Origin of the sequence: Brachybacterium sp. YJGR34 (genome assembly GCF_003347015.1) — a bacterium.
In the GTDB taxonomy this organism is placed as follows: Bacteria; Actinomycetota; Actinomycetes; order Actinomycetales; family Dermabacteraceae; genus Brachybacterium.
The window spans coordinates 1-54505 of record NZ_PNFB01000006.1; the positions used below are offsets into that span (position 1 = coordinate 1).

A 54505-nucleotide genomic window follows, 5' to 3' on the forward strand; every position below is an offset into this window, starting at 1 on the left:
TGCCGGCGGCGGGGCCCTCTCGTGTGCGCGGGGCGGGGATCCGTGGGTGTCACGGACCCGCGGGCCTCACGCGCGGTACGGCGTGGCCTCGAGGATCTCGACCGGGAAGGACTTCCCGTTGGGCGCCGTGTAGTCCACGGTGTCACCGACCTTCGAGCCGTGGATCGCGCTGCCCAGCGGTGACTCGGTGGAGAACACCTCGAGCTCGTCGTCCCCGTCGGAGATCTCGCGGTTGCCGAGCAGGAAGGTGCGCTGCTTGCCCGCCAGGGAGATGCCCACGACCATGCCGGGCTCGACCACGCCGTCGTCCTTCGGGGATTCCCCGACCACGGCGTTCTTCAGCAGGCGATTGAGATCCGCGATGCGGGACTCCATCTTCCCCTGCTCCTCGCGGGCGGCGTGATATCCGCCGTTCTCCTTGAGGTCACCTTCGTCGCGAGCGGCGGCGATGCGCTCCGCGATCTCGGTGCGGCCCGGGCCTTCGAGCTCCTTGAGCTCCTTGACCAGGCGGTCGTACGCGTCCTGGGTGAGCCAGGCGCCATTCGGCTGGCTGCTCATGGGTTCACTCCTGTCGTCTTCGGTATCTCGCGCCGGGTTCCGGAGAACGGCCCCATAACGCGAATCACGGGGCACATGTCCTCATGCGCCCCGTGTGCGGGTGATGATGAACCGGTGCTTCACCGGTTCCGCGAGAGTTTACACCGCGCACCCCGGACTTCCTGTGAGGTGCGTCGCGTGCGCCCCGGTGTCGTCGGAGCGATCAGACCGGGGAGCAGTCGATGATCTCCGCGGAGACCGCCTCGCCCTGGGTGGAGATCTCGACCCGATGGGCGCTGCGACGCTCGCTCTGCGGGGGAATCGTGGTCTCGACGAATCCGACCTGCGCCCGACCGGCGTTCAGCGCCTGGATCCGGCACTCGGCCTCGGTGCCGGGGTCCATGGTCACGACGTAGTCCACCGCGATGAGGTCGTCCTCGAGATGGTCGTAGGCGACCACGTCCGACCGCACGGGGTTGTTCGCCGCGCTGACGCCGACATAGGCGACGACCGCCACGAACACCACCGCGGCCACCGCCAGCAGGACCCGCGCGGTCCGTCGGCCGATCAGGGGTCCCCCGTAGCGGTCCGCACGGCGGTCGGTGGCATCGTCCATGACGACCAGTGTCCCAGACCCCTCCCGAATGCTCGCCGGACGTCAGGACATGCCGGGCGAGGAACCGGTCACGTGGGCCGCGGTGCCCGCCGCCTCCCCGGCGCCGTTCGGGGGCGGTGGCGTAGGATCAGGCGCTGGTGCCAGTCTCCGTCGGACGCCGCGGCGCGCCGTGCGCGCCGGCCCCGGAGCCGCACTTCCGTCCCGTCGTCTGCGAGGAGTCCCGTGACCGTCCAGCTGCCTGCACCCGATGAAGCCCTGCGGATGGTGGCCGTCCACGCGCACCCGGACGACGAGTCCTCCAAGGGTGCCGGATCCACCGCCCGTTACGCCCGCGAGGGCGCCCAGGTCACGGTGATCACCTGCACCGGAGGGGAGCGGGGGGACGTGCTCAACCCGCGCCTGCGCGACGATCCCTCGCTGACTCCCGAGGCCCTGCCCGAGGTCCGTCGCCGCGAGATGGCCCGCGCCCAGGAGATCCTCGGCGTGGACCACGAATGGCTGGGCTTCGTCGACTCCGGCCTGCCCGAGGGCGACCCGCTGCCCCCGCTGCCGGCCGGCAGCTTCGCCGCGCTCCCCGTCGAGGAGGCCGTCCGCCCCCTGGTCGAGGCGGTCCGACGGCTGCGTCCGCACGTGATGACCACGTACGACGAGAACGGCGGCTACCCGCACCCCGACCACATCCAGGTCAACCGCATCAGCGTCGCGGCCTTCGACCTCGCCGCGGACGAGGGCTTCGCGCCCGAGCTCGGCGCGCCGTGGGAGGTCGCGAAGCTGTACTACATCAACGGCTTCCACCGCCAGCGCTTCGCGGCGGTCAGCCGCCACCTGCGCGGGGAGGGGACGCCGAACGAGGAGCTCGAGCAGATGCTGCAGCACTACGACGAGAGCCACGACCGCCTCCTCACCACGCGCGTCGACGTCCGCGAGTTCCTCGCGATCCGCGACGAGGCGCTGCGTGCGCACGCCACCCAGGTGGATCCCGAGGGTCCGTTCTTCCGCATCTCCCACGACGCCGAGAAGGCCGCCTGGGGCACCGACGACTACGAGCTGCACATCTCCCGGATCGGCGTGAAGCTGCCCGAGGACGATCTGTTCGCCGGGCTCCGCCCCGGCCACGTCGAGGCGCGCCCGTGAACGGTGCGGACCTCGTCCTGGCCGTCGGCGAGCTGCTGGCGAACCCCTCGCCCTCGGACGGCGAGGAGTTCAACTCCGTCACGGTCTCCCCGGGCCTGCCGGGCTTCTTCGCGACCTTCGTCCTCGCCGCCGCCATCGTGCTGCTGGTGATCGACATGACCCGGCGCACGCGCCGGGTCCAGGCCCGTGCCCGTGTCGAGGAGCGCATGCGGGCCGAGCGCGAGGCCGCGCAGAAGGACCCGGCGGAGCACGGCCCCGAGGGCGATGGGACCGGCGACCCCTCCGCCGGCGACGGCGGGCCGTCCGCCGACGGAGGAGGGGCGCCGGAGGACGAGGGCGGGTCCTCCGCCGCCGAGGACGAGCGGCCCGAGGACCAGTCGGGCGCCGGGCCCGACGCACGGCCCTGAGCTGCCCGGCGCCCTCAGAGGACGCTGACCACGACCGCCGCGAAGTGGCAGCCGAAGCCGATGAGGGTGCCCGCGTGGAAGATCTCGTGGAACCCGAACCAGGCCGGTGACGGGTTCGGCCGCTTGAGCGCGTACATGACGGCGCCGGCGGTGTAGGCCAGGCCCCCGATGCACAGCAGCCACACCACGGCCCAGCCGCCGCCGGCGAGCAGGGCGGGCATGTAGAACACCGCCACCCAGCCCAGCGCGATGTAGGCCGGGACGTAGATCCAGCGCGGCGCACCGGTCCAGAACAGGCGGAAGCACACTCCCACCAGCGCCCCGCCCCAGGCGATGCCGAGCAGGGTCAGCGCCTGCCGCTCGGGCAGCAGGGCCACGGCGATCGGGGTGTACGTGCCGGCGATGATGAGGAAGATGTTCGCGTGGTCGAAGCGGCGCAGCATGAGGGCGTGCTGCGGTGACCAGGTGCCGCGGTGGTAGACCGCGCTCACCCCGAACAGCAGTGACGCGGTGAGCACGAAGACCGCGCAGGCCAGACGGATCGCGAGCGTCTCGCCGACGGCGACCAGCAGCAGGCCGGCGACCAGCGTGGTGGGGAAGGCGATCAGGTGCAGGATGCCGCGCAGCCGCGGTTTGGGCAGCTGCAGCCCCAGCTGAGTGGCGCGGTGCGCCATCGCGCGAGTCAGCGTGCGCGGCGCGAAGGGGTGCGTCTGGGCGGTGGGCAGGTCCGCATCGGCCATGCCGTCCTCCCCGGCGGAGGGGGCGGCGCCGGCGGCAGGGCGGGGGCGGATGCTCGGAGGGCGCGGGGAACCCTCGGGGCGGGGGCCGGAAGTCATGGAGGCACCGTAACCTACGTGTCCGTAAGTTACTGGGTCGTCGGCTGTGCCCATCCGGTGTGGATTCCGCGGAACGGTCCGGTCACGGGGCCGGCGTCGTCGATAATGGGACGGTGCGGCGCACCGCGCCCGCCGCGCCGGGGGGACACCACGACGTCCGCGCGCCGGACCATCGGCGCCGATCAGGGAACGGAGGCTGCGATGAGGGACGACGGCCTCCTCTACCGCGTCTACGAGCGCCGGCTCACCAAGGAGCTCGAGACCTTCGACCTTCCCCAGCATCTGGGCGTGATCGTCGACGGCAACCGACGCTGGGCGAAGGCGGCGGGAGAGAGCACCGAGCACGGCCACCGCGCCGGCGCCGCCCGGATCATCGAGTTCCTCTCCTGGTGCGAGGACCTCGAGATCCCGCTGGTCACCGTGTGGATGCTGTCCACCGACAATCTGCGGCGCCCGCCCGAGGAGCTCGTCGTCCTCTATCGCATCATCGCCTCGACCGTCGAGCAGATCGTCGAGGCCGGTTGCCGGGTGCGCCTCACGGGCAACGCGGAGATGCTGCCGGAGGAGGTGCGGGCCGGGATCGCCCGCATCCAGGAGACGGCCGCGCCCGAGGCGAGGCTCACGGTCAACGTCGCCGTGGGCTACGGCGGCCGCGAGGAGATCGTGGATGCCGTGCGGGAGCTGGTGCGGGATCTCGGCGCACAGGGCATGGAGCCGGCCCGGATCGCCTCCGCCATCAGCGTCGACTCGATCGCGGAGCACCTGTACACGCGCGGGCAGCCGGATCCGGATCTCATCATCCGCACCTCCGGGGAGCAGCGGCTCTCCGGCTTCCTGCTGTGGCAGTCCGTGCACTCCGAGTACTGGTTCTGCGAGACCTACTGGCCGGGGTTCCGACGCGTGGATCTGCTGCGGGCGCTGCGCGACTTCTGCCGGCGCGAACGCCGCTACGGCGCCTGAGCGGCGAGATCCGGCGACGGCACGCCGGGCGCGGCGCGCGCCGGACCTGCCGCGGTCCGCGGTGTGAGCGGTGGCACACTGGGGGCACCGGGAGGTCGGCAGAACTCCGGGTGACGATCGGGTGAACGTCGGACCCGCAGCCCGCGGGACGCGCCCGATCACGGGTGCCGGCGGCGCTAGGGTCCAGGCATCCGCGCGATTTCGGGAGGCTCCCATGGATGAGACCACGACGGCCCGCGAGACGATGCCTGCCGACGCCGGCACGGCATCGCTGGGGACGAGCTTCGGCTCGGAGGTGATCGGGGCCGCCAATCCCGACGGAGCGCCCGTGGTGCCGTCGCTGCGGCCCGGTGGCCAGGAGCTGCTCCCCGACCTGGAGACCGGGCTGATCACCTATGTGCTGGACACCTCGGTGCTGCTGTCCGATCCGCTCTCCCTGCACCGCTTCGCCGAGCACGACATCGTGCTGCCGATCGTCGTGGTGACCGAGCTCGAGGCCAAGCGTCACCACCCGGACCTGGGTTACTTCGCCCGCCAGGCGCTGCGCATCCTCGACGACCTGCGGGAGCGGCACGGCAACCTCTCGGTCCCGCTGCCGATCGGCAAGGACGGCGGACACGTCCAGGTCGAGCTGAACCACATGAGCGCCGCCGCGCTGCCCGACGGCTTCCGGCTGGGGGACAACGACACCCGCATCCTCGCCGTCGCCAAGAACCTCCAGCTCGACGGCAAGAACGTCGTGCTGGTCTCCAAGGACCTGCCGATGCGCATCAAGGCCTCGGCCTCCGGCATCCACGCCGAGGAGTACCGCGCCGAGCTCGCCCGCGACCGCGGCTACACCGGCATGGTCACCGCCGGCATCGACGAGCAGTCCATGACCGACCTCTACGCCGGCCAGACCGTCGAGGTCCCCGAGGTCGCCCATCAGCCCGTCCACACCGGGCTGACGCTGACCAGCCCGCGGGGATCGGCGCTGGGCCGGGTCGCGCGGGGCAAGAAGGTCACGCTGGTCCCGGGAGACCAGACCGTCTTCGGGATCGCCGGGCGCTCCGCGGAGCAGCGGGTGGCGATCGACCTGCTGCAGGACGAGTCCATCGGCATCGTCTCGCTCGGCGGCCGCGCCGGCACCGGCAAGAGCGCCCTGGCCCTGTGCGCCGGCCTCGAGGCGGTGCTCGAGCGGCGCACCCAGCGCAAGATCATGGTGTTCCGGCCGCTGTTCGCGGTGGGCGGCCAGGAGCTCGGCTACCTGCCCGGCGACCAGAGCGAGAAGATGGGGCCCTGGGGGCAGGCGGTGTTCGACACCCTGGGCTCGATGGTCTCCCAGAACGTCATCGACGAGGTGCTCTCGCGCGGCATGCTCGAGGTGCTCCCGCTGACCCACATCCGCGGCCGCTCCCTGCACGACGCCTTCGTGATCGTCGACGAGGCCCAGTCGCTCGAGCGCAACGTGCTGCTGACGATGCTCTCGCGGATCGGGCAGAACTCCCGCGTGGTCCTCACCCATGACATCGCCCAGCGCGACAACCTGCGCATCGGCCGCTACGACGGCATCGCTTCCGTGGTCGAGGCGCTCAAGGAGAAGGAGCTGTTCGCCCACATCACGCTGCAGCGCTCCGAGCGCTCCAAGGTGGCCGAGCTGGTCACCCACGTGCTGGACGAGCCGATGCCCTGAGGTGGGGCCGGGGCTCGGGGCCAGTCGCTGGCTGCCCACGTGGGGCAGGTGCCGCGGGCCGGCTGCCGGCGCGGCGCCGGGGCAGGGGCGGCGGCGCTGGGGTCGATCCCCGAAATAGAGCCAGAATGCGTGCAGGAAAGCCCGTCATCGGGCCGACCTGTGCGCATTCTGGCTCTTCTCATCGCCGTTCCTGCCCGCTCTTGGGGAGGAGGCTCCATCCACAGACCAACGGCGGCACTGGCCCGGACCAGGTGCGCGCGATGGGATGACGGCATGGAGGTCATCGGGGTCCGGCACCGTCGACAGATCAGCGCGGAGGGCATCGCGCCAGCGGAGGTTGCGCGGTGGTGCCGCAGCGGCGCGCTGCGCAGCGTCCAACCGTGGTACGTCACCCCGGAGGCTCCCGCCGCGCTTGTCGATCTGCTCGAGCTCGGCGTGCGCCCCACCTGCATCGACGGCGCTGCCTTCCATGGGCTCTGGACGCCGATCCACAGCGGGGTGCATGTCTTCCGACCCCGCGCGGATCGTCGCGCCGCAGTGCTCGATACGGTCCGGATCCCCGCTCTCCGTCGTCAGGGCGAAGAGCTGGTCCGACGGGGACCCCACGAACCGCTGGTGCTCCACCGGCCTGTCCTCGACGCCTGGCCGGACGACGATCCGGTCCCGCCGCTCGACCTCGTGCTGAAGCACGCCGCGCGCTGCCTGCCGACGGTCAAGACGGCGATCCTGCTGGAATCGGCGGTTCACCGGGGGAGGCTCAGCCTGACCGCGGCGCGGGACCTGGTCGATGGCCTGCCCTCGCGCCTGCGCCGGCCCTTGTCACGGATCCGTGCCGATGCGGAGTCGGGCACCGAGACCGCGGTGCGATGGTGGCTGGAGGAGCGGCGGATCCCGGTGCGAGCTCAGGTGCCCTTCCTCGACGCGCACGGCGCGGCCCGTCGCGTGGATCTCCTGGTGGGGCGGAGCTGGGTGATCGAGTGCGACAGCCGGGCCTTCCACGACGATCCGGAGAGCTACGCCGCGGACCGGGACCGCGATCTGCTCCTGCGATCGCGGGGCTACACAGTGACCCGCCTGACCTGGGAACAGGTCTTCCTGACCTGGACGGTGACCCGGACGCTCCTCCGTGCGGTGCTGGATCGCGGCGATCACCGCCGTCCTGTCGAGAGCCGGGCAGAGGCGTGAGCAGGACCGAGTGATCCCCCGAACCGGTGCGCCACGCGATGCGGAGCCAGAATATGTACAGGAGGGCCTCCTGAGAGACCCTCCTGTGCATATTTTGGCTCTTCTGCCGGCCGCGCCGGCGCCGCCCGGGCTGCTATCGCGGCGCCCGGGTCAGGCCTTCGGCGCGGTCATCGAGAGCACGTCCAGCGCTTCGTCGAGCTGCGCCTCGGTGAGCTCGCCGCGCTCCACGAAGCCCAGGGCGATCACGGCCTCGCGCACCGAGATCCGCTCGGCCACCGCGTGCTTGGCGATCTTCGCCGCGGACTCGTAGCCGATCAGCTTGTTCAGCGGGGTGACGATCGAGGGGCTGGCCTCGGCGTAGAAGCGGGCCTTCTCCTCGTTGGCGACCAGGCCGTCCACGGTCTTGTCCGCCAGCACCGTGGACGCATTGGCGAGCAGACGGATCGACTCCAGCAGGCTGGTGCCCATGAGCGGGATCTGGACGTTCAGCTCGAAGGCGCCCTGGGCGCCGCCCCAGGCGATCGCGGCGTCGTTGCCCACCACTTTCGCGCAGACCATGAGCACGGCCTCGGGGATGACGGGGTTGACCTTGCCCGGCATGATCGAGGAGCCCGGCTGCAGGTCGGGGATCACGATCTCGCCCAGGCCGGTGTTCGGGCCGGAGCCCATCCAGCGCAGGTCGTTGCAGATCTTGGTGACGGACACCGCGATCGTGCGCAGCGCCCCGGACATCTCGACCAGGCCGTCGCGGGCGGACTGCGCTTCGAAATGGTTGCGGGCCTCGGTCAGCGGCAGGCCGGTCTGCTCGACGAGATTCGCGATGACCTTCTGCGGGAAGCCGAGCGGGGTGTTGATGCCGGTGCCCACGGCCGTGCCGCCCTGGGGGACCTCGGCGGTGCGGGGCAGGGCCGCCTCGACGCGCTCGATGCCGTAGCGGATCGAGGCCGCGTAGCCCCCGAACTCCTGGCCCAGGGTCACCGGGGTGGCGTCCATGAGGTGGGTGCGCCCGGACTTCACGACGTCCTTCCAGGCCTCCGCCTTCTGCTCGAGCGCCTCGGCGAGGTGGGCGAGCGCCGGGAGCAGCTGCGAGATGACTCCCTGGGTGACCGCCACGTGCACGGAGGTGGGGAAGACGTCGTTCGAGGACTGGGAGCAGTTGACGTGGTCGTTGGGGTGGACGTCGGTGCCCGAGCGGGTGGCGAGGGTGGCCAGCACCTCGTTCATGTTCATGTTCGAGCTGGTTCCGGACCCGGTCTGGTAGGTGTCCACGGGGAACTGGTCGTCGTGCTCGCCGGCGATGACCGCGTCGGCCGCGGCCACGATCGCCTCCGCGATGCGCGTGTCCAGCACCCCCAGTTCCTGGTTGGCGCGGGCGGCGGCCTTCTTGACCTGCGCGAGGGCGTGGACGTGCATCGGCTCGAGGCCCTGCCCGGAGATCGGGAAGTTTTCCACCGCGCGCTGGGTCTGGGCGCGGTACAGGGCCGAGGCCGGGACGCGGACCTCGCCCATGGTGTCGTGCTCGATGCGGTAGGCATCCTGCGATGCGTCGGGCGTGGGCTGGTTCATTCAGGGGCCTCCCTCGAGGTGGTGTGTGAGGTGTCGACGGGTGCCGGCGCGACGGGCCGGCCGAGCCGGGTCAGGCGAGTTCGTGGCTCCACGGCGGGTTGGCCCCGGCGCGGGAGACGGTGATCGCGGCGAGGCGGGCGGCGCGGCGCAGGACGAAGGCGATGTCGTCCGAGGGCGCGGCGGCCAGCGCCTCCCGGTTCTCGGCGCCCAGCAGGCCCTTCGCGGCGAGCGCATCGAGGATGCCGGCGGAGAAGGTGTCCCCGGCCCCGACGGTGTCCACGGTCTCGACGCTCACGGGGGAGACCTGCACGCGGCCCGAGCCGGCGAAGCCCACCGCGCCCTCGGCGCCGCGGGTCAGGACCGTCAGCGAGGGGCCCCGCTCCCGCCAGGAGGCGACCACGTCCTCGACGTCCTCGGTGCCGTACAGCCAGGCGACGTCCTCGTCGGAGGCCTTGACCACGTCGCTGAGGGCGATGTTCGCCTCGATGCGCTCGCGCACCGCATCCGCGGAGCCCATGAGAGTGGGGCGGGCGTTGGGGTCGTAGCTGATCGTCGCGCGGTCGCGCTGGCGACGGAGCACGTCCTGCACGGTCGTCGCGCCGGGCTCCAGCACGGCGGCGATCGAGGAGGTGTGCACGGCCTCGACCTGGTCGGGGAGGCCGGAGGGATTCGGGTCCCACACGAGGTCGAAGGTGTAGGTGGCGGCGCCGTTGGCATCGAGGATCGCCTGCGCCGTCGACGTCGGCGCCGCGACCGTGCTGCCGGGGGTCAGCGCCACCCCGGACTCGGCGAGATGCGCACGGATGGCGTCGCCGCGCGCGTCGTCGCCCACGCGGGCGAGCAGATGGGCGGAATGGCCGAGGCGGCTGAGCGCGACGGCCACGTTCATGGGGGAGCCGCCGGGATGCTCACGCTGGGCACCGTCGGCGTCGACGACGATGTCTGTGAGGGCTTCTCCGACGATGAGGAATCTCGCGGTCACCGCTCGATCATCGCAGGTTTCGGGCACGGGAGCGAATGCGGGGCCGACGGGGGCGCTCGGCGGGAGCCAGCCTGGGAATCGGATCCCCCGTGCGGCAGGGACAATGGGGGACATGCACGATGCCCCCTCCGAGAATCGTGACGCCCCCGAGTCGGCGCCACGGCCGAAGTCCGCGTACCAGCTGCCGTCGAAGCAGAACACGGTCCTGCGCAACATGCTGTGGGCGCTGGTGCTGACCCTGGCGGTGGTGGTGGTCGTCGGCATCGCCTTCTTCGGCGTGGGCAGCGATCTGGAGCGCGAGCCGCTGGAGAACTCCGCGGTGGACGTCGCCGCGAGCGCCGAGCGGGCCCAGGAGCTCGCCCCGTTCCCGGTGGCCGTGCCGCAGACGGCCGAGGGCTGGACGGAGCGCTCGGCGCGCTACACCGACGGCGGGTCCCCGCGCTGGACCGTGGAGTACACCACCGCCCAGGGCGATCACGTCACCCTCACCGAGGAGTCCGCGCTCAGCGCCCCGATGCTCTCCCAGGCCCTGCCCGGCGGTGCCGTCGAGGAGGAGCTGAGCATCGAGGGCGCCCCCTGCCAGCAGCTGCGGGGGGCGGGCTCCGGCGACGAGCAGCTCGCGATCGCCTGCGAGGGGGAGGGCTGGGGCTTCGTGGCCGCCGGCGCCGCCGATCCGGTCGAGCTCGAGGAGCTCGCCGCGGCGACGGTGACCGCGCTCGACTGAAGCGGCCCGCCGGACACGCCAGCCGCCACGGCGCTCGCCGACGGGACGCTCAGCGCTCGGGAGCGTCCCCGGCGCGGCGCGCCGCCACGGCATCGTCCAGGCGCTCCCGCGCGCCGTCGAGCCACTGCTGGCAGCGGCGGGCGAGCATCTCGCCGCGCTCCCACAGCGCGATCGAGTCCTCGAGCCCGCCCTGGCCGGACTCGAGCCGTCTCACCACCTCGACCAGCTGGTCACGGGCGGCCTCGTAGGAGAGGGCGGCGATGTCCGCGGGCAGCGGCTGCTCCGACTCGGCGGGGGTGACAGCCGGCTGTGCGGTGTCGGTGGGATCGCCCTCGGCGGCGGTGAGATCGTCCTCGGGGCTGGTGCTCGCGGTCATCGGGGCTCCTCGGTGGGTGGTGGCGGGGACGGCGGGGCAGGGGTGTACGGGTCGTGCTCGATGCGCCGGACGCCGAAGCGTCCGCCCGCGACGCGCACGGAGAGATCGTGGTCCACGGCGGTCTCCTCCGGGGAGCGGATCACGGCGCCGTCGGGGCTCTGGACCACCGCGTAGCCCCTCTCCAGAGTGGCCAGCGGGCTGAGAGCGCGCACCCGCTGCCCCAGATGGGTGGTGTCGTCCATGGCGCGGTCGAGGCGCGAGGAGATCAGCGTGCGGGCCAGGGCGAGGTGGGAGCGGATCTCGTCGGCCCGGCCGGCGAGGATCGTGGCGGGGTTCTCGAGCACCGGGCGGGAGCGCATCGCGTCCAGCGCGGACTGCTCCCGCTCGAGCCGGGCACGGATCGCGGCGCGCAGCCGGGTGCGGCCCAGATCCAGCTGCTCGACCTCCGCCTGGATGTCGGGCACGACGCGCTTGGCGGCATCGGTCGGGGTGGAGGCGCGCACGTCCGCCGCGAGATCGATGAGCGGGGTGTCCACCTCGTGGCCGATCGCGGAGACGATCGGGGTGCGGGCGCCGGCGACCAGGCGGGTGAGCTGCTCGTCGGAGAACGGCAGCAGGTCCTCGAGGGAGCCGCCGCCGCGGGAGACGATGATGACGTCGACCTCGTCGAGCTCGTCCAGCTCGCGCAGCGCCGCGGAGACCTCGCCGACGGCCCGGGTGCCCTGCACCGCGACCTCGCGGATCTCGAAGCGCACCGCGGGCCAGCGCCGCCGGGCGTTGACGACCACGTCTCGCTCCGCCGCGGACTCTCGCCCGCAGATCAGCCCCACATTGCGGGGCAGGAAGGGCAGCGGCTGCTTCCTGGACGCCTCGAAGAGCCCCTCGGCGGTCAGCACCCGCTTGAGCTGCTCGAGCCGGGCCAGCAGCTCGCCGAGGCCCACGGGGCGGATGTCGTCCGCCTCCATCTGGAGGCTCCCGCGCTTGGACCAGAACGTCGGCTTGGCGTGGACCACCACGCGCGCCCCGGGGACCGGCTCGGTGGTCAGGCCCCGCAGCACCTTCTCGCGCACCGGCACGGAGAAGGACATGTCCACGTCCACGTCCCGCAGGGTCATGAAGCTCATCCCGGAGCCGGGCCGGTGGTTGAACTGCACGATCTGCCCCTCGACCCAGAGCGGCGACATGCGGGCGATGTACTCCCCGACCTTCACCGACAGCTGCCGGAGCGGCCACGGGTTCTCCGGCGTGGTCTGCGCGGCGGTGGGGGCGAGCGCCGGGCGCGGCGCCGCCCCGTCCTGCCCGCCGCGGGGCTCGAAGCTCTCGGTCATGGGTCCACTCTGGCACGCCGCCCCGACACGGGATCGCATCACGCCCTCGCTGTGGACGCCGCGGCGCTGTGGAGGGTTGGTGAGTCTTCCCCCACGCCCGTGCACCCCGTCGGCCCCTGCTCCTACGATGGAGCGGTGAGCAACGGAACCGTCCTTCTAGCCGAGCCGCGCGGATACTGCGCGGGAGTCGACCGGGCCGTGGTCGCCGTCGAGCGCGCCCTCGAGCACTACGACGAGACCGTGTACGTGCGCCACGAGATCGTCCACAACAAGTTCGTGGTCGACCGCCTGCGGGAGCAGGGCGCGGTCTTCGTCAAGGAGGTCGACGAGGTGCCCGAGGGCTCGCTCGTCATCTTCTCCGCCCACGGCATCTCCCCGAAGGTCCGGGAGATGGCCGAGGAGCGGAACCTGCGCACCATCGACGCGACCTGCCCGCTGGTGACCAAGGTCCACAAGGAGGCCGTGCGCTTCGCCCGCGAGGACTACGACATCCTGCTGGTGGGCCACACCGGCCACGAGGAGGTCGAGGGCACCGCCGGCGAGGCCCCCGATCACGTGCAGGTCGTCAACTCGCCCGATGCCGTCGGCGACGTCACGGTGCGCGACCCGGAGAAGGTCGTGTGGCTCTCGCAGACCACGCTCAGCGTCGACGAGACCATGGAGACGGTGGACAAGCTGCGCGAGCGCTTCCCGCAGCTGCAGGCACCGCCCAGCGACGACATCTGCTACGCCACCCAGAACCGGCAGGTCGCGGTCAAGAAGATCGCGCCGCAGTCCGATCTGGTGCTCGTCGTCGGCTCCCCGAACTCCTCGAACTCCGTGCGGCTGATGGAGGTGGCGCTCGAGGCCGGCGCGAAGGCCTCCCACCGCATCGACTCCGTCGTCGAGCTGCAGGAGGAGTGGTTCGAGGGCGTGGAGACCGTCGGCGTCACCTCCGGCGCCTCGGTCCCGGAGATCCTGGTCCAGCAGCTGCTGGCCGAGCTCGCCGAGCGCGGCTACGGCGCCGTGGAGCCCGTCCGCACCGCGACCGAGGACCTCATGTTCTCCCTGCCGCGCGAGCTGCGGCAGTCGATGAAGGAGAAGGGCGAGTCCGATCGCCGCCAGCGCCCCTCCGGGCGCCACGCCACCGCCGAGTCCTGAGCGCACCTCGGCCGGCGGTCGGATGACCGCCGGCCGAGGTGCCGCGGCACCCTTCAGCGCGAGGTGCGGCGCGGGAAGACGTACGCGGCCACGCCGACGGCCAGGACGAGGAAGCCCGCGCACCACAGCACGGCCACCACGGCGTCCTGACCGGGAGCGCTCCCCGTCAGCAGCGCCCGGGAGGCGTCGATCAGCGGGGTCATCGGCTGATGCGCGGCGAAGGCCTGCAGCCAGGAGGGCATCGACTCCACCGGGGCGAAGCCGCTGGAGAGGTAGGGCAGGAACAGCAGGATGAACCCGTAGCCGCTGGCTGCCTCCGCGGAGCCCGCGAGCATGCCGAGGGTCGCGAAGACCACCGTGATGACGAGGATCCACAGGGCGATGAGGCCCAGGGAGCCCAGCAGCTGCATTGCCGAGGCCTCGGTGCGGAAGCCGACGGCCAGGGCGACGAGCACCACCACCACGGTGGCCAGCAGATTCCGCACCATCGAGGCGACGGTGTGGCCCAGCAGGAGCGTCACCGCGGGGAACGGCATGGTGCGCAGGCGGTCGATCAGGCCGGTGGTCATGTCATTGCTGACCACCACCGCGGTGAAGGACGCGCCGAAGCCGGCGGCGGTCAGGGCGATCGCGGGCAGCACGTAGGAGAGGTACTCGGCGCGCGAGGGGGCGCCGCCGTCGGTGGTGACCGCCCCGCCGAGGACGAAGACGAAGATCAGCATCATCATCACCGGCAGCAGCACGGCCATGAGCACCGACTCCGGGTCGCGGAACGAATGGCGCAGGCTGCGCCAGGACAGCACGCGCAGGCCCGTGAGGGCGCCGGCGCCGGCAGGGGCCGGGCGGTGATCGGGGGAGGGGTGGTGCGGGGCGGTGCCGGGATCTCCGGCGGTCTCGATGAGGGTCATGGCTCCGGTCCTTGGTGGTCGTGAGGTGCTCGGGTGGTGCGGGCGGTGTCAGCCGACGGGCGCGGCGAGCGTGTGCTCGAGCGTGGACTGCTCGTCGGAGCGGGCCCGGGTGCCGGTGAGATGCAGGAAGACGTCGTCGAGGGTGGGGCGATGGAGGGTCGCGGTGGTGTGGGGACGGCGCGCGGAGATCTCGGCGAGCTGGCGAGCGAGATCCGCGGTGGTGCCGGTGGTGGGCACGTCCTCGAGCACGGACCCGTCCTGGTCGTGGACCCGGATCACGGTCCCTCCCACCAGGGCCTTGAGCTCCGTCGCGGTGCCGCCGGCGACGATCCGCCCCTCGTGCAGGACCCGGATCTGATCGGCCAGGGCGTCGGCCTCCTCGAGGTACTGGGTGGTCAGCAGGATCGAGGTCCCGTTCTCGGCGAGCTCGCCGATCTCGTTCCACAGCACCTGACGACTGCGGGTGTCGAGCCCGGTGGTCGGCTCGTCGAGGTAGACCAGCCGTGGGCGGCTGATCAGGCCCGCGGCGATGTCGAGCTTGCGCCGCATGCCGCCGGAGAGAGTCGCGGCCCGGCGGTCCTTCGCGGCCAGCAGGTCGAAGCGCTCCAGGAGATCCAGGGCGCGCCGGCGGGCGGTCGCCGCGGGAAGGCCGAACAGCTGCCCGATCATCACCAGGTTCTCCATCCCGCTGAGCTTCCCGTCGACCGCCGCGAACTGGCCGGTCAGCGTGATCAGGCCCTGGAGCCGGCGGCGGTCGCGGCGGGGGTCGAGCCCCAGGACGGAGACGGTGCCGGCATCGGCGGGCAGCAGCGTGGAGAGGATCTTGATCAGGGTGGACTTGCCCGCCCCGTTCGGGCCGAGCAGGGCATGGACGCCCGGCGGCAGCGTGAGGTCGAGCCCGTCGAGCACGGTGTGCTCGCGGTAGGACTTGCGCAGCCCCCGGATCTCGATCAGCGGAGCGTCGGTGGTGGTCATGGGAGCCCTTCCGGAATGGCACTGTGTGCGCCGTAGACTGTGTACGGCATCTACTGTGTACCAGTTACGCGGTGGCCGTCAAGGGCTGTGGTGCACGCCTCGGCAGAGGGGATGGAACACTGAGCGCATGGCGGAGAACAACGAGACCGGCCTGCCGCGGGCCGTGATGATCGCGTGGGGGATGGACGAGGCGCCGCAGCGGGGACCCAGCCGCGGGCTGAGCCACGAGCGGATCATCGCCGCGGCGATCGAGATCGCGGACGCCGAGGGGATCGGCGCCGTGACCATGCAGGCCGTGGCGGCCTCCCTGGGATTCACCACCATGTCCCTGTACCGGTACGTCGCCAACAAGGACGAGTTGCTGCGCCTCATGCAGGACTCCGCGCTGCAGATCCCGGCGAAGGTCAAGCTCCCCCTCCCGTGGCGCGAGCGGCTGCGCGCGTGGGCGAACCTGGTCCGTGACGCGTACCGCGCGCATCCCTGGGTGCTGGCGGTGCCGCGGGGTCAGACCTCGCTGCTGATGCCGAACTCGGTGCGTGCCGCCGACCTGGGGATGTCCGCCCTCGAGGAGCTCGACCTCTCGCTGGACACGAAGGTCGGCGTGATCCTGGTGATCTCGCAGCTGGCGTCCTCGATGGTCGAGCTCGAGCTGTCGCTCGCCGCGGAGGGCGCGATGACCACCACCGGCACCGGGGCCGAGCTGCTCGCCGGCGTGATCACCCCGGCGCGCTTCCCCCATATCGCGTGGCTCTATGCGGCCGACGCAGCACAGGCCGCCGCCGCAGAGGGTGCGGAGGCGCCCGTGATCGAAGGCGGCGACGTCACGGTCGACGGCGAGTTCGATCTCGGCATCGACCTGATCATCGCGGGGATCGAGGCGCGACTACCGGACGCCGACGGGCCGGGGGCCGAGGGCTGATCAGGCGCGTGCGGCGTGCCGGCGGCCGCGCGAGGGGGCGTTCCCGCAGGGACCCTCCGGCGCGGCTCAGCCGGCTCGATCCACGCGGCGCGGAGCGGGCTCCGCGCCGCCGGCGAGGTCGGCGATCTCCTCATCCTCGAGGGTGCGGGCGCGGCGCGTGAGCTGCTCGACCTCGTCGATCGCCGTCCCCGTCAGGCCCAGGTCCTCGAAGCGCCGCGCGGTGACCATCACGCGCGATTGCAGGGAGCCGACGGCGTCGTTGAACGCCGCCACCGAGGAGTCGAGTGAGCGGCCCACCTTCCCCAGGTGGCTGGTGAAGGTCCCGAGGCGGTGGTGCAGTTCCCGGCCGGCGTCGAGCACCTCCCGGGCGTCGCGGTTCAGGGCATCGGTGCGCCAGGTGTGCGCGACGGTGCGCAGCAGGGCGACCAGCGTGGCGGGGGAGGCGATGACCACGTCCCGACCGAAGGCGTCGTCCAGCAACGTGGGGTCCGTCTCCAGGGCGGCGGCGAGCACGCCGTCGCTGGGCACGAACAGGACCGTGAACTCCGGGGTGTCGCCCAGCGCCTTCCAGTAGGCCTTGGAGGAGATGACGCCGACGTGGTGGCGCAGCGCCTTGGCGTGTGCCTTCCGCCGGGCCGCGGCGCGGGCGGGATCCTGCTCCTCGGTCGCGTCGAGATAGGCGTCCATCGGGGCCTTCGCGTCGATCACCACGTGCCGGTCCCCGGAGAGGTGGACGACGAGGTCCGGGCGCTGCCCCGCGGTCCCGTCGGCCCGTGTCCCGGCGAGCTGCTCGCTGAAGTCCACGTGCTCGAGCATTCCCGCGGCCTCGACGATCCGGCGCAGCTGGACCTCGCCCCAGCGGCCGCGGGCGGTGGGGGCGCGCAGCGCCGTGGTCAGCGCCGCGGTGCCGGACTCGAGGGACTGCGCGCGCTGCGCCAGCTGCGCCAGGTGGGTGCGCAGGGCGGCCTCGGCGTCGATCCGGGCGGCCTCCGAGCGGGCGAGGGAGCGCTCGAGGTGGGAGAGGGTCGCGGTGATCGGCGCGAGGGTGCGCTGCAGCTCCGCCTCCCGCTCCTCCTCTGCGGCATCGCGGCGGGCGGTGTCGCGCTCGTAGCGCTCATCGGCCAGGCGCAGCAGCTGGCCCGACGTCTCCGCGTCGGTGCGCAGCCGTGCCGCGTCCGCCCGGGCGCGCTCTCTCATCAGCATCCAGGTCGCCCCTGCGCCGAGCACGATCCCCAGGACCAGTCCCAGCAGCAGCAATGGTGTTCCGCTCATGGTCACAGCACACCACGGGGGTGTGACAGGCGGGGAGCGCCACGCCCGGGATGTCGCCCGCGGCGGCACCGGGCGGGAGGTCAGATCCGCTCGAGCTCCTCGACCACTCGCGTGGTGTGGATGAGCCAGGAACCGTTCTGCTTCGTCAGCACGACGTCGTAGACCTGGCGCTCGGTGACATCCGGGTGGATCAGCGTCTCGGTGACGCGCACGGTCGCCCGGTCCCCGCGGAGATCGCCCTCGGCCAGCTCGTGCTCGAAGGAGTAGTCGTTCTCCGGCCAGTAGCGGACGGTCTCCTGCCACTGTTCGCAGGTGTAGTCCTCCCCGCGGAAGGGCTCCGTGGTGACCTCCTCGTAGGTCTCGCAGTCCTCGGCCTCCCACGCGGTGAGATAGCGGGTGACGACGTCCATCGGCGTCTCGCGGAGCGCGAGGAACCACACCGCCCCGAGCACTGTCGCCACCACCAGGGCGAGCGCGAGGAGCGTGCAGCACGCACCGCCGATGATCCATGGCGCCTTGCTGCGGGGCGGGGGCGTGGATGGAGGCGGGGACCAGGGCGCGCTCATGGCTCCACCCTAGGCAGGGAACTGTGGCCAGCGCCGGAGCGCGACGGAATCGTTGTCTCTGGCAGGCAGGGAACCTGTCCGGATCAGGCGGTCTTCGCGATGGTCACGCCGGAGCGGACCAGCGATGACACCGCGGTGCGCGAGATCAGCGCGTGCGGACTGCTCGCCCTGATCGAGGCGGCGGTCCCCGAGGCCTCCGGGCTCCGACCTCGCGAGGTCGGTGATCTCACCCGATGTCGACAGGTGGCGCGGCGCCGGTCCCCGTAGACTCACCTCCCGTGGCACTTACTATCGGAATCGTCGGGCTGCCCAACGTCGGCAAGTCCACCCTGTTCAACGCTCTCACCCGCGCCGAGGTCCTCGCCGCGAACTACCCGTTCGCGACCATCGACCCCAACGTCGGCGTGGTCCCGCTGCCCGATCCGCGGCTGGGGAAGCTCGCCGAGGTGTTCGGCAGCGAGAAGCTGGTCCCCGCGACCGTGTCCTTCGTGGACATCGCCGGGATCGTCAAGGGTGCCAGCGAGGGAGAGGGCCTGGGCAACAAGTTCCTCGCCAACATCCGCGAGGCGGACGCGATCTGCCAGGTCACCCGCGCCTTCAGCGATCCCGACGTGACCCGTGTCGACGGCTCCACCGATCCTTCCGGGGACATGGAGACCATCACCACCGAGCTGATCCTCGCCGATCTCCAGACCATCGAGAACTCGATGCAGCGCCTGGAGAAGGAGACCAAGCGCGGGGTCATCGACTCCGCCGTGCTCGAGAACGTCACCAAGGCCAAGGCGCTGCTGGAGACCGGCCGGACCCTGTACCAGGGCGCCGACGAGGCCGGCATCGACGTCACCGCGCTGCGCGAGCTGCAGCTGATGACCACCAAGCCCTTCATCTACGTGTTCAACACCGATGAGGAGGGCCTCGCGGACACCGCCTCCCAGCAGGCGCTGCGGAACCTGGTAGCCCCGGCCGAGGCGATCTTCCTCGACGCGAAGTTCGAGGCCGAGCTCATCGAGCTCGACGAGGACGAGGCCGCCGAGATGCTCGAGTCCACCGGCCAGGAGGAGTCGGGCCTGGCGCAGCTGGCCCGCGTCGGCTTCGACACCCTGGGCCTGCAGACCTACCTCACCGCCGGCCCCAAGGAGTCCCGCGCCTGGACGATCCCGCAGGGCGCCACCGCCCCGCAGGCCGCCGGCGTCATCCACACGGACTTCGAACGCGGCTTCATCAAGGCGGAGATCGTGTCCTTCGACCACCTCATCGAGGCGGGCTCCACGGCCGAGGCCAAGGCCAAGGGCTGGGTCCGCATGGAGGGCAAGGACTATGTCATGCGGGATGGGGACGTGGTCGAGTTCCGGCACTCATAGAACGTTTGACGGACGGGTCGAAGCCCGCAGGCGGATGTGATGTCTGTCGTCGTCGGGATGATCGAGTGGGATGCGCATGCTTGCCACTGGCGGAAGTGCAGAGCGCTCGGCCGTACGGAGTTTGATTCAAAGAAGTGGGAGGCCATGACCGTGCGCAACGTGACAGTCGTGGCTCCGATCTCGTCTCTTGGCGGACGCAGGTTCGAACCCCAGGCCGAGTTGATCCTGCACGACCTCGCTGAACCTGCCGCGGCTTCGCTCCCAGGCACCGCCGGCGAGGTGTTGCTCATCCCCGAGATGCCCAGTCCCTTGGGCCTGCCCGACTTCATCGCTCTGGCCGGAGGGCGGGACTGGCTCGAAGCGCGCGGTGCTGCGGGCGTCCAGCCGCTTCTCGCCGAGGCCGACTGCTCGGTGCTGGCGGTGCTGCACCCGGGACAGGCGCTGTCGTCGGCGACGATCGCTCGGCGAGTGGGGTGGTCGCCGGCGGCTCTCGAGCCGGTGCTGAGCCGTCTTCAGAGCGCGGGCGCAGTGGAGAAGACCCCCGGCGGCGCGCACAGGGTGAACCCGGCGTTGGTGCCGCGAGGATCAGTGTTCGCCCTGGAAGCGAAGGTGAAGGACTGGCAGAAGGCGGTTCTCCAGGGCCGCGCGTATCGCTCCTGGGCCGATAACTACGTTGTGCTCCTGGGGGATGTCGGTCCGGTGGCAGTGCGTCGTGCCGCGGAGCGGGTCGCGCACGACGGAGCGGGACTCTATTCGTCCTCAGGATGGGTCGTCAGGCCGCGCGCGAGGCGTCCCGCGCCGGCGAAGCGCCTCTGGGGCTTCGAGCATTTGTACGCCGCTACGGCGTCCTCAGCTCCAGCCCTCTGACGCGGCGAAGAGTTCGAGTCCGTCAAGGAATGGCTTGATCCAGCGGTCGGGGCCGATCGGCGCGCCAGTGATCCGTTTCACTTCCTGCCATTCGGGACGAGCCTCCGTGTAGCGGCGTCGCAAGGCGGCGATCCGGTCGCGGCCGGTCAATCCGTTCAGCTCGTCGACGATCGTCGTGAGGATCGAGGCGTGGTGCTGGAACGCCTGCTCCGGCTTGGGGCCGATGGTGCCGGGTGTAAGCCGCGCGGCCAGAGCTTGTTTCTCCGAGGACAACACGGAGTACTCGCGGTTGGAGAGCCCGCCCATGAGCCCGCCGAGGGTCGGGCGCTGGTACCAGCCGCCCCCGTTCTGATCGCCTTCGCGCTCCTCGAAGTCCTGGTAGGCGCAGATGCGCTGACGGATGTCCCACCCGGTCCCGACCGCCTCCGCTCCGGCGGCCACTGCGGGCAGCGCCGCAATGTCGCCGAAGGCGACGCGCACAGGACGGTCCTGGCTGAGCGCGAAGGTCGTGCGCATCATGCCGTACACCTCTTCGGCGGTCGCGCCGGGCGGCATCGCGTTGTCCGACCGCGTCACGGCGAGCAGCCAGCCAGCCGGTTCGAGCTGGTCCAGCGCACCGACGTGGGCGTCGAGCTCCGCGCCGGCACCCCAGAACTGCTGGTCCCCAGCAACGGTGAGCCACGCGGCGGGCTCTGCGTCCATGGCCTCCTGGCTGAACTCGAGCGCGCGCTGGCTCGCGGGCGTGTCGGGGTAGGACACCAGCAAGGAGGAGGCGAGGAGGGGGCTGGAGAGCTCCCTCTGAATCGCGTAGACCCGGTCGATGTGGTCACGCATGGCAGGGCGCGACGACACGTCGCCTCGTGCGCCGCCCCAGAGGTCCCATGTGTCGTAGTGCCGGAAGTCGCCGGCGCGGGGCATGCTCAGCGCATAGGTCATCGGGTCGAACCAGAACTCGCCGCCGGCCGCTCGGATCTGTTCGGACGTGTCCTGCGCCGAGCGCTTGAAACCGTTGGCCAGGCGCGGGGAGGTGAAAGGCGACAGGTATGCGCCGGTCGCGTACCCGCCTCGTATGGCGCTCGTGGCCCACTTGACCAGCGTGTTGCGGGCCGTGTCGCCGAGGAAGACTCCCATCACGCCGCCTCGAACGCGCGCTGCAGCGCGTCGCCGTTGCGGTACCGCCGTGCGGGCTGGGGGTGGAGCCCCCGCTCCACGACCGCGACCAGGCCGTCGGGGAGGTCCGGGCGCGCGTCCTGCAGTGGTATGTGTTGCGCGGTCCGCAGGCGCTGGAGGTACTCGTAGTCGTCACCCTTGTAGGGGACGGGCGGATGGCCGGTGGCCGCCAGGTAGACCAGGGCGCAGCACCCGAAGACGTCGGACGCTGCCGTGGGAGAGCCGGAGTACGCCTGGAGGTGCTCCGGCGTCATGAAACCGCGGGTGCCGGGCTGGCCGCCGACGGTCAGCCCGCTCCGGAGAGTGTGCTTCGCGAAGCCGGGGTCCATCACCACGAACTTCCCGGACGCGAGCCGCTGGACGTTGCCAGGACTGAGGTCGCGGTGGATGACCTTCTTCTTGTGCAGCGCGCCGAGTCCGGCCGCCACGTCCCGTCCCAGCGCGAGCAGGTGCTCCGAAGGCCACCCCGATCCGCAGTAGCGCAGGTCGGAGCCGTCGAGGAGCTCCTCGAGCCAGAAAACCGCCACGGGCGGGTCGCCGAGCAGCTGCAGGTCCGAGCTGACGGCGACCACGTTGGGGTGGTTGACGCTCTTGAGTAGATCGACCTCGCGCCGAGCGCGCTCGAGCGCCGCCGGGTCCGCAGCCAGACCAAGGTCGATGAGTTTGAGCACGCTCTCGGTGCCGTCGGCGTGCGTCACGACATGGACCTGCTTCTGCCCGCCCTGCACGAGGGCGCGCGCGGGTGCGACGTCCAGTCGAGAGCAGGCTTCGTGCAGCAGGTCGGTCATCTCATGATCCTGGCATGTCTGCGCCAGCGGAACGGGGTTGCTGCAATCGTGTCGCGGGCCGAGCATCGGTGTCCCTGCGTCGATGAGAGGCAGCGCCCGACGATCCTGACGACAAGGTGCCCTCCGACCGCAGGATCCGGCGGTCCGCTACCCATAGAGCGACTAGTGGCTGACCCCTCGTTGACGACGATCTGCTGCGACGGGATGCCGGTCCCGCTCTTCCCGGTGCGGACGATGCCGGTGCCCGCCGACTGGACCGAGGGCTACGAGTCGCTCTACTTCGACGGGATCGGCTACTCGGCCGACGTCGCCGACGAGCTCAAGGAGTTCGAGGACGCCTGCGCGGAGGAGGGCTGAGCCGGACCCGACAGCGTCACTCCTCCTGTAAGGCCGTGAAGAGCTTCGCGAGCAGGGGCTCGAGGCGGCGGATGTGCGCGAGCTCCTGCTCCAACGACCGCCGTCCGCGTGGACGCTCCTGCAGCAGCCTGTGGTCCTCCTCGGTCAGCGGCGGGTCCCTGTCCGTGGCGATCAGGGCCATCTCGACGCCGATCGTGTAGGCGGCCGCCCGCTCGAACGTCACCGGCCCGCCCATGTACATGCCGGGCCGCTTCACGATGACCCTCGCCAAGTCCGCCGGGTCGCCGCTGACCGGGCTCGCCCTCACGTGATCGTCCACCATCGCCCCATTCTCCAATTCACCCCCGACATCTCCCGGCTTACGCTGGTCGTGGATGAGAGGAGCGCCGCCATGACTGCATTCGAACGCAGCGAGATCCTCGACCGGATCTTCGGGCAGCTGGCCGCACAGCAGGCGGAGCGCTTGTCCCAGCCGATCTCGGAGGCCGAGGTCGAGCGGAGCGTCGCCGCTCTGGACCGCGCCGAGCGCCTGGCATCGATCCGGACGGACATGCGCGAGGCGGCTGTCACCGCGTTCGGCAGGGAGTTGACCGTGGAGGAGACCACGGCGCTGACCCGGGCGTGCGTGAAGGGCCGGCTCCCCAGCGACGAGGAGATGGCCGGCTGCCCGCCGGAGCTCGTCAGGCGGATCATGAGAGCGGCGGCCCAGCACGCGCAGCGGCGGGCCGCCGGTTCTGGGGGCTCGGGCTGGGGATCGGACGAGGAGGACGCATGACCGCAGAGACATCAGAAGCGACGTGGAGGTGGGACGCTCTGCCCGGGAGCCTGCGCCACGCGAAGAACCTCGCCATGCTCGCCGTCGAGCATCTGGCCTTTCCCGACGACCATCCGTGCCGGGTCCTCGTCCTCCAGGACGCCGACTACCGGAACCCGAAGGTGTCCGTCCTCGTCGAGCTGGCAGCCGACGCCGAGCGCACCGTCGAGATCCTCGACGATGACGACCCGGTCGCTCTCGCGGCGAGGATCCGGGCCGCTGCCGACGCCCTGGTCGACGGGTGGGCCGCCTCGTGACCAGGATGCGCATCGGATCGCTGAACTTCGCTGTCGTCTTCAGTCGGCAACAGGAACGGATCACCTTGCGCGCCTGGCGGCAGCGGGGACCTGACCGCGTTGGCGTCTTGCTCCAGGTGAGGATCCGGCCTTTCCGGTTGCGTGCGGCTCGCGACGTCCCGGCGGAGTCGCTGCCCTGACCTCGCCACCCCGTGCTGCCGTGCAGCGCTTCGCCTCGAAAGGGTCGATGACTGTGTGGGTCCCGTGCAGCGGCAGATGAACGAGATCCGGATCCCGTCGTCGGTCGAGAACGGGATGGGCTCGCAGTCCCGGCCGCACTTGGCGCAGGTCCGGTACGCCTCGTCGGGCTGTGCGAACGGATCCGTCATGCACTCCAGTCTCGCCCATGCGGAGCTCGGCGACTTCTCCTTCCCGGGACACGACGAGACCCTCGCGTTCTGACTGGTCTACATCGTGATGACGACCTTGCCGAGCAGACCACCGGCCTCGGCGCGCCGGTGAGCCTGTTCGATGTCGGCCAGTGGGTACAGGTCTGCGACCCGTAGCGTGATCTTGCCTGCGTCCACCAGGGCCGAGAGTGCGCGGAGCCGCTGCCGATCGTGCTGCACGTAGTTGTGCACCGCCATGGAGGCGCGTTGTTCCACCGCCGCGGGGATGGTGTCGTCGCTGACGGTGACGAGGCGGCCTCCCTCGCGCAGCAGCCTCGGGTAGTCGAAGACCCCTGCGGCGTCGAAGATCGTGTCGAACTCGCCGGCCGTCGCCGGACTCGAGTGCGCGGATGCGGCTCCGAGGTCGAGCACCGCTGATTCGTGCTCCGGGCGCGAGACCAGGGCGGTCACTTCGATCCCTGCTGCTGCGGCGAGCTGCACGGCCATTCCGCCCACGCCGCCCGCGGCTCCGGTGACCAGCAGCCGCTCGCCCGCGTGGAGGTCGAGTCTCCTGAGGGCCTGATCGGCCGTGAGCCCCGCCAGGGGCAGCGTGGCAGCGGTCGGCAGATCGACTGACTCGGGTGCCGGGGCGAGTCGTTCCGCCGGGATCGCGGCGTACTGCTGCCAACTGCCCGACCCGTCGGGCGCAGGCGGGTGCATGGTGATCACCCGGTCGCCGGGTGCCCAGCCGGAACCAGCAGGTGCCGTGACCACGATGCCGGCGATGTCCCAGCCCAGCACCGCCGGGAACCGGCCGACGCGCTGGGGTGTGCCGGGAATGCGGGTCTTCACGTCGACCGGATTGATCGTCGACGCGACGACCGCGACCAGCGCTTCGCCTGGTCCAGGTTCCGGGGCCGGTGCATCGTGGACGGTCAGGACTTCGGGGCCGCCGTAGGCGGTGATCGCTGCGGTCTTCACAGGCAGTGCTCCTTCGTCGCGGTGGTGGCAGAGATGTTGGCGTCACGCCGTGGAGTGGCGCGGAGGGCGAGTGCGGTGAGGATCAGGCCGAGCGCTGCGAAGCCCGCTCCGCCGAACCCGCCCCACTGCAACAGCCCCGCGGCGACGCCGAGTCCGCCGAGTGCGGAGCCGATCGCGTTGGCGAGGTTGAACGCCCCCACGTTCACCGCCAGCGACAGCGTCGGCGCGGCACCGGCGTGACGGAGCACGAGCGACTGCAGCGGGGCGATGGTCGCGGTCGAGAGCAGCCCGAGGACCAGCACTGCGACGACCATCGGGACCGGGTGCTCGGCGACGAGCGGGAACGCGGCCAGAGTGACGATCAGTGCGACGAACACCCTGACCAGGGTCTTGCCGAGCGAGAGATCGGTGAGGCGTCCGGCGATCAGGTTCCCGGCGAAGCCGCCGACCCCGTAGGCCAGCAGCAGCGCCGGGATCACGCCGGCGGCGATGCCGGTCACCTCGGACAGCAGCGGCACGAGGTAGGTGAAGACCACGCTGACCCCGGCGAAGCCGATCACCGTCGTGGCCACCGCCAGCAGCACCGGCCCGCGCAGCAGCGTGCGGATCTCGTCGCCCACGCCGGTGGTCGGCGCGGCAGTGCGCGGCATCGCGGCGGCGATCAGCAGCACCCCCACGACGGCAGCGGCCGCGACGATGACGAACGGGATCCGCCAACTCGTGGTCCCGCCCAGCAACGCCCCGAGCGGCACGCCGAGCACGGTGGCGACGGTCAGACCGGAGCTTACGATCGCGATCGCTTGCCCCTGGCGGGCCGGCCCCATCAGCCCTGCCGCCGTCGTGAGCCCGATGGCGAAGAGGGTGGCCTGGCTGCACGCCGAGACCACCCGGCCGACGACCACCCACCCGTACGTTGGGGCGAACACCGTGAGCACGATGCCCGCGACGAACACTGCCCCCAGCCCCAGAGCGAGGCCCTTCCGCGGCAGCCGGGCGGTGAGGACGGTGACGATGGGCCCGCCGATCGCCACGCCGAGGGCGTAGGCGGTCACGGTCTGCCCAGCGGCCGCGACGCTCACCGAGAGATCGGCCGCGAGCTGCGGCAGGACCCCGGCGACGAGGTACTCGGCCGTGCCAGTGCAGAAGACCAGGAGCACGAAACCGGCCAGCACCAGCCCGGGTCGGGTGCGGGTGGAAGAGAGAGGAGACTGTTCGGCATTCACACTGCTAGGCTGAACCTTCTCATCGATGTGAAGGCAAATGGTTCAGAAGGAGTCGCCGCTCACATGCGCATCTCGGAGGTCACGGACGGCACCGGCATCCCGGCGCGGCTGCTGCGCTACTACGAAGAGCAAGAGCTCCTGGTGCCCGCGCGCAACGGCTCGGGGTACCGCGAGTACAGCGACCAGGATGTCGAGGTCGCCCGACGCATCCGCCAGTTGCTGGACGCCGGCCTCAGCACCGCGACGATCCGCACCGTGCTGCCGTGCCTGGCGGACCGTGCCGGCCGTCTCGCTCCCATCTGTTCCGACACCATCGAAGACCTCCGGCGCGAGCAGGCCCGGATCGAGGCGTCCATCGAAGCGCTCACCGCATCGCGCGATGCCATCAGCAGCGTCATCGACGCCGGACGCGTGGTCAACGCCTAAGAACCGCACCTGAGACCGCACGGTCGCCCGTTCTCCGCGGCGTTCGGCAAGGAGGCGACGCGGCCACGGGGCCCGCCACGCTAATCGGGTCTCAGCGACGGTGTCTCGCACTCACCAGGCGTTCACGCGCTCGCGAGAAGCGCGTGGCGGCCGAGCGTTCCGACTGGGTCGGGAAGGTGTCCCTGCCGGTGCTAGGCAATCGGGGGTTCTGGCTGCCGGCCAGCGGTTTGAGCAGTGTGGATGCATGACCGGTTCACGTTCCTTGTGACCGGTCGGTTCCCCCGGATTGCTCAAGGAGGCCACCTGCTGTGGCGACGACACTTCAGCCCACCACCGGCACAGACTCCCGACGCGGCGCTGCACCGCGGCGCAGGACGGCGCTCGCGCTGCTCGCGCTCAGTGTCGGTGGCTTCGGCATCGGGCTGACCGAGTTCGTCATTGCCGGACTGCTCACCGAGGTCGCCACGGACCTCGGTGTCAGCATCACTGCGGCCGGCCATCTCGTGGGTGCTTACGCACTCGCCGTCGTCCCCGGCGCGCTCGTCATCACGCCGTTCCTGATGAAGCGGCCACCGAAGCACGCGCTGGTGCTCCTCATGGGGTTCTTCGTCGTCGGCAACGTGCTGTCGGCCTGGGCACCGAGTTACGAGCTCATGCTCGCCGGCCGGATCGTGGCCGCCCTGGCACACGGCGGCTACTTCGGCATCGGCGCGGTGCTCGCCGCGTCCCTGGTGCCGAAGAGCAGGCAGGCATCCGCCGTCGCCGCGCTGTTCGCCGGTCTGACGATCGCGAACGTGCTCGGCGTGCCCGCGGGCGCGCTCGTGGGCCAGCAACTCGGCTGGCGCGCGGTGTTCTGGATCATCTCCGTCATCGGCGTGCTCGCCCTCGCCGGGATCGTCGCGCTCGTGCCGAGGACCCGGCCTGAAGAAGACCAGCTCCCGGTCGCGCAGCAGTTCCGTGTGCTCGGCCGTCCGCAGGTGCTCGTGTCGCTGCTGACGACCGCCATGGTCTTCGGCGGCATGTTCGGCGTCTTCACCTACATCGAGCCCCTGCTGCGCGAGGTCACCGGCTACTCGGCCGCGGCGATCCCGTGGCTGCTGGTCCTCTTCGGGGCCGGCCTCTTCCTCGGCAACATCCTCGGCGGCAAGGCCGCGGATAGGAACGCCGACAACGCCGTGCTCGTGCTCTCGATCCTTCTGCCGGTCGTCATCCTCGTCCTCGGAGCGGTCTCCGGCATGCCGGTGCTCACGGCGCTCCTGCTGTTCCTGCTCGGCCTGATCGGCTTCGCCACCGTTCCGGGCCTGCAGGCACGGGTGATGCGTCACGCGGCCGGGGCCGCGACCCTGGCGTCGGCGACGAACATCGCCGCCTTCAACCTCGGCAACACGATTGGCGTCAGCCTCGCCGGCGCAGCGATCGCCGCCGGATACGGGCTGGTCAGCCCGACCGTCGTCGGCGCTGCTCTCACGGTCGTCGGGCTCGCGCTCATCGTTGCCGCACGCTTGTGGGCTCGGCGCTCTCCCTCTCTCTGAACTTGATTCCTCCAGGAAGGCTCTCTAATGAATCTCGAACTCGACGGCAAGGTCGTCATCATCACCGGCGGTACCAGCGGCATCGGCCGCGCCACCGCTCACGAGCTCGCCGCGGAAAGAGCGCACGTTGTCGTGGTCGCCCGCAACGACCCGGCGCACGGAGTGCTGCCGGGCTCCGCGCACTTCATCGCCGCGGACCTGAGCGACCCGCAGTCCGCCGACCGACCGGTCTCCGAGACGCTCGAGCGGTACGGGCGCATCGACGGGTTGGTCAACAGCGCCGCCCTGTTCGACACGAGGGACTCCTTCTGCGACATCGGGGACGAGCTGTGGCGGGCGACGTTCGAGGTCAACGTGCTCGCCCCGGCACGGCTCGCGCGCGCGGTCATCCCCGCCATGAAGGCCACCGGTGGCAGCATCGTTCACCTGGGCAGCGAGGCCGCACGGATGCCCGACCCGACGATGGCCGCCTACGCCTCGTCCAAGGCGGCGGTGCTGTCGCTGTCGAAGTCGCTGTCGATCGAGCTCGGCCCGGCGGGCATCCGCTCCAACGTCGTCTCGCCCGGCCCCACCCGGACCGCCTTGTTCGACGCGCCCGGCGGGTTCGCCGACCAGCTCGCCGAGCGCTTCGGCACCGACCCTGACACGGCGGTCGACCGTTTCATCCGTGAGGAGCGCCGCCTGCCCTCCGGCAGGATCGGCCGGCCCGAAGACGTCGCCGGGGTAATCACTTACCTGCTCTCGCCAAGGGCCGGGCAGGTGACCGGCGCGGAGTGGTCGGTCGACGGCGGCGCGCTGCGCCAGATCTGACCGGAAGCGATGACCATGATCACCGCCCTCGAGACGACGCTCGGGAGCGCCGCCGCATCCGGCGGCGCACGGGTACCGCTCCTCGTCCACCGCCCACCCGAGCCGCAGGGCTGGATCGTCTGGGTGCACGGCGGCTCCTGGCAGCACGGATCCGCAGCGGCCTGGGCACCGATCACCTCAGCTCTCGCCGCACGCTCGGGATGGGCGGTCGTCTCAGTCGAGTACCGCCTCGCCCCCGAGCACCGGTTCCCGGCCGCGGTGCTCGACGTGCTCGCAGGCCTCGACTGGGCTGAAGCCCGAGCTGGCGGGGTGCTTGTCGCTATCGGGGGCGACAGTGCCGGAGGGACCATCGCCGCCTCCGCCGCGCTCGCCCGACGCGACACCGGCGAGCGAGTACCGGTCCAGGTGCTGGCGTACCCGCCGCTCGATCCCGTCTGCGCCCGCCCCTCCTATCGCTGCGAGCCTGACGCGTTCCCGAACAAGAGCGACTTGCGGACGGCGTGGCGGCTCTGGCTCGACGGTCCCGGCGATCCGGCAATCCTGCCCACCCCGCTGGAGGCTCGGAACCTTGCGGGGCTGGCCCCGGTGTTCTTGATCGTCGGCGGCGACGACCCGGTGCGCGACGACGTGACCGCCTACGCCGACCGCCTTCGCGACGACGGCGTGCCCACTGGCCTGCGGATGCTGCCCGGCGTCGAGCACGCCGACCTGCTCAGCCCTCGCAGTCGAGTCCTGCCAGCGGTGGCTGACGTCCTGTCCGAGCTGACCCTCGATGAGTCATCAATCGAAACTCCCGAAAGGAACCTCTCATGACCACCACACCTCCTGCACCGCTCGAGGCGCTGACCCGGCACTTCATCGACCTGCGCGACGGCAACCACTTCGGCCACGTCACCCGCACCGGCAAGGAGACCGCCTTCGCCGGGGCCGTCCAGCTGCTCGACGCGCCGGCCCGGCAGGTGCTCGGCGAGTTCAACGAGCACCTCCTGGTCGGCACTGGCAGGATCGACGCCACCGGCCTGCACCGCGATCAGCGCGGCGGACTCATCGCGTCCTGGCTGCTGGCCTGGCCCGAGCAGCGCGCCGCGAACCTCGCCCCGATCAGCCTCATCGCCACCTACGGAGCTGGGTTCCACCACCCGCACCTGCGCGGCGCGACCATCGGCGAGTGGCCGCTCAACGTCGCAGCACCCGGGCATGCCTCTGAACTGGTGCCCGTGTTGCGCACGATTGCCGGTGCCGACATCCACAACCTCGTGTTCCAGGTCGGCGGCGACTGGCGCATCATCCCCGCCCTCCACCCCGCAGATGAAAGGGCTTCGGCGTGAGGCTATCGATCCTCGACCAGGTCCCGATCACCGAGCACACGCCTGCCGACAAGGCCATCGAGAGCGGTCTGAGACTTGCAGTGGAGGCGGAAGAGCTCGGCTACCACCGCATCTGGTACGCCGAGCATCACCGCTCCGCCTCGTTCGCGAGCACCGCCCCCGAGATGATGACCGCCCTCGCCCTGGAACGAACGCAGCAGATCCGGATCGGGACGGGCGGCGTCCTGCTTCCGCTGTACCCGGCGGAGAAGGTCGCCGAGGTCATGGGCCTGCTTACCAGCGTGCACGGCGACAGGGTCGACTCCGGCGTGGGCCGCGCCGCGCTGGACGACCCCGCCTACGGCGAGAAGATCGCTGCGCTCGTCCGCACGCTCGGCACCCGGCACGACTCGGTACCGGGTGAACCGGCGGGACGGGTCTGGGTGCTCGGGGCCGGAGGGTCCGCCGCGCCCCTGGCCGGAGCCGTCGGCGCGGGGTACGCGCACGGGCACTTCTTCGTCCCCCGCGGCGGGGAAGCAGCGACGGCCGCCTATCGGACCAGGGCGGGGGAGCACGGCCACCGGCCGCACACCGTGCTCGCGGTGCGGGTCATCACCGCCGAGACCGCGCAGCGGGCGCAGGAACTGGCTGACGCGACGCTGCTGTGGCGGGCCCGCAAGGACCTCGGCCACGACGGCCCGATCTCGTCCGCCAAGACCGCGGCGAGGCACGAGTGGAGCGATCAGGAACGCACCCGCGCGAAGGCCCGTTCCCACGCGATCATCGCGGGAACACCCGATGACGTGCACCGCACACTTATGGATCTCGGTCGGGTTCACCGTGCCGACGAGATCATGATCAACACCCTTACCAGCGACCCTGCCGACCGGTACGACTCTTACCGACTCCTTGCCCAAGAGTTCGCGGGCCGCGCCGAGAGCACGAATGGAGAGAAATGAAACTGTTCCGACGCCCGGCCCTGATCGTCATCGACGTGCAGCGTGGCTTCGCCGACCCGGACTACTGGGGGCCACGGAACAACGCCGGATGCGAGAGCAACATCGCTCGACTGCTCGCATTCTGGCGACTCAACGCGTGGCCCGTCGTCTTCGTGCGACACGACTCCACGAATAGACAGTCACCGCTCGCAGTGGGGACGCCAGGGAACGAGTTCAAGGACGTCATCACAGGGGAACCGGATCTGCTGGTCAGCAAGAGCGTGAACTCGAGCTTCCACGGCTCTCCCGACTTGCACGACTGGCTGCGTGGAGAAGCCATCGGACAGGTCGTCATCTGCGGGATCACGACGAACCACTGCTGCGAGACGACAGCCCGGGTGGCCGGAAACCTCGGTTACGACACGTCCTTCGTCATCGATGCGACGCACACCTTCGACCGCCCGGCACCGGACGGATCGATGTTCTCCGCCGACACCATCGCCGCGATGACCGCTGCCAATCTGGATGGTGAGTTCGCCACCGTGGTTTCCACCGAGGACGTGGTCGGACGCTGATTGCCCCTCGCGACGGTCGTTCTTTCGCCGGTCAGGACGCCGAGGTGAGCAGCCGCAGCGCTGCGAAGGAGGCGCTGCCGGGCTCGGCGGTGTGGGTGAGGATGCGCTGCCCGTTGCCTTCGGGCAGGTGCAGCACCTCGTATCCGAGCTCGAGTTCCCCGACTTCGGGGTGACGGAACCTCTTCGCCCCGCTGGTGCAGAGCCGGACGTCGTGGCCGGCCCAGAGACGGGCGAACTCGGGACTGTTCATGCTCAGCTCTCCGACGAGCTCGGCCAGGCGCAGGTCGTCGGCGAACTGCGCCGCGACGTACCGCAGGGACGCGACCGCAAGCGCCGCTTCGTCGGCCCAGTCGACGTAGAGGTCGCGGGTGTGCTCGTCGAGGAACAGCAGCTTCATCTGGTTCGGACGATCCTCCACCCACGAGGGCGCGTCGTAGTCGAGATGCCCGGCGAGCAGGAGGTGACCGGCGCGATTCCAGGCGAGGATGTCGTTGAACCGGCCCAGCAGCACCGCGGGCACGTCGCCCATCGAGTGCAGCAGCTGCTCCGCACCGGGCTTGGCCACCTCCGGCTTCGACGCCTGCGGCCGCTTCATCGGGGCGGGGCGCGCCAGTGCGTACAGATGAGCGCGCTCGTCGTCGTCGAGCTGCAGGGCGCGCGCGAGAGCATCGATGATCGCGTCGGACGCGTTCTGCGACTGGCCCTGCTCGAGCCGGGTCAAGTACGTCACCGACACCCCGGCCAACTGTGCCAATTCCTCACGACGGAGGCCGGGCACCCGCCGGCGGCCGTAGCTGTTGACGCCGGCCTCGTCCGGGGTGATGCGGTCGCGGCGCGAGCGCAAGAACTCGCCCAGCTCGGTGACTGGGCCATCGGTGTCGAGGGACTGTGGAACGGCCATGCCATCCATTGTCTCGTACCCGGCCAGACGGAGCCTGACCCTGTCAGTGCTAGGCAACCGCAGACCCCGCAAGCTGGGGATCTGGCTGCCCGCTCCGCGGCGGCCGAGGCTGGATGGCATGACCGAAATCGACACATCACCGCCCCCATCAGCCACGACCGCGCCTCCACGCGCCGATCGCTTCACCACCGCTCAGAAGATCGCGATGGCCGTCCTGCTCACGGCGAACTTCACCCTCGCGGTGGACTTCTCGATCCTCAACGTCGCCCTGCCGCACATTGGCAGCGAGCTCGGATTCGCCACCTCCGCCCTGCAGTGGATCGTGACGTCCTTCGCGCTGTGCGCGGCCGGCTTCACCCTGTTCTTCGGCCGCGTGGCCGACCTGTTCGGCCGCAAGCGCCTGTTCATGATCGGCATCGTCCTGCTCGGCGTCTCCTCCCTGGCAGGCGGCCTCGCCACCGAGCCGGCCCTGCTGCTCACCGCTCGCGTGGGTCAGGGCATCGCGACCGCAATGGTCACCCCCGCCGCCCTGTCGCTGATGACCACCATGTTCCCCGAAGGACCGGCACGCTCCCGCGCGCTCGGCCTCAACGGAGCCCTCATGGCCGCCGGCTTCACATCCGGAGCCGTCCTCGGCGGACTGCTCACCGGCGCAGTGTCCTGGCGATGGGCGTTCTTCATCAACGTCGTCGTCGCCCTCGCCGTCATCGTCATCGCCCCGTTCGTGCTGCGCGAACCGGCCCGCGGACCCCGGCCCAAGCTCGACGTGCCCGGGGCCATCACCATCACCATCGCGCTCGTCGCCCTCGTGTTCGGCATCGACACCGCCGGCCACAACGGCTGGACCCACCCCGGAACCTGGGGCCCGATCCTCGCCGCGCTGATCCTGTTCGCGGTCTTCTTCAAGATCGAGAGCCGCGTCGCCGAGCCCCTCGTCGCACCGGGCCTGCTCAAGCGCCGCAACATCGGCTGGGGGAACACCGCCGGCGTGCTGGCCTTCGGCACGTTCACCTCACTGGTGTTCCTCCTGACCCTCTACCTGCAGCAGATCCTCGGCTACTCCGCCATCGCCGCCGGGCTGGCCCTCGGCGTGCTCGGCATCGGCACCGTCCTCGGCGGACTCGTCGCACCGAAGGTCATCGGCAGGACCAGCGCCAAGACCGCCATCGTCGCCGGACTGGTCGTCCAGGCCGCCGCGACGGCACCGCTCGCGTTCGCCGGAGACAGCCGCGACTGGCTGATCCCGCTGCTGGCCCTCACCTTCATCGGCGGGGTCGCGAACCTCGTCGCGATCGTCGGCTACGTCGTCGCCTCCACCTCCGGTGTCCCCGCTGACCAGCAGGGCCTGGCGACCGGGCTGGTGACGATGAGCCAACAGGTCGGCATCGCGCTCGGCACCCCTGTCATGTCGGCCCTCGCGACCGGCGTCGTCGCCGCCACTCTGCTCCCGGGCCTGCAGTTCGCCATCGGCGTCAACGCCGCCATCGCTATTGCAGCGGCCGTCCTCCTCGCGATCTTCCTCCGCCTGCCCAAGGCTGCGGCACCGGTCGCGGCTGCGGAACCGACTGGAGCCGCTGCCTGACAGAGGCTATCCACGGTGAGCGCCCTGAGAGCCATGACCGACCTGTCGCTGGTTCGCAGGGCGCTCACCCGCCTCCGCGGAGATTGTGATGCAAGGGCGAACCGACGGTCGGGTCGCGGAGATCACCGCCATGACGGACGCTGCGAAAGGCTCATGATCCGGTCGGGCGGGTGAAGATCGACCGCCTGCCTCCCTGAGTGAGGCGGGATCGCCGCCGTCACGACGTCGCTGTATGAACCTGTACACGCGCCGCCGCCGATACTTGGATCATGGCGAAGAGCGAGAAGGAATCGGAGACCATCACGGCCGACTTCGCACGGAGGTGGTGGAAGTTCCTGATGGCGAACACGGTCTCGTTGGTCGAGGATGCGGCGCTCCTCGCGTCCCATGACAGCCCCGGCCGGGCGCAGTCGCTGATCGTGCTGGCCATGGAGGAGCTCGCCAAGGCGCGCTGGCTGTACGAGACGGCCGAGCACGAGTGGACGGCTCCGCTCGGCCTCTTCGGCCTCGAGCGGCGACCAGCCGGCGACGTCACAGTGCCGGAGGGGCTGAGCTCCACTCGACGGCCGCACGCGGAGAAGCTGCAGGTGGCCGAGCAGTTCGCCTCGGGGCTTGCCGGATTCTGGAGCCTGGACCGGCGGATGGAGTACTACGAGCGTCCCGACCTGGAGACATTCACGGCCACTGCCAAGCAGCGCAACCTCGACAAGCAGGCGGGCTTCTACGTGGACCGGGAAGGGGAGAGCATCAACAGCCCCCTCGCCATCACGGCCGACGACATCGCGAACGCCATCCGGCGCACTGCCAAGGTGGTGCAGATGCACCTGATCGAGGACCACACCCGCCAGCAGGACGCACGCGATGCCTCGATGATTGACTCGGCCGAAGACCTGCACTGGGCCGTCATGCCGTACTCGGACCCCGAGCTGTTCGCGGACTACGTCGCCCGGCACCCGACTGATGGAGACGAGTAGACCCGCGCGCCAGATCGGATGAACCCCTCAAAACATCCGGCCGCTCCCGCTCGAGGTGGGCCCGATCCGTGCCTGCGTGCTGGTCGAAATCAACTGGGCGACTGGTTCAGCTCTACCGCGTCGAACGTCGGGACTTCGTCGTGCTCTGCTCGGCGACCCGCGAAGAAGCCGTTACTCCTCTGGAAAGAACGCGGCTTTGAACAGGTCAGCAGCGTCCACCAGATCGGCTGTGGTGACCTGGAGCTCGCCCCGGGTGACCGCATCACTGCCGTCCTCGGTCAGCACCCACGTCACGGAGATCGACGCCGCCTGCGGGTCCTTCGCAAGGATCACGTAATCGTCCTGGTCGCTCGTCCACGGAGCATTCGGCCGGAACGACTCCGGCGTGAGCACGACTTCGGCATCGCCGTCGCGGTTGCTCCACGAAACGGGGTACTCGCGTGGCGTGATCCGGAGGGCGTCGTGGGCGAAGCCGATGCCGAAGAGCTCCTGCCGTCGCACGATGGGTTCGACCAGCTTCTCGTAGTCCGCGTCGTCAGGCTCGAGGTACTCCACGGCCTCGCAATCATGGAAGGTCAGGATGAGGTGGGGTTTCGCGACGAACCGGTCGCGACTGACGACCCTGATTCCCACGCCAGGCAGACCGACGCCGATGAGGTGTTCCCGCCCCTGCTCGATGTTGACGGACCTCTCGCTCCGCCACGACTGCAGGCGCTCCGCTCGTTCCTCCGGCGTCGGCGGTCGTCCTCCGGCCAGGATGCTTGACGCCAGGAGCGCCGATGTCGATGCGAAAGCGCTCTGCGCTGGTTCCTCGCGCTCGGCGAACTCTTCCTCCGCGAAGTCATACAGGCGCTCCAGCACCTCGTCGACGCGATCGACGCGCCCGATCGAGCCAAGGATGTCCACTCCAAGTTCGATCGGCGGCTTTCCACCGCCCCGGGCCCGCTCCACGAGCGCCAGTACCTCGCCGGCGCGGGCCGGGCGGGTGTTGCTGGTGCCTCGAACATAGATCGCGCCGTCCTCGAGGCTGTCGCGGCGGTCGTCGCCCTGGTAGCTCTTGTGGCAAGGGTAGATCGACTGCCCGTCCTCCGGCGGCTGGGCGATGACGAAAAGAACCTCTTGGTCGGAGCCGACTCCGATCCGGCCGAACTCGAAGGCCGGGAACTGCGGCCCGAGGTAGGGGCGGAGGCGGTCCTCGAGCTCGTGGGCCTCGGTGCCGCGCGGCACTCCGGGAGCACTCGCCTTCTGCGCGCCGATCACTAGAACCGCGTAACCGTGGAAGTGCCGCGCGGCTTCATGCGGGCGACGATTGGCAGCCCCCAGGAGGAACTTTGCGATCTTGGCGGCGGTCGCCTTGCTGCTCACGTCGAGTGGGCTCTTGATTTCGAGGTAGGTCGCCTCTGCCTCGTCCCCGACGGCGATCACGTGGTCGAGGATCCCTCGCAGCGCACGCTCGCCGAGCGGAAGAACGGTCGTGTCGAGCGCGGACGCCCTGGCGTCCGAGTCATCTGGAGGCGAGAGATCCGGCATGGAACGATTCTCCCATTCAGACCGACGGACCCCGGGGCGAAAGAGGAATCGCGACTACGCCTTAACGATGCTCGGCACGGGGCGTCCATGCTCCCAGATCTCCCAGCCGATCTTCTTGCCCAGTTCGCCGAAGCACCCCTGGACACCGAGTCGGTGAACGCAGAACCACCAGGCGTCCAACTCATCTGCGACGAAGCCGCGGAGCCTCTTCTCGTAGTCGTCGAGTGCGGCGTTGTCGCCGAACGGGACCTCGTGGAACTCCTGCCGTGTCTCCCTGACGTGCAGCTCGACCCGCTCCCAGTACTCGGACGGCTGGTCGAGTTCGCCGGGCTGATCGGTCGCCAGAATGTCCAGGTGGTGGAAGCGTCCGGACCTCCCGTACCGGGCGAACGTGGCGAAGACGAGCGGGATGACGGTGCTCTGCTTGAGGTGCGCCGCGAGTTGAGCGGAGTATCCACTGGCCGTCGTGCGCTCGATCCCGTCGTCGATCGCCTCCAGAAGGCGTGCGTTCAATTTCTCGATGTCGTGGCCCCATCCGATGAGTTCCGACTTCGTGGGCCAAGCGCCAGCATCGTCGACCGCCTTGCATCCAAGCACGACCTTCATCGCCTTCTCGACCCCAATGCTGCCTTGAGTGAAGACCGAGTCGCCGTCGATGTGTACGTAGCGCATCTCCCGGATCGCCTCGACCGTCGCGCGGAGTAGGTTGCGCACGGAGCCCGATTCCTCGAGGAGGGCGAATCCCTGACGCATCGAGAGCGCCGGGTGCAGACCCGCACGACGCCGTTGAGGCGAGTTCGATGCCATGCTGACCGTCCTTCCCCAGTTCCGATTGCCCTGGGTGTCAAGGATAGGAACAGAAGTACTCGACCAGGTAGGCGAATCCCTTCGTGTGCACCTTGGACTGCTGTGCCCGAGGCGCGGCCGGCTTCCGAAGCCTAGGTGTTGGAGCGGTCGAGACGTCGAGGTCCCTGCGCGATGCCAGGGGCGGGGTCTGTCACCGAGCGACACAGGAATGCTGAGTCATCACGTTAGATCGGAACTGTAATCGGCATCGTTTGACGAGTCGCGTTCCGATTCAACATTACGAACGGAAGCTAAGCTGACCTGCGAAAACGCTCGCGGTGGGGACTCTGAGAGATGGGCATCATGGTCCGTCTCCGAACGTGGTGGAGTTCCGCTTCAACGTGTGAATCGAGCACTTCCCCGGGGCCCGGTGAGCGCGCTACTGTGCACTCAGCGTCGCGTGTCGGTGGCAGTCCGTGTCAGGCATGGAGGCGTGGGACTCGAAGGAGATGGACGATGATGACGTCCTTCCCTTCGCCCTCGTGTGGCTGAGGGCGAGAAGACCAGGCTGGTGGCCTGGAGCGACGAGCTGCGTCGCGTGCATGCGCGCTTGCGTGAGGCACTGGCGATGACGCGGGAGGCGGTCGCTCGCGGCGATTCCGAGCAGGTGGCGAGCCGTGACCTGCTGTTGTTCTGCCACGGATTCTGCAGCGCCCTCACGGGTCATCATGAGGGCGAGGATCGGGACATGTTCCCCGCGATCGCCGCCGAGCATCCCGAGCTGCGCGAGACGCTGCGCATGCTGAAGCAGGATCACTCGATGATCTCGCACCTGGTGAACGGGTTGCAGGCCGCCGTCGACGCGAGATCATCGCCAGAGGAGCTGGCGCGGCACCTCGAGGGCATCTCGGCGATCATGGAGAACCACTTCCGATACGAGGAGCGGCAGCTGCTCGTCGTGCTCGATACGCTTGCCCTCGATGCCGACCCGAAGCGCGTACTGGGTCCGCTCTGAAGCGTTGTCACCCGCGGCGACGCGGTTGGAACCCGCGTTCGAGATCTCACCTCCAGGAGCAGAAGATGAGCGTTGTCCCCGTGTACAGCATCGCCAAGGCCTACACGGCAGTCGCGGTGCTTCGCTCCTTCGACGTCGAGGGTCAGATCGGTGAGCTGGTACCTGATCTGCCGGAGGCCCTTCGCTCGGTGGCGGTGCGGGCCCTGCTGAACCACACCTCGGGCCTCAACGACTATTTCGGATGGGCGGACTACCGTGCCGCGGTCGACGCGCACGAGGACGCGTGGGAGATCGACCGCGTTCTCGACGGAGCGGTCGTTGATCGTGCCGGCCGGTTCCGGTACTCCAATATCGGCTTCGCCCTGCTGCGTCTCGCTCTGGAGCGCGAGGAATCCGCGGATTTCTTCACCGCCATCTCCCGTCGAGTTCTGGAGCCGCTGGGAGTGGAGGCGTTCCCTTTCGCGTCCCGGGGCGACTGGATCGCCTGCACGCACCAGTCGATCGGCGACGACCTTCGCGCCTACGATCCGGGATGGGTCTTCACCGGGACCTTCGCTGTTGAGCCCGACGAGGCGGCGCGCGGGATCGCGGCCGTCATGCGTGGCGAGCTCGGCGACGACATCCCGCGCCTGATGATGCAGTCGGTCGCCGTCGGCGCTCCGGATGCCCATCCGCTGTCGCCCTCTGCCGGTTATGGCCTCGGGGTCATGACCAAGGGGCAGCCGGTGACGGTTCTCGGACACGGGGGGCAGGGGCCGGGCTTCAACCTGTTCGCCGCTGTGAGCGCTGGCAGACGCCGATGGAGCGGACGGGTCGCGGAGGGTCAAGGAGAGGAGCTGGCGCTGATCCAGGCATGCGTCGATGACGTCGAGCGCCGTGACGACGCGGTGGAGTCCAGGGTCGCCGTGTGAGCCGACCCGCGGCCGGTTCTACGAGGGCTGATCGTCTCCGAAGCGCTGCCGAGCCTCTCCGCTGATCGGCGTGAAGAAGTTGAGCAGGGTGCCGTCCGGGTCCCGGACCAACAGCGAGCGGTTTCCCCACGGCATGTCCGTCGGCTGATTGACGAACACGTCGACGACGTTCAGGAGCGCCTCGTAGGTCGCATCGACGTCGTCGACCAGGAAGTCCAGGGTGACGCTGCGATTCGCGTGCGCCTCGGCGGCGCCGTCCCCGAGCAGCGGCACCGTGGCGGAGCTGGCGATGGCGAGAGTTCCGGAGGGGGTGCGGAGCTCGGCGAACATCGGGTGGAGCCGCTGGGCCGTGATGCCGGTGGCTGCTTCGTAGAAGGCGACGAGGGCGTCGACGTCGTCGGTGATGATGCGGGTGGCCGCGAGCTGCATGGTGGGCTCCTTCGGAGAGGTGAGCGGGAGGTGGCCGCCGAACGCGGCCGTCCACGCCACGCTATGAGCAATACCGGGCGGGAACTGTCCGGTATGGCTGGGAGGATCGACCACATGGCCGACACCACCGCGCGGGCACGGCAGCTGCTCGAGCTGCTGCAGTCCGCGCACCAGCGCACCGTCCCCGAGCTCGCCGATCGCCTCGGTGTCGACGAGCGGACGATTCGCCGGGACGTGGCGCGACTGGTCGATCTGGGCCTGCCCGTCGAGACCCGGCGCGGGCGCTACGGCGGATATCGGCTCGCGCCCGGTCGGCATGTCCTCCCGCTCATGTTCACCCCCGAGGAAGTGGTCGCCGTCTTCCTGGGTCTCGCCCGCGCGCAGGAGGCGTCCCGCGAGCCGGGCATCGCCGCGCAGACCGCCCTCGCCAAGATCACCCGAGCGCTGCCGGCCGCCGATGCCGAGAGGATCGAGGCCCTGCTCGGGGTGATGACGCACTCCTCCCCGCGCGGACCCGGGGTCCCCGACCCCGCGTTGATGCTGACCCTGGCGGAGGCCGTCGAGCATCGGCGCGTCCTCGACCTGCGCTATGCCACCGGCGAGGGCGTGCCATCCCGGCGCACCGTCCACCCGTATGACCTGATCGCGCACGAGGATCGGTGGTACCTGGTCGCCTTCGACACCGGCCGGCAGGAGGAGCGGACGTTCCGGGTCGACAGGATCCGCACCGCTCGGTCCGTGCGCGAGACCTTCACCGCGCCCCGACGGCCGGATGCGGCAGGACGCCTGCTCGACGGATTCGCCGCAGCGGACTATCGGTGGCACGTCGTGCTCCATCTCCGGGCGACCGAGGACCGCATCCGCGCTCAACTGCCACGGAGCGTCGCCCGGCTCGAGCGCTCGGAGACCGGAGACGACGGGGTGGGGGAGGGTGGTCCTCCCTGGCACCGGGCGGAGATCCACGCCGAGAGCCTCGACTGGCTGCCGTCGGTGATCGCGGCGCTGGACTGTGAGGTGCGGATCGAGGAGCCCGACGAGCTCAGAGCGCGGGTGACGGCGGTGGCGGCGAGGATGCAGCAGGCTGCCGGTGGCGGCAGAAGGCCACGCGGATCCTGATCCCACAGGAGGCGCGGATGCCGGTCAGCGCGTCCTCTCCGGCGTCGGGCTCCGCGGCGGCCGAGCAGGCAACGATTTGATCAAGGTGCCCTGACGACCGGGTGGGACGTCGCGCACCATATAGTCTCTATGGTATGACGCAGATCACACCGTGGTCGGATGGGCGCGCAGCGGGGCCCTCGGCCCCGAGGCGTCCGCTCGTCGAGCTGGTGGACGTGAACAAGCACTTCGGCGCATTCCAGGCACTCACCGACATCACCCTGACCATCCCCGAACGGCAGGTGGCGATCGTGATCGGCCCCTCGGGCTCGGGCAAGTCGACCCTGTGCCGGACCATCAACCGGCTCGAGACGATCGACGACGGGGGCCGCATCAGCATCGACGGCACGGTGCTGCCCGAGGAGGGCAAGGCGCTGGCCGCCCTGCGCGCGGACGTCGGCATGGTGTTCCAGTCCTTCAACCTCTTCGCCCACAAGTCGGTCCTGGAGAACGTCACGGTCGGGCCCATCAAGGTCAGGGGAGTGAAGAAGGCCCAGGCGGTGAAGGAGGCCATGACCCTGCTGGAGCGTGTCGGTGTGGCCGAGCAGGCCAAGAAGCTGCCGGCCGAGCTCTCCGGCGGGCAGCAGCAGCGAGTGGCCATCGCCAGAGCCCTGGCCATGAGGCCGAAGGTCATGCTGTTCGACGAGCCGACCTCCGCCCTGGACCCCGAGATGGTCCAGGAGGTCCTGGACGTCATGGTTCAGCTGGCGGAGGAGGGCATGACCATGCTCGTGGTCACCCACGAGATGGGCTTCGCCCGCCAGGCCGGGGACCGCGTGATCTTCATGGACGAAGGGCGGGTCCTGGAGGACACCGACCCCGAGTCGTTCTTCACCGACCCGCAGCACGACCGTGCCAAGAGCTTCCTCGGGAAGATCCTGGCGCACTGACCGCCCCCACGCACCACCGACCCTCTGGAGGAATCATGCGCACCAAGCTCGCATCCGCGGCGGCGGTCGCCGCCGCATCCGTTCTCATCATGTCCGCCTGCGCCCCGTCGCAGACCGGAGGGGACGAGGGAGGAGAGGCCGAGGGCGGCGGGGACACCGTCCGCATCGGCATCAAGTACGACCAGCCGGGCCTCGGCTTCCGCGAGGGCGACGGCGACCCCACCGGCTTCGACGTCGAGGTCGCGAAGTACGTGGCGGAGGAGCTGGGGTACACCGAGGACCAGATCGAATGGGTCCAGACCCCCTCGGCCAACCGGGAGAACGCGCTCGAGGGCGGCGAGGTCGACATGATCTTCGCGACCTACTCCATCACCGACGAGCGCGACGAGCGCGTCGACTTCGCCGGTCCCTACTTCGTGGCCGGCCAGGATCTCCTGGTCCGCGCCGATGACACCGAGATCACCGGGCCGGACGCCCTGGACGGCAAGAACCTCTGCTCGGTCACGGGCTCGACCTCCGCCCAGAAGATCAAGGAGGAGTACGCCCAGGGTGTGGAGCTGGTCGAGCAGGGTGGCTACGCCGAGTGCGTCACCTACCTCGAATCCGGCCAGGTGGATGCGGTGACCACCGACGACATCATCCTCGCCGGCCTCGCCGCGACCCCGGAGAACGCCGAGAAGTTCATGGTCGTGGGCAACGCCTTCTCGGTGGAGCGCTACGGGGTCGGCATCCCCACCGGCTCGGAGATGTGCGAGGACATCAACGCCGCCATCACGCAGATGAAGGAGGACGGGGCCTGGCAGGAGGCGCTGGACACCGCCACCGAGGGCACCGGGTACACCCCCGACGAGGAGCTGAACAACGGCCCGGAGGCCGAGCTCGAGTCCTGCGACGACTGAGCGTCCGCACCGCACCGCCCGGCGGAGACGGGACGGGAGATCGCCCGTCCCGTCTCCGCCCCTCCCGCGGCCGCGGCCACGCTGGATCCGCCCCGGGCCACGGGACCGCGAGACAGGAGGCACATGAACGGATTCATCGAGCTCCTCGCCGAGTACGACGTGCTGGGCGCCTTCTGGATGAACGTCACGCTGATGGCGATCGCGGCGGTCGGCTCCTTCGTCCTGGGCACGATCCTGGCTCTGTTCCGGATCTCGCCGGTGGAGTCCTTCCGTGCCATCGGCACCGCGTACGTCAACATCGTGCGCAACACGCCGCTGACGATCATCATGGTGCTCGGTGTGCTGGCGGTGTGGGGTCAGCTCCAGGTCGAGTTCTTCTCGAGCTTCGCCCTGAACTTCTTCACCTACGCCGTGATCGCCCTGACGCTCTACCACGCCTCCTTCGTCTGCGAGGCGATCCGCTCGGGGGTCAACACCGTGCCCCTGGGGCAGGTCGAGGCGGCACGAGCGATCGGGCTGAGCTTCCTGCCGGCCGCCCGGATCATCGTGCTCCCGCAGGCGCTGCGCGGCGCGATCACCCCGCTGGGCAACACCTTGATCGCCCTGACCAAGAACACCACGGTCGCGGCCGCGGCCTCGGTGGCGGAGGCGTCCGGCCTGATGAGCACCATGATCGAGTTCAACCCGGATCTCATGGTCTACATCTTCCTCACCATCGCGATCGGCTTCTGCCTGCTCGTGATCCCCATGGGCATCCTCACCACCTGGCTGTCCGACAAGCTGTCGGTGGCACGATGAGCGCGGAAGCCGGAATCCTCTTCGACGCGCCGGGACCACGGGCCCGGCGGAAGATCCTCCTCGCCAACCTCCTCGCCCTCGCCGGGGTTCTCGTCGTCGCTGCGGTGGTGCTGCTGCAGCTGAACCGTCAGGGTCAGCTGGCCCCGCAGCAGTGGACCAACGCGCTCAATGCCAACGCCTGGGCGAACTACTACCTCCCCGGCCTGAAGTTCACCCTGCAGTCCTCGGGGATCGCCGTGTTCACCGCGATGATCTTCGGGCTGGTCTTCGGATTCCTGCGGCTGGCCCCGTTCGCGATCGTCCGTGGGGCCTCGAGCGTCGTCGTCGAGTTCTTCCGCGCCGTGCCGGTCCTGGTGATGATGTTCTTCCTGTACTTCTTCCTCTCCCGTCAGGTGGCGCCCACCGGCCTCATCGCCTCGGCGGACTCCGCCTATTTCGCGGTGATCATCGGCCTGACCCTGTACAACGGCGCCGTCATCGCGGAGCTGATCCGCTCGGGCGTGAGGTCGCTGCCGAGGGGGCAGCGGGAGGCGGCGGCCGCCCTCGGCATGACCAGCTCCCAGTCCCTGCGGATCGTGGAGGTCCCGCAGGCGCTGACCGCCATGCTGCCCTCGCTGCTGAGCCAGTTCGTGGTCATCCTGAAGGACTCCGCCCTCGGCTTCCTCATCGCCTTCTACGAGCTGCTGCAGTACTCCCGCCAGCTCGGCGCGGGGTACTCCAACATCCTCCAGACCCTCGTCGTCGCGGCGCTGATCTTCATCGTCATCAACTACGTCCTCACCAGGGTCGCGACGTGGCTGGCGGGCATGCTGTCCTCCCGGACCGGAGGTGCCACGGCCCCGGCCACCTCCACCACGATGGTCTCCGCCGCGGGCCAGGGCATGCGGTGAGGACAGGGCGTCAGGGGACCGGCCGCGAGGCTGGACGTGGTCCGTCGGCCCGAGGGTGCGGGCAGGGGGCGTCGTGCTCGAACTGCTCGAGGAGCTCGGACCTCAGTGCGGTCGGCCGTGTCGGGAAGGCGCCGCGCCCATCGCCTTCCGCAGGAGGGACGCGAGGCGGGTCTGCTCCTCGCCGTCGAGGGGTTCCACCATCTCCCGGACGAAGGCGAAGGAGGCGTCGAATGCGGCCCTCGTCGCCTCTCCGTCCGCCGTGGCGACGACCTGGCGTGCGCGTCCGTCCTCGGGGCATGCGCGGCGCTGGACCAGCGATCGATTCTCCAGCCGCTTGATGATCTGCGTGATGTTGGAGGCGTCGCAGCCGACCGCCGCGGCGAGCTCGCTCATGCGTCGCGGCCGATCGAGGCGGCCCAGGACGCATGCCTGTGCCGATGTGAGGCCGTGCTGCTGTGCCGCCCTCTCGTAGGCCCGGTTGTAGTCGTCGACGAAGGCGGACAGCGCGCCGAGCACGTCGTCCGTCGTCGCAGCTGGAGGGGCGGAGAGTGGCATGGAGGCAGGGTATGGCCAGTGCTTGATGACCTCAAGTACCGTGGGCGGCAGGTACTTGAGACTATCAAGCAGATCGGAGATCCGAGCATGCAGCACACCGCCTTCGTGACAGGAGGTCGTGGGAAGACCGGCCGGTCGGTTCTGGAGCTCCTCTCCGGGGACCCGGTTCTCGCGGCATATGGAGGGACGTCGCGGCGCGCCGTTCAGCGTGACGGTCTGGTGGCATTCGATTGGCACGACCCGTCGGGCTGGCGGTCAGCCGTCGCGGGGGCCGATCGGATCTTCCTGATGCGACCGGACCTCGACGATGCTCCCGACCTCGTCCGTCAGCTCCTGGACATGGTCGCCGACGCCCACGTGGTGCTGCTGTCCGAGCAGGGCGCGGGCGCCCTGGCGTCCGGCGACTGGGCGCGGCGCGTGGAGGAGGAGCTGGTGACGCGGGCTCGCCACTGGACGATCCTCCGCCCCTCCTGGTTCCTCCAGTCGCTGGTCGAGCCCCGGGACTTCCCCCACGGGATCCTCGTCGACGGCGTGCTCCGCCTCCCCGCCGGCGCGGCACCGATCGCCTGGGTCGACGTACGCGACATCGCGGCCGTGGCGGCTGAGATCCTGCGGGACCCGGAGATGCATGATCGGGCGGCGTACACCGTGACCGGGCCGGACGCGGTGACGGATGCGCAGATCGCGGCGGAGCTCTCCGCCGCCCTCGGCACCCCGGTGCACGCGCAGGAGCCGTCGGCCGCGATCCTCGAGGGCGACGAGATGCTGCGGTCGATGTCCGATCTCTTCGCGCGAGCGCGCAGCGGCGTCTTCGCGGAGGTCACGGACACCGTGGAGCAGCTCGGCGGCCGGCCGCCGATCAGCCTGGACGCCTTCGTCGCCGAGCACCGCGACTCCTTCGCGACCTCTCCGGCGTGAGCAGAGGTCTTCCGCCGTACGGTCAGAGCCGATGGATCCACTGCCCTCGGTCGTCGGCGACGGCGCCATCGAATCTCGGCTGCGAGAGACGGGGCCGCGCGGGGGACGCGGTTCACCGCGTGGACGTCGCTGCTGCGTCGAGGCGGAAGACGTGCTCGTCGATCTCCTGACCGACTCCGTGGGCGAAGGACCGGACGGTTCGGACCCGTGCAAAGCCGGACTGCGCGAGCACGGCTGCGGATGCCGTGTTGTGGGCGGCCACGCGCGCGAAGATCGGGCGGGTCATGTCGAGCTCGAGCAGGGCGGACAGCGCGGCCGTGGCGATTCCGCGGCCGCGCTGCTCAGGGTCCACCCAATAGGTGACGTCGCGTTCGTGGTCGATGGTGAAGCTGCCGACCACGCCGGCCAGCACATCGTCCGCGAGCACCGCGCAGAGGAGGACGTCCCGGTCGGCGCGGATGCGGGCGTAGTGGGCGTCGAACGCTGATCGGTCCTCGGGGTCAGGTCGGGTGAACGCCGCCTGCCGGATGCTGTCGGGGTCGCACTCCCAGGCGTAGAGCTGGTCGAGGTCACCTGACTGCAGGGGACGGAGCGTCACCGGCACCATGACCTCAAGCCTGGACAGGCGTCCGCGGATGCCGGCGGGTGAGTAGCGCGTGCCCTCGCGCCAGTCGCGCCGTTGAGCGGTGTCCATGATCTCGACGAGGCGAGAACATCGTGGTGAGACTCCATGCGCCCAGTGTGCTCGCCGAGCGTTCGACCGTCGAGACCGCCCCGGCTGTCCGCGGCGAGATCTGCCGCTCGCCGCAGGTCGATGGGGACCCTCTGCCGAGCCGGCATGCGATGCGGCGCTAGCATCTGGGGTGCATGAGGAGGTGGTCGCCGATGATGTCCCACGTCGTCCGGGGGCTCGATGTCGCCGTGACGCAGCAGCTCGTCGCGCGGGCGAGTTCCGGCTGGCCGCACCCGCCGCGATCGCACCGCGCGTCACGTGGCAGCTCCGGTGGGTGATCCCGTGTCGATCGCCGTGACGGAGGTCGGCGGCGACGGCCCGCCGCTCCTGCTCCTCCACGGCCTCGCCGGGAGCTCCCGGGAGATGCTGCCGACGGCACGGGCGCTGAGTGACGACTTCCGGGTGCTGTTGATGGACCAGCGCGGGCACGGCCGCAGCAGCCGGCGACCGGCGGATCTGTCGCGTGAGGCCTTCGTCGGTGATGTCGTGCGCGTCCTGGAGCAGCGCGCGCCGGGGGAGCGGAGCTATCTGGTCGGTCAGTCGATGGGGGCGCACACAGCTGTCCTCGCCGCGGCGGCGCGTCCGGATCTCGTCGCGGGTCTCGTCCTGCTCGAAGGGCATGTCGCCGGCGACGACGACCCGGGCTCTGCAGTCGGCCTGGGGAGGTTCTTCGCGTCCTGGCCCGTGCCCTTCGCCGACGAGGACGCGGCGCGCGCGTTCCTCGGATCGGAGGCGATCGCGGAAGCATGGATCGCCGATCTCGAGACGAGCCCCGACGGTCTGCGACCGCGCTTCGACGCGGACATCATGCAGCGCACGATTGAGGCCGTGCACGTGCCGCGCTGGGAGGAGTGGGAGTCGCTGCGGGTCCCGACGCTCGCCATCTTCGCGCGCAGCGGGATGTTCAGCGATGCCGAGAAGGACGAGCTGATGCGGCGTCGGCCCGGAGCCGATCGGACCGACCTGCCGGCGGGGAGCCATGATGCGCACCTCGACGCCCCCGACGAGTGGATCGGTGCTCTGCGCCGCTGGCTCCTGTCCCGCGCGGGGACCGCGTCAGCGCGGTGAGGGGCCGGTGCTCCTGCGGTGCTCGCCCGTGGTCCTCGCGCCCGCGCGGGAGCGCTCTGCCGCCCCGCCCTCAGCGCTGCGGGGTCAGCGTGCGCGTGTACTGCACCTCGCCGGTGGCGTCGATCAGCTCGACGGTGAACTCCTCACCGTCGGGAGCCACCTCGACCCGGCCGAAGAACTGGCCCTTCCCGTCGCGCGGGGAGCCCATGGCGGGTCCGGCCTTCTGGAAGTCGACCTCGGGCCCGAAGGTCCCGTCCATCTCGTTGGGGCCGAAGGAGCCGGCGTTGATCGGGCCGGCCACGAACTCCCAGAACGGGTCGAAGTCGGTGAACGCGGCGCGCTCGGGGGAGTAGTGGTGGGCGGCGCAGTAGTGGACGTCGCCGGTGAGGAAGACGATGTTCTTCGTCCCCTGGTGCTTGATCCCGGACAGCAGGCGGGCCAGCTCGAGCTCGCGTCCCAGCGGAGCGCCGTGCTCGGCGTTGGAGATCGACTCCTGCCCCTCGCCGTCGGGGACGATGATGCCCAGCGGCAGGTCCGCGAGGATCACCTTCCAGGTCGCCTTCGAGGTGCGCAGACCCTTCAGCAGCCACTCCAGCTGCTCCTCGCCGAGGATCGACGTGGCCTCCTGCTCCATGCCCGGGGTGTTCTCGCCCTTGGCGGTGCGCATGTCCAGCACGAACACATCCAGCTCCGGGCCGCGCTCGATGCGGCGGTAGATGCGCGCCGGCTCGAAGCCGGAGCCCTGCCCCATCGCGCGGGGATCGGCGATCGGCTGGTACTCCTGCCAGGCGCGGCGCCCACGGGCGGCGAGCGTGTTCACGTCGCGGACGGAGTAGCGCTCGTCCTCGAGGATCTCGCCGGGCCACCAGTTGTTGGTGGTCTCGTGATCGTCCCAGGTGGCGATCACGGGGACCTCGGCGTACATCGCGCGGACGTTGTCGTCCTGGAGGTTGTAGGAGTGGCGACCGCGGAACTCCTGCAGGGTCTCGGCGACCTTGGAGACCTCCTCGGTGACCAGGTTGCGCCAGAGGGCGCCGTCCGGCTCCTCGAGGGTCTCGGCGATCGGACCGTCCGCGTAGACGGTGTCGCCGGCGTGGAGGAAGAAGTCCGGGGCGAGGGCGCGCATCGTCTCGTAGCCGAACATGCCGCCCACGTCCGGGTTGATGCCGTAACCCTGGCCGGCGGTGTCCGCCGTCCAGACGAAGCTCTGCGCGCCGCCCTCGTGCGTGCCGGGGGCGGTGCGGAAGCTGCCGGTGCCGATCTCGCTCTGCCGGCCGTTCTCGTCCTCGAAGAACAGCTCGGTCTCGTAGGCGGTGCCCGCGGGCAGCCCTTTCGCCGTGATCCGCGCGGTGAAGTCGGTGTCCGCGGTGGCCCGGGAGCCGCGCAGGGTGATCGGCTGTCCGCCGCGGCCCTTCCCTGCGCCCTTGCCGTTGCCGGTGAGGCGCTCGCCGTCGGCGTCCAGGGCGTGCAGGACGGCGTGCAGCCGCCCCTCCCCGGAGGCACGGGACCACAGCACCGCGCTGGAGGAGGTGACGTCGCCGGTCTGGAGACCGGAGGGCAGCGTGAGCCGCGAGCCGACAGGGCCGGTGGGCCGGGCCGGGGTGGCCAGCGCGGGGGCGGCGACCGGCAGGGACGTGGCGAGCGCGGCGACGGCGGCGCCCTGGAGGAGGGAGCGACGGTTCGGGGCGGCGGAGTGATGCATGGTCGTCAGTGAACCCTGCGACGGTGACGGGGGACTGGCGAGGAGATGACAGGCAGACGACGCAGCGGCACGTGATCGCGGATCCGTGGAAGGGGGTGGTGGGACCCCTCGGGGCCTGCTAGCTTCGCCACGGCCGGTTCCGCGACGACGAGGACGTCCCATGTCTCGACCAGACAGCACAGTGCACCCCTTCGTCGCGCACGTCGCCGACGCCGAGCTCGAGGATCTGCGGGCCCGGCTGGCCGCGGCGCGGCTGCCGGAGGCGGAGACCTGCCACCGCCCCGCGCCCGACCCCCGTCGGTGGGACCAGGGCGTGCCCCTCGCCGATCTGGTGGATCTGGTGGACCACTGGCGCACCGGCTACGACTGGCGCGCCTTCGAGCAGCGGCTCGAGAGCATCGGGCAGTTCCGCACCACCATCGACGGTCTGGGGATCCACTTTCTGCACCGACGGTCCTCGCGCCCCGACGCCACCGCGCTGCTCCTCACGCACGGCTGGCCGGGCAGCGTCGCGGAGTTCGTCGACGTGGTCGACGAGCTGGCGGAGCCGTCGGACCCCTCCGCGCCCGCGTTCCACGTCGTGGCGCCCTCGCTGCCGGGCTTCGGGTACAGCGACCGTCCCGCCGGCACAGGGTGGGGCGTCGGGAGGATCGCCGCGGCCTGGGTGGAGCTGATGGGACGGCTCGGCTACCCCCGGTTCCTCGCCCACGGCGGGGACTGGGGCGGTGTGATCACCACCGTCCTGGGCGGCAGGTTCCCGGAGCAGGTGATCGGCATCCACACCACGGTGGCGCAGGCGCCGCCCGGCCTGTCGATGGACTCCCTGACGGCGACGGAGCGCGCCTGGGCCCAGGGGACCGCCGATTTCTGGACGTACCGCGCGGCGTACGCGAAGCAGCAGGCGACGCGGCCCCAGACCATCGGGTACGCGCTCGTCGACTCCCCGGTGGGTCTGCTCGCCTGGATCCTGGACAAGTTCGCGGAGTGGACCGACACCGCGGACAGCCCGTTCGAGACCATCTCCCGGGACCGGCTCCTCGACGACGTGACCCTGTACTGGCTGACGCGGACCGGGGCGTCCGCGGCCCGCATCTACGCCGAGAGCCATGGCGGGGTGAACGCCTACGACCCCGAGCTCCGGGTCGACGTCCCGTCGGCCATCACCACCTACCCCCGCGACATCGAGCGGTGTCCGCGCCCGTGGGCGCAGGAGCGGTACCGGGACATCGTCCACTGGGAGACGCCCGAGCGCGGCGGCCATTTCCCGTCGCTCGAGGTGCCCCGGTTCTTCGTGCGGGACCTGCAGCAGGGCCTCGCCGCCGTCCTCGCCGCGAGCGGTCCTCGCTCCTGATCCCTCCGCCCCTCGCCGGGCCTCGGAGCGCGGAGGTCCGAGTCGCCGCGTCGATCTGGGACGATGTGCGGCGACGCCGTGCCCACGAGGGGTGGTGGCAGCGAGGCTGCGGGCGTCTCGACGACAGGGGTGGGGAGCAGTCCATGGCGAAGTACTCGGGGACCACGGGCGCAGGAGCACTGAGCTCCTTCGCCTTCGAGCTGGCGTTCCTGACGGTCGTCGTCTGCGGAGTGCTGGCGACCGTGCAGGCCATCGCCCTGAACGCCGTCGGTGGGTACGCGATCCTGGCACAGCAGACCACCCTCGAGCACATCGATCGGGGGACCACGATCGAGATGGCGATGCTGCTCTCGGGACCGATCCTGGCGGGACTCTGGTGCCTCCGCCTCGTCGGCCGCCGTCGCCGGACGCAGCAGGCCCCGTGGGGGCTCGTCGTCGACGAGCGCGGCCTGCACCGCACCTTCGCCGAGCGCGATCCGCATGTCATCGAATGGGGGCAGGTGGAGAGCCTGGTGTGGAACCGGAGCACGGGCGAACTCGAGGTCGGGATCCGCGACACCGGCTCGGGCAGCGGGCCGATCCGCTTCGACCTCTCCCGGCTCCGGGCGCGCTCCCGGGGCGTCGTCGGCGCCGTCGAGAAGCACAGCGGACGGACGGTGGAGCCGTCTCGCGCCCCGGGGTCCCCGGCGGTGAGGATCGCGTGGAGGAAGATCGGGATCACCGCCGTGGTGGGCCTCGTCGCGCTCGTGTGCGTGGGAGTCACGGTGCTGACCTGGGGCGAAGGGTTGGCGTCCGGATGGACGGACACCGGCTGGATCCGCGATGCGCTTCCCCGGACCCTGGGCGGGATGGCCGTCGGGCCGCTGGCGGTCGCTGTGCTCGCCGTGGTGATGGTGTGGGCGGTGGCGCCGGACGCGCACGGACCGCGACGCGAGAGGAGATCTCGTGGCTGACTGGCTGGGGACGACGCTCCTGGGCGCCATGAGCGCCGTCCTCCTCGTGTCCGGGATCATGGCCTACCGGGGGACGTACGTGTCCTGGCTGGCGCTGAAGTCCTTCTTCCCGGGCTGGCCCGGTCTGGCCGGACTGTACCTCGGGATCGCCTTCGCCGACGTGCTGCTGATGCGCGCGCTGCTCGATGCGGCCCTCGACGGACCTCTGCTGCTCGGCATCGTCTATCTGCTGCTCTTCGGCATTCTCGTCGCCTCCGCGATGATCGGGCTCATCGGGATGTTCTGGTTGCCGCGCTTCCTCCTGCCGCTCTGGGTGAGGGAGACCATCGACGAGATCCGTCGCGGCGAGGACCCTCTGAGCCAGGCCCTCCGGCCCGGGGGCAGCCTCTACGGACGGCTCGGCGTCCCGCGGCCGCGTCCTCCGCGCCCGCGAGGGCAGGGCGGTTCGCGCCGGCGATCCACCGAGCGAACTGTCTGGAGAGCACGGCGACAGCCTCCCCGTCGATGAGGAGTGCCGGGGCGCCGAGCGCGGCGACGCCGACCAGGATGATCGGGCGAAGGCGGTCGGATCCCCGGCGCTCCGCGGCGCGCACCGCGCCCTCGCGCGCCTGACGTCCGCGCTGTGCTCGCGCTCGTCCCGACCCGACCGATGAGTTCCCGCCGTCTCGCGGATCACTCCTGGGGAGAGGACCCGACGACGAGCCAGGCCCGCGTCCTTCGCGGGCCGGAGAGGGACAGCCATGATGACCGAGGAGCGGAGACGACCGGCGAGCACATCACGCCGATGGTGGGTCCTGAGCATCGTGTGCTCGGCGATGTTCATGGCGGTGCTCGACTCGACCAGCGTCTACACGGCGCTGCCCGCCATCGCCCGCGACCTGGGATTCGCGCCCGAGGGCATCCAATGGGTGATCACCGCCTACGGCGTCTCGATCGGCGGCCTCCTGCTGCTGGGCGGACGGCTCGCGGACCATCTGGGCGCTCGCCGCACCTTCCTGCTCTCCACCGCGGCCTTCGCCGCCGCGTCCCTGGCCTGCGGTCTGGCCGGCTCCGCGGAGGCGCTGATCGCCGCGCGCATCGCCCAGGGCGTGGGTGCCGCCGTCATGACCCCGGCGGGGATGTCCGTGCTCATGCAGGCGTTCCCGGACGGCCCGGATCGCCACCGAGCGCTGGGCATCTGGGGAGGCCTGGGCGGGACCGGGGCGACCGTCGGCCTGTTGGCGGGCGGCGCGCTCACCGAATGGGCCGGATGGTCCTGGATCTTCCTCACCAACGTCCCGGTGTGCGTGGTGGTCCTGCTGCTGAGCCCGGCGCTGCTGCCGCACGGGGCGCGGACCACGCAGCCGCTCGACCTGCCAGGAGCGCTGACGGCGACCGCCGCGCTGGTCCTCGCTCTCCTGGCGGTGTTCCGCCTCGCCGGGCACGGGATCGATGCGACCTCCATGGGATGCGCCATCGGCGCGGCGATCGCCGGGGCGCTGTTCGTGCTCATCGAGCTTCGCGGTACGGCGCCCCTGGTCCCGCCCAGGATCTTCTCCGCAGGCACCGTCCTCGGCGGCAATCTGGTGATCGTGATCGCAGGGATCGCCGTCGACGGGCTCCTGCTCGTGGTGACGCTCTACGCCCAGCAGGTGCTGGGCTTCACGGCGCTGCAGTTCGGCCTGTCGATGGTGATCATGACGGTCACCTCGGTGCTCGGGGTGGCGCTCGGGCAGCACCTCGTCTCGCGCACGGGCGTCCGGCTCGTGGCCTCGCTCGGCATGATCATGCTGACGATCTCCTGCCTGATGCTCAGCCGCCTGACCGTCGGCGGGAGTCTCGTCGAGGACCTGCTGGCCGGTCTGATCGTGTTCGGTGCGGGGACGGGCGCAGCCTTCGTCGCCGGACAGATCGCCGCGCTGAACGGGGTGGATGCGCGGGATTCGGGGCTGGCAGCCGGCCTCGCGGAGACCAGCTTCGCGGTGGGGACCACCCTGGGTGCGGCGCTCGCCGCGGCCATCGTGACGGGGGTCGCGACCCGCGCCGCGGACGGTGTCCCGACGATCTCCGCGCTGACCGACGGTCTCGCTGTCGCGCTCGCCGTCCTCGCCGCCGTGGCGGCGCTCGGAGTACTGTGCGCCGTGACCCTTCTTCGCACGCCTCCCGCGGCGCCGGCGCCCGCGGACCGGACCGACAGGAGCGTGAGGGCCTCATGACGATCGGCTTCGACGACTTCACCGGCAGGGTCCGGCCCTACCGGTCCGAGCTGCTGGCCCACTGCTACCGGATGCTGGCCTCGATCCACGATGCCGAGGACGCCGTCCAGGAGACCCTGCTGCGTGCCTGGCGCAGCTACGACGGCTTCGAGGAGCGGTCCTCGATCCGGACCTGGCTGCACCGGATCGCCACCAACTGCTGCCTGCGCGCGGTGGAGAACCGGGGCCGGCGCGCGATGCCCACCGGGCTGGGAGGGCCCGCCGCGGATCCGGCCGCGGACCTGGCGGCGTGGCCTGAGCTGCCCTGGGCGGAGCCGGCGCCCGACGGCGCCCTCGGGGTGCTGGGCGATGAGGCGCGCGACCCGGCGGTCGCGGTCACCCGGCGCGATAGCG

60 protein-coding genes (1 of these 60 cut by a window edge) are annotated in these 54505 nt (G+C 70.5%); 37 read left to right on the forward strand and 23 right to left on the reverse strand.

Annotated elements, in window-relative coordinates; translation table 11 throughout:
- Positions 1-66: 66 nt before the first annotated feature.
- Together greA and CXH06_RS07325 are read right to left on the reverse strand one after the other, a co-directional pair.
- Positions 67-558 (reverse strand): transcription elongation factor GreA, encoded by a 492-nt coding sequence (gene greA, locus CXH06_RS07320; RefSeq protein WP_114854522.1) that lies wholly within the window; start codon positions 556-558, stop codon positions 67-69.
- A gap of 202 nt (positions 559-760) precedes the next feature.
- The gene (locus CXH06_RS07325) at positions 761-1153 is read right to left on the reverse strand and encodes a DUF4307 domain-containing protein (protein ID WP_114854523.1); all 393 of its coding nucleotides are present in this window, start codon (positions 1151-1153) and stop codon (positions 761-763) included.
- A 222-nt stretch (positions 1154-1375) separates the two neighbouring features.
- Between CXH06_RS07325 and mca the strand changes: the two genes are divergently transcribed.
- Together mca and CXH06_RS18320 are read left to right on the forward strand one after the other, a co-directional pair.
- On the forward strand, positions 1376-2287 hold the full coding sequence (gene mca / locus CXH06_RS07330) for a mycothiol conjugate amidase Mca (protein ID WP_114854524.1): 912 nt from the start codon (positions 1376-1378) through the stop codon (positions 2285-2287).
- Positions 2284-2694 carry a hypothetical protein gene (locus CXH06_RS18320; RefSeq protein ID WP_157975645.1) on the forward strand — a complete coding sequence of 137 codons (411 nt, stop codon included), beginning with the start codon at positions 2284-2286 and terminating at the stop codon, positions 2692-2694. The genes mca and CXH06_RS18320 overlap by 4 nt, the downstream gene beginning before the upstream one ends.
- Before the next feature lie 14 nt (positions 2695-2708).
- Here the strand turns inward: CXH06_RS18320 and CXH06_RS07340 are convergent, their stop codons facing one another.
- On the reverse strand, positions 2709-3530 hold the full coding sequence (locus CXH06_RS07340) for a hemolysin III family protein (RefSeq protein ID WP_114854525.1): 822 nt from the start codon (positions 3528-3530) through the stop codon (positions 2709-2711).
- A 201-nt stretch (positions 3531-3731) separates the two neighbouring features.
- On the opposite strand from CXH06_RS07340, the gene CXH06_RS07345 reads away from it, so the two are divergent.
- From CXH06_RS07345 to CXH06_RS07355, 3 genes are all read left to right on the forward strand, one after another.
- Positions 3732-4490, forward strand: coding sequence for an isoprenyl transferase (locus tag CXH06_RS07345; protein WP_114854526.1), 759 nt, complete (start codon positions 3732-3734; stop codon positions 4488-4490).
- Positions 4491-4704: 214 nt separating this feature from the next.
- Positions 4705-6162: a PhoH family protein gene (locus tag CXH06_RS07350; protein ID WP_157975646.1), complete on the forward strand. Its 1458-nt coding sequence runs from the start codon at positions 4705-4707 to the stop codon at positions 6160-6162.
- 273 nt (positions 6163-6435) lie between these two features.
- On the forward strand, positions 6436-7347 hold the full coding sequence (locus CXH06_RS07355; RefSeq protein ID WP_114854527.1) for a hypothetical protein: 912 nt from the start codon (positions 6436-6438) through the stop codon (positions 7345-7347).
- Between the two features lie 150 nt (positions 7348-7497).
- On the opposite strand, the gene CXH06_RS07360 is transcribed toward CXH06_RS07355, so the two are convergent.
- Both CXH06_RS07360 and CXH06_RS07365 read right to left on the reverse strand, forming a co-directional pair.
- A complete protein-coding gene (locus CXH06_RS07360; RefSeq protein ID WP_114854528.1) occupies positions 7498-8913 on the reverse strand; it encodes an aspartate ammonia-lyase in 1416 nt (471 codons plus the stop codon).
- A 70-nt stretch (positions 8914-8983) separates the two neighbouring features.
- Entirely contained in the window at positions 8984-9895 is a 912-nt protein-coding gene (locus CXH06_RS07365; RefSeq protein ID WP_114854529.1) for a carbohydrate kinase, read from the reverse strand.
- A gap of 112 nt (positions 9896-10007) precedes the next feature.
- On the opposite strand from CXH06_RS07365, the gene CXH06_RS07370 reads away from it, so the two are divergent.
- Positions 10008-10619, forward strand: coding sequence for a DUF4245 family protein (locus CXH06_RS07370; protein ID WP_232820254.1), 612 nt, complete (start codon positions 10008-10010; stop codon positions 10617-10619).
- A 49-nt stretch (positions 10620-10668) separates the two neighbouring features.
- Here the strand turns inward: CXH06_RS07370 and CXH06_RS07375 are convergent, their stop codons facing one another.
- The gene (locus tag CXH06_RS07375) at positions 10669-10995 is read right to left on the reverse strand and encodes an exodeoxyribonuclease VII small subunit (RefSeq protein ID WP_114854531.1); all 327 of its coding nucleotides are present in this window, start codon (positions 10993-10995) and stop codon (positions 10669-10671) included.
- Positions 10992-12323 (reverse strand): exodeoxyribonuclease VII large subunit, encoded by a 1332-nt coding sequence (xseA, locus tag CXH06_RS07380; protein WP_114854532.1) that lies wholly within the window; start codon positions 12321-12323, stop codon positions 10992-10994. The genes CXH06_RS07375 and xseA overlap by 4 nt, the downstream gene beginning before the upstream one ends.
- 135 nt (positions 12324-12458) lie before the next feature.
- On the opposite strand from xseA, the gene CXH06_RS07385 reads away from it, so the two are divergent.
- A complete protein-coding gene (locus tag CXH06_RS07385) occupies positions 12459-13463 on the forward strand; it encodes a 4-hydroxy-3-methylbut-2-enyl diphosphate reductase (protein WP_114854533.1) in 1005 nt (334 codons plus the stop codon).
- 53 nt (positions 13464-13516) lie between these two features.
- Here the strand turns inward: CXH06_RS07385 and CXH06_RS07390 are convergent, their stop codons facing one another.
- Complete coding sequence (locus CXH06_RS07390; RefSeq protein WP_114854534.1) at positions 13517-14371, reverse strand: ABC transporter permease; 855 nt, start codon at positions 14369-14371, stop codon at positions 13517-13519.
- A gap of 48 nt (positions 14372-14419) precedes the next feature.
- Entirely contained in the window at positions 14420-15346 is a 927-nt protein-coding gene (locus tag CXH06_RS07395) for an ATP-binding cassette domain-containing protein (protein ID WP_114854535.1), read from the reverse strand.
- A 127-nt stretch (positions 15347-15473) separates the two neighbouring features.
- Here CXH06_RS07395 and CXH06_RS07400 point away from each other — a divergent pair, with 127 nt between their 5' ends.
- On the forward strand, positions 15474-16265 hold the full coding sequence (locus CXH06_RS07400; RefSeq protein WP_198684041.1) for a TetR/AcrR family transcriptional regulator: 792 nt from the start codon (positions 15474-15476) through the stop codon (positions 16263-16265).
- A 66-nt stretch (positions 16266-16331) separates the two neighbouring features.
- Here the strand turns inward: CXH06_RS07400 and CXH06_RS07405 are convergent, their stop codons facing one another.
- Both CXH06_RS07405 and CXH06_RS07410 read right to left on the reverse strand, forming a co-directional pair.
- Positions 16332-17537 (reverse strand): DNA recombination protein RmuC, encoded by a 1206-nt coding sequence (locus CXH06_RS07405; protein WP_232820255.1) that lies wholly within the window; start codon positions 17535-17537, stop codon positions 16332-16334.
- Between the two features lie 80 nt (positions 17538-17617).
- Positions 17618-18103, reverse strand: a complete 486-nt coding sequence (locus CXH06_RS07410; RefSeq protein ID WP_157975648.1) for a hypothetical protein — start codon at positions 18101-18103, stop codon at positions 17618-17620.
- 278 nt (positions 18104-18381) lie between these two features.
- On the opposite strand from CXH06_RS07410, the gene ychF reads away from it, so the two are divergent.
- Both ychF and CXH06_RS07420 read left to right on the forward strand, forming a co-directional pair.
- Positions 18382-19464: a redox-regulated ATPase YchF gene (gene ychF / locus CXH06_RS07415; RefSeq protein WP_114854539.1), complete on the forward strand. Its 1083-nt coding sequence runs from the start codon at positions 18382-18384 to the stop codon at positions 19462-19464.
- Positions 19465-19608: 144 nt separating this feature from the next.
- Positions 19609-20331, forward strand: coding sequence for a hypothetical protein (locus CXH06_RS07420; protein WP_157975649.1), 723 nt, complete (start codon positions 19609-19611; stop codon positions 20329-20331).
- On the opposite strand, the gene CXH06_RS07425 is transcribed toward CXH06_RS07420, so the two are convergent.
- Together CXH06_RS07425 and CXH06_RS07430 are read right to left on the reverse strand one after the other, a co-directional pair.
- Positions 20314-21462, reverse strand: a complete 1149-nt coding sequence (locus tag CXH06_RS07425) for a hypothetical protein (RefSeq protein WP_114854541.1) — start codon at positions 21460-21462, stop codon at positions 20314-20316. The genes CXH06_RS07420 and CXH06_RS07425 overlap by 18 nt on opposite strands.
- The gene (locus tag CXH06_RS07430; protein WP_157975650.1) at positions 21462-22289 is read right to left on the reverse strand and encodes a serine/threonine-protein kinase; all 828 of its coding nucleotides are present in this window, start codon (positions 22287-22289) and stop codon (positions 21462-21464) included. Before CXH06_RS07430 ends, CXH06_RS07425 begins: the two co-directional genes overlap by 1 nt.
- Positions 22290-22493: 204 nt before the next feature.
- On the opposite strand from CXH06_RS07430, the gene CXH06_RS18325 reads away from it, so the two are divergent.
- Positions 22494-22646: a hypothetical protein gene (locus CXH06_RS18325; protein WP_157975651.1), complete on the forward strand. Its 153-nt coding sequence runs from the start codon at positions 22494-22496 to the stop codon at positions 22644-22646.
- Positions 22647-22662: 16 nt separating this feature from the next.
- Here the strand turns inward: CXH06_RS18325 and CXH06_RS07435 are convergent, their stop codons facing one another.
- A complete protein-coding gene (locus tag CXH06_RS07435) occupies positions 22663-22968 on the reverse strand; it encodes a hypothetical protein (protein ID WP_114854543.1) in 306 nt (101 codons plus the stop codon).
- Between the two features lie 69 nt (positions 22969-23037).
- On the opposite strand from CXH06_RS07435, the gene CXH06_RS07440 reads away from it, so the two are divergent.
- The 3 genes from CXH06_RS07440 to CXH06_RS07455 all read left to right on the forward strand — a co-directional run bounded on the left by CXH06_RS07440 (position 23038) and on the right by CXH06_RS07455 (position 24158).
- Entirely contained in the window at positions 23038-23421 is a 384-nt protein-coding gene (locus CXH06_RS07440) for a hypothetical protein (RefSeq protein WP_114854544.1), read from the forward strand.
- The gene (locus CXH06_RS07445) at positions 23418-23717 is read left to right on the forward strand and encodes a hypothetical protein (RefSeq protein WP_157975652.1); all 300 of its coding nucleotides are present in this window, start codon (positions 23418-23420) and stop codon (positions 23715-23717) included. The genes CXH06_RS07440 and CXH06_RS07445 overlap by 4 nt, the downstream gene beginning before the upstream one ends.
- A 255-nt stretch (positions 23718-23972) precedes the next feature.
- Positions 23973-24158: a hypothetical protein gene (locus CXH06_RS07455; RefSeq protein ID WP_157975653.1), complete on the forward strand. Its 186-nt coding sequence runs from the start codon at positions 23973-23975 to the stop codon at positions 24156-24158.
- Positions 24159-24163: 5 nt separating this feature from the next.
- On the opposite strand, the gene CXH06_RS07460 is transcribed toward CXH06_RS07455, so the two are convergent.
- Entirely contained in the window at positions 24164-25066 is a 903-nt protein-coding gene (locus CXH06_RS07460) for an NADP-dependent oxidoreductase (protein WP_114854548.1), read from the reverse strand.
- Complete coding sequence (locus CXH06_RS07465; RefSeq protein ID WP_114854549.1) at positions 25063-26289, reverse strand: MFS transporter; 1227 nt, start codon at positions 26287-26289, stop codon at positions 25063-25065. The genes CXH06_RS07460 and CXH06_RS07465 overlap by 4 nt, the downstream gene beginning before the upstream one ends.
- A 63-nt stretch (positions 26290-26352) precedes the next feature.
- On the opposite strand from CXH06_RS07465, the gene CXH06_RS07470 reads away from it, so the two are divergent.
- The 7 genes from CXH06_RS07470 to CXH06_RS07500 all read left to right on the forward strand — a co-directional run bounded on the left by CXH06_RS07470 (position 26353) and on the right by CXH06_RS07500 (position 31877).
- Positions 26353-26715: a MerR family transcriptional regulator gene (locus CXH06_RS07470; RefSeq protein ID WP_114854550.1), complete on the forward strand. Its 363-nt coding sequence runs from the start codon at positions 26353-26355 to the stop codon at positions 26713-26715.
- A 308-nt stretch (positions 26716-27023) separates the two neighbouring features.
- Positions 27024-28247, forward strand: a complete 1224-nt coding sequence (locus CXH06_RS07475) for an MFS transporter (protein WP_114854551.1) — start codon at positions 27024-27026, stop codon at positions 28245-28247.
- 27 nt (positions 28248-28274) lie between these two features.
- Entirely contained in the window at positions 28275-29057 is a 783-nt protein-coding gene (locus CXH06_RS07480) for an SDR family NAD(P)-dependent oxidoreductase (protein WP_114854552.1), read from the forward strand.
- A gap of 9 nt (positions 29058-29066) precedes the next feature.
- Positions 29067-29870: an alpha/beta hydrolase gene (locus CXH06_RS07485; RefSeq protein ID WP_114854553.1), complete on the forward strand. Its 804-nt coding sequence runs from the start codon at positions 29067-29069 to the stop codon at positions 29868-29870.
- Positions 29867-30385 (forward strand): hypothetical protein, encoded by a 519-nt coding sequence (locus tag CXH06_RS07490; protein WP_114854554.1) that lies wholly within the window; start codon positions 29867-29869, stop codon positions 30383-30385. The genes CXH06_RS07485 and CXH06_RS07490 overlap by 4 nt, the downstream gene beginning before the upstream one ends.
- The gene (locus CXH06_RS07495) at positions 30382-31323 is read left to right on the forward strand and encodes an MsnO8 family LLM class oxidoreductase (protein WP_114854555.1); all 942 of its coding nucleotides are present in this window, start codon (positions 30382-30384) and stop codon (positions 31321-31323) included. The genes CXH06_RS07490 and CXH06_RS07495 overlap by 4 nt, the downstream gene beginning before the upstream one ends.
- A complete protein-coding gene (locus CXH06_RS07500) occupies positions 31320-31877 on the forward strand; it encodes a cysteine hydrolase family protein (RefSeq protein ID WP_114854556.1) in 558 nt (185 codons plus the stop codon). The genes CXH06_RS07495 and CXH06_RS07500 overlap by 4 nt, the downstream gene beginning before the upstream one ends.
- Before the next feature lie 31 nt (positions 31878-31908).
- On the opposite strand, the gene CXH06_RS07505 is transcribed toward CXH06_RS07500, so the two are convergent.
- Entirely contained in the window at positions 31909-32787 is an 879-nt protein-coding gene (locus tag CXH06_RS07505; protein WP_232820256.1) for a helix-turn-helix transcriptional regulator, read from the reverse strand.
- A 109-nt stretch (positions 32788-32896) separates the two neighbouring features.
- Here CXH06_RS07505 and CXH06_RS07510 point away from each other — a divergent pair, with 109 nt between their 5' ends.
- Positions 32897-34360, forward strand: a complete 1464-nt coding sequence (locus CXH06_RS07510; protein WP_114854558.1) for an MFS transporter — start codon at positions 32897-32899, stop codon at positions 34358-34360.
- 269 nt (positions 34361-34629) lie between these two features.
- Positions 34630-35334 (forward strand): AbiV family abortive infection protein, encoded by a 705-nt coding sequence (locus tag CXH06_RS07515; RefSeq protein ID WP_114854559.1) that lies wholly within the window; start codon positions 34630-34632, stop codon positions 35332-35334.
- Between the two features lie 171 nt (positions 35335-35505).
- On the opposite strand, the gene CXH06_RS07520 is transcribed toward CXH06_RS07515, so the two are convergent.
- Both CXH06_RS07520 and CXH06_RS07525 read right to left on the reverse strand, forming a co-directional pair.
- Positions 35506-36864, reverse strand: coding sequence for a hypothetical protein (locus CXH06_RS07520; RefSeq protein WP_114854560.1), 1359 nt, complete (start codon positions 36862-36864; stop codon positions 35506-35508).
- Positions 36865-36918: 54 nt separating this feature from the next.
- Entirely contained in the window at positions 36919-37671 is a 753-nt protein-coding gene (locus CXH06_RS07525; protein ID WP_114854561.1) for a hypothetical protein, read from the reverse strand.
- Positions 37672-38194: 523 nt separating this feature from the next.
- Between CXH06_RS07525 and CXH06_RS07530 the strand changes: the two genes are divergently transcribed.
- Together CXH06_RS07530 and CXH06_RS07535 are read left to right on the forward strand one after the other, a co-directional pair.
- Positions 38195-38665, forward strand: coding sequence for a hemerythrin domain-containing protein (locus CXH06_RS07530; protein ID WP_114854562.1), 471 nt, complete (start codon positions 38195-38197; stop codon positions 38663-38665).
- Between the two features lie 65 nt (positions 38666-38730).
- Complete coding sequence (locus CXH06_RS07535) at positions 38731-39576, forward strand: serine hydrolase (protein WP_114854563.1); 846 nt, start codon at positions 38731-38733, stop codon at positions 39574-39576.
- Positions 39577-39594: 18 nt separating this feature from the next.
- Here the strand turns inward: CXH06_RS07535 and CXH06_RS07540 are convergent, their stop codons facing one another.
- Positions 39595-40005 (reverse strand): glyoxalase/bleomycin resistance/extradiol dioxygenase family protein, encoded by a 411-nt coding sequence (locus CXH06_RS07540; RefSeq protein ID WP_114854564.1) that lies wholly within the window; start codon positions 40003-40005, stop codon positions 39595-39597.
- Between the two features lie 114 nt (positions 40006-40119).
- On the opposite strand from CXH06_RS07540, the gene CXH06_RS07545 reads away from it, so the two are divergent.
- From CXH06_RS07545 to CXH06_RS07565, 5 genes are all read left to right on the forward strand, one after another.
- Complete coding sequence (locus CXH06_RS07545; RefSeq protein ID WP_114854565.1) at positions 40120-41121, forward strand: YafY family protein; 1002 nt, start codon at positions 40120-40122, stop codon at positions 41119-41121.
- Positions 41122-41255: 134 nt separating this feature from the next.
- Positions 41256-42050: an amino acid ABC transporter ATP-binding protein gene (locus CXH06_RS07550; protein ID WP_114854566.1), complete on the forward strand. Its 795-nt coding sequence runs from the start codon at positions 41256-41258 to the stop codon at positions 42048-42050.
- Between the two features lie 35 nt (positions 42051-42085).
- Positions 42086-42949 (forward strand): glutamate ABC transporter substrate-binding protein, encoded by an 864-nt coding sequence (locus CXH06_RS07555; protein WP_114854567.1) that lies wholly within the window; start codon positions 42086-42088, stop codon positions 42947-42949.
- A 123-nt stretch (positions 42950-43072) separates the two neighbouring features.
- A complete protein-coding gene (locus CXH06_RS07560; RefSeq protein WP_114854568.1) occupies positions 43073-43747 on the forward strand; it encodes an amino acid ABC transporter permease in 675 nt (224 codons plus the stop codon).
- A complete protein-coding gene (locus CXH06_RS07565; RefSeq protein WP_114854569.1) occupies positions 43744-44637 on the forward strand; it encodes an amino acid ABC transporter permease in 894 nt (297 codons plus the stop codon). Before CXH06_RS07560 ends, CXH06_RS07565 begins: the two co-directional genes overlap by 4 nt.
- A 102-nt stretch (positions 44638-44739) precedes the next feature.
- Here the strand turns inward: CXH06_RS07565 and CXH06_RS07570 are convergent, their stop codons facing one another.
- On the reverse strand, positions 44740-45153 hold the full coding sequence (locus CXH06_RS07570) for a MarR family winged helix-turn-helix transcriptional regulator (protein WP_232820257.1): 414 nt from the start codon (positions 45151-45153) through the stop codon (positions 44740-44742).
- Positions 45154-45480: 327 nt separating this feature from the next.
- Here CXH06_RS07570 and CXH06_RS07575 point away from each other — a divergent pair, with 327 nt between their 5' ends.
- Positions 45481-46110 carry a hypothetical protein gene (locus CXH06_RS07575; RefSeq protein ID WP_114854571.1) on the forward strand — a complete coding sequence of 210 codons (630 nt, stop codon included), beginning with the start codon at positions 45481-45483 and terminating at the stop codon, positions 46108-46110.
- Positions 46111-46222: 112 nt separating this feature from the next.
- On the opposite strand, the gene CXH06_RS07580 is transcribed toward CXH06_RS07575, so the two are convergent.
- Positions 46223-46804, reverse strand: coding sequence for a GNAT family N-acetyltransferase (locus tag CXH06_RS07580; protein ID WP_198684042.1), 582 nt, complete (start codon positions 46802-46804; stop codon positions 46223-46225).
- Positions 46805-47125: 321 nt separating this feature from the next.
- On the opposite strand from CXH06_RS07580, the gene CXH06_RS07585 reads away from it, so the two are divergent.
- A complete protein-coding gene (locus CXH06_RS07585; protein WP_232820258.1) occupies positions 47126-47911 on the forward strand; it encodes an alpha/beta fold hydrolase in 786 nt (261 codons plus the stop codon).
- A gap of 70 nt (positions 47912-47981) precedes the next feature.
- Here CXH06_RS07585 and CXH06_RS07590 read toward each other — a convergent pair whose 3' ends face one another.
- Positions 47982-49613, reverse strand: a complete 1632-nt coding sequence (locus CXH06_RS07590; RefSeq protein WP_114854572.1) for an alkaline phosphatase — start codon at positions 49611-49613, stop codon at positions 47982-47984.
- A 160-nt stretch (positions 49614-49773) separates the two neighbouring features.
- Between CXH06_RS07590 and CXH06_RS07595 the strand changes: the two genes are divergently transcribed.
- From CXH06_RS07595 to CXH06_RS07615, 5 genes are all read left to right on the forward strand, one after another.
- Positions 49774-50964 (forward strand): epoxide hydrolase family protein, encoded by a 1191-nt coding sequence (locus tag CXH06_RS07595; protein WP_114854573.1) that lies wholly within the window; start codon positions 49774-49776, stop codon positions 50962-50964.
- Positions 50965-51107: 143 nt separating this feature from the next.
- Positions 51108-51917 carry a hypothetical protein gene (locus CXH06_RS07600; protein ID WP_114854574.1) on the forward strand — a complete coding sequence of 270 codons (810 nt, stop codon included), beginning with the start codon at positions 51108-51110 and terminating at the stop codon, positions 51915-51917.
- Positions 51910-52425, forward strand: a complete 516-nt coding sequence (locus CXH06_RS18330; protein WP_157975655.1) for a hypothetical protein — start codon at positions 51910-51912, stop codon at positions 52423-52425. Before CXH06_RS07600 ends, CXH06_RS18330 begins: the two co-directional genes overlap by 8 nt.
- 232 nt (positions 52426-52657) lie before the next feature.
- A complete protein-coding gene (locus tag CXH06_RS07610; RefSeq protein WP_114854575.1) occupies positions 52658-54112 on the forward strand; it encodes an MFS transporter in 1455 nt (484 codons plus the stop codon).
- Positions 54109-54505, forward strand: partial view of a sigma-70 family RNA polymerase sigma factor gene (locus CXH06_RS07615; RefSeq protein WP_114854576.1) — the 5' end (the start) only. The gene runs 593 nt beyond the window's last position; only the first 397 of its 990 coding nucleotides appear in the window; its start codon is at positions 54109-54111; its stop codon lies off the right edge, out of view. Before CXH06_RS07610 ends, CXH06_RS07615 begins: the two co-directional genes overlap by 4 nt.

Bases quoted from the DNA above. Each gene is read 5' to 3' on its own strand.
- xseA (WP_114854532.1), bottom strand. From the start codon at position 12,323: ATGACCGAGAGCTTCGAGCCCCGCGGCGGGCAGGACGGGGCGGCGCCG.
- CXH06_RS07540 (WP_114854564.1), bottom strand. From the start codon at position 40,005: ATGCAGCTCGCGGCCACCCGCATCATCACCGACGACGTCGACGCCCTC.
- CXH06_RS07510 (WP_114854558.1), top strand. From the start codon at position 32,897: ATGACCGAAATCGACACATCACCGCCCCCATCAGCCACGACCGCGCCT.
- CXH06_RS07610 (WP_114854575.1), top strand. From the start codon at position 52,658: ATGATGACCGAGGAGCGGAGACGACCGGCGAGCACATCACGCCGATGG.
- CXH06_RS07455 (WP_157975653.1), top strand. From the start codon at position 23,973: ATGAACGAGATCCGGATCCCGTCGTCGGTCGAGAACGGGATGGGCTCG.
- CXH06_RS07485 (WP_114854553.1), top strand. From the start codon at position 29,067: ATGACCATGATCACCGCCCTCGAGACGACGCTCGGGAGCGCCGCCGCA.
- CXH06_RS07350 (WP_157975646.1), top strand. From the start codon at position 4,705: ATGGATGAGACCACGACGGCCCGCGAGACGATGCCTGCCGACGCCGGC.
- CXH06_RS07440 (WP_114854544.1), top strand. From the start codon at position 23,038: ATGACTGCATTCGAACGCAGCGAGATCCTCGACCGGATCTTCGGGCAG.
- CXH06_RS07490 (WP_114854554.1), top strand. From the start codon at position 29,867: ATGACCACCACACCTCCTGCACCGCTCGAGGCGCTGACCCGGCACTTC.
- CXH06_RS07410 (WP_157975648.1), bottom strand. From the start codon at position 18,103: ATGAGCGCGCCCTGGTCCCCGCCTCCATCCACGCCCCCGCCCCGCAGC.
- CXH06_RS07550 (WP_114854566.1), top strand. From the start codon at position 41,256: ATGACGCAGATCACACCGTGGTCGGATGGGCGCGCAGCGGGGCCCTCG.
- CXH06_RS07395 (WP_114854535.1), bottom strand. From the start codon at position 15,346: ATGACCACCACCGACGCTCCGCTGATCGAGATCCGGGGGCTGCGCAAG.
- CXH06_RS07505 (WP_232820256.1), bottom strand. From the start codon at position 32,787: ATGGATGGCATGGCCGTTCCACAGTCCCTCGACACCGATGGCCCAGTC.
- CXH06_RS07430 (WP_157975650.1), bottom strand. From the start codon at position 22,289: ATGACCGACCTGCTGCACGAAGCCTGCTCTCGACTGGACGTCGCACCC.
- CXH06_RS07600 (WP_114854574.1), top strand. From the start codon at position 51,108: ATGGCGAAGTACTCGGGGACCACGGGCGCAGGAGCACTGAGCTCCTTC.
- CXH06_RS07445 (WP_157975652.1), top strand. From the start codon at position 23,418: ATGACCGCAGAGACATCAGAAGCGACGTGGAGGTGGGACGCTCTGCCC.
- CXH06_RS07535 (WP_114854563.1), top strand. From the start codon at position 38,731: ATGAGCGTTGTCCCCGTGTACAGCATCGCCAAGGCCTACACGGCAGTC.
- CXH06_RS07590 (WP_114854572.1), bottom strand. From the start codon at position 49,613: ATGCATCACTCCGCCGCCCCGAACCGTCGCTCCCTCCTCCAGGGCGCC.
- CXH06_RS07425 (WP_114854541.1), bottom strand. From the start codon at position 21,462: ATGGGAGTCTTCCTCGGCGACACGGCCCGCAACACGCTGGTCAAGTGG.
- CXH06_RS07370 (WP_232820254.1), top strand. From the start codon at position 10,008: ATGCACGATGCCCCCTCCGAGAATCGTGACGCCCCCGAGTCGGCGCCA.
- CXH06_RS07340 (WP_114854525.1), bottom strand. From the start codon at position 3,530: ATGACTTCCGGCCCCCGCCCCGAGGGTTCCCCGCGCCCTCCGAGCATC.
- CXH06_RS07375 (WP_114854531.1), bottom strand. From the start codon at position 10,995: ATGACCGCGAGCACCAGCCCCGAGGACGATCTCACCGCCGCCGAGGGC.
- CXH06_RS07390 (WP_114854534.1), bottom strand. From the start codon at position 14,371: ATGACCCTCATCGAGACCGCCGGAGATCCCGGCACCGCCCCGCACCAC.
- CXH06_RS07525 (WP_114854561.1), bottom strand. From the start codon at position 37,671: ATGGCATCGAACTCGCCTCAACGGCGTCGTGCGGGTCTGCACCCGGCG.
- CXH06_RS07560 (WP_114854568.1), top strand. From the start codon at position 43,073: ATGAACGGATTCATCGAGCTCCTCGCCGAGTACGACGTGCTGGGCGCC.
- CXH06_RS07575 (WP_114854571.1), top strand. From the start codon at position 45,481: ATGCGACCGGACCTCGACGATGCTCCCGACCTCGTCCGTCAGCTCCTG.
- CXH06_RS07360 (WP_114854528.1), bottom strand. From the start codon at position 8,913: ATGAACCAGCCCACGCCCGACGCATCGCAGGATGCCTACCGCATCGAG.
- CXH06_RS07435 (WP_114854543.1), bottom strand. From the start codon at position 22,968: ATGGTGGACGATCACGTGAGGGCGAGCCCGGTCAGCGGCGACCCGGCG.
- CXH06_RS07545 (WP_114854565.1), top strand. From the start codon at position 40,120: ATGGCCGACACCACCGCGCGGGCACGGCAGCTGCTCGAGCTGCTGCAG.
- CXH06_RS07595 (WP_114854573.1), top strand. From the start codon at position 49,774: ATGTCTCGACCAGACAGCACAGTGCACCCCTTCGTCGCGCACGTCGCC.
- CXH06_RS07565 (WP_114854569.1), top strand. From the start codon at position 43,744: ATGAGCGCGGAAGCCGGAATCCTCTTCGACGCGCCGGGACCACGGGCC.
- CXH06_RS07500 (WP_114854556.1), top strand. From the start codon at position 31,320: ATGAAACTGTTCCGACGCCCGGCCCTGATCGTCATCGACGTGCAGCGT.
- CXH06_RS07520 (WP_114854560.1), bottom strand. From the start codon at position 36,864: ATGCCGGATCTCTCGCCTCCAGATGACTCGGACGCCAGGGCGTCCGCG.
- CXH06_RS07400 (WP_198684041.1), top strand. From the start codon at position 15,474: ATGGCGGAGAACAACGAGACCGGCCTGCCGCGGGCCGTGATGATCGCG.
- CXH06_RS07480 (WP_114854552.1), top strand. From the start codon at position 28,275: ATGAATCTCGAACTCGACGGCAAGGTCGTCATCATCACCGGCGGTACC.
- CXH06_RS07355 (WP_114854527.1), top strand. From the start codon at position 6,436: ATGGAGGTCATCGGGGTCCGGCACCGTCGACAGATCAGCGCGGAGGGC.
- CXH06_RS07580 (WP_198684042.1), bottom strand. From the start codon at position 46,804: ATGGACACCGCTCAACGGCGCGACTGGCGCGAGGGCACGCGCTACTCA.
- CXH06_RS18325 (WP_157975651.1), top strand. From the start codon at position 22,494: ATGCCGGTCCCGCTCTTCCCGGTGCGGACGATGCCGGTGCCCGCCGAC.
- CXH06_RS07345 (WP_114854526.1), top strand. From the start codon at position 3,732: ATGAGGGACGACGGCCTCCTCTACCGCGTCTACGAGCGCCGGCTCACC.
- CXH06_RS07405 (WP_232820255.1), bottom strand. From the start codon at position 17,537: ATGAGCGGAACACCATTGCTGCTGCTGGGACTGGTCCTGGGGATCGTG.
- greA (WP_114854522.1), bottom strand. From the start codon at position 558: ATGAGCAGCCAGCCGAATGGCGCCTGGCTCACCCAGGACGCGTACGAC.
- CXH06_RS07555 (WP_114854567.1), top strand. From the start codon at position 42,086: ATGCGCACCAAGCTCGCATCCGCGGCGGCGGTCGCCGCCGCATCCGTT.
- CXH06_RS07515 (WP_114854559.1), top strand. From the start codon at position 34,630: ATGGCGAAGAGCGAGAAGGAATCGGAGACCATCACGGCCGACTTCGCA.
- CXH06_RS07470 (WP_114854550.1), top strand. From the start codon at position 26,353: ATGCGCATCTCGGAGGTCACGGACGGCACCGGCATCCCGGCGCGGCTG.
- CXH06_RS07420 (WP_157975649.1), top strand. From the start codon at position 19,609: ATGACCGTGCGCAACGTGACAGTCGTGGCTCCGATCTCGTCTCTTGGC.
- CXH06_RS07325 (WP_114854523.1), bottom strand. From the start codon at position 1,153: ATGGACGATGCCACCGACCGCCGTGCGGACCGCTACGGGGGACCCCTG.